Raw genomic sequence first — 56,979 nt, 5'->3', positions numbered from 1 at the left:
CGTTGGGCGAGGCGATCGACGCCGGGCTCGGGCTGCTGGCCGGCGCCGCGCCGACCCGGCCGCCGGCCGCCGGTCGCGCGCCCACCTCGGCGCAGGTCGCCGACCGGGTACGCCAGCTCTGGGACCGCCTCGGCTTCCCACGCCGGCGGCTCGCCGAGCAGGTCGTGGTCACGCCGGCGTGCGGCCTCGCCAACGCCACCCCGCAGTACGCCCGCGCGGTGCTCGCCGCCTGCCGGGACGCGGGGCGGCGGCTCGCCGAGGACTGAGGTTTCCCGTCGTACGGGCGGGGCACGATGCTCGGCATGATTGGACAGCTGCGCACCGTGGTCATCGACTGTCCCGACCCCCGGGCCCTGGCCGACTTCTACTCCGAGCTGCTGGGTCTGCCGCTGGACGCCGACGCCAGCGACGACGGGTGGGTGGTGATCTCCGGCTCCGGGCACCGGCTCGCCTTCCAGAAGGCACCCGACCTGCGCCCGCCGACGTGGCCCGACCCGGAGCGCCCCCAGCAGTTCCACCTCGACGTCGAGGTGGAGGACGTGGAGGCGGCCGAGAAGCGGGTGCTGGCGCTCGGCGCCCGGCGGCTGCCGGGGGAGGGCGACGACTTCCGGGTCTACGCCGATCCCGCTGGCCACCCGTTCTGCCTGGTCTTCTTCGACTGAGCCGATCGCCGGCCGCCCCGGCCGTCCGGCGGCGCGGGCTCGGCGGGCCGCGGCGCGGGTTACCGGCGCCGCGCGGTGGTGCGGGTTGCGGTCGGGCGGCATGATCGCGGGAATGATCGACACCTCGCTCCGGCGGGCCGCGGGCTCCCTCTTCGGCCTCGCCTACGGTGACGCGCTGGGCAAGCCGACCGAGTTCCTGACCGTCGCCGAGATCGTCCGCCGCTACGGCCCGGCCGGCCCGCGCGAGCTCGCCGGCCACCCGGCACTGGTGACCGACGACACCCAGATGGCGCTGGCCGTCGGCTGGGCGCTGCACGACGCCCCGGCGCTGACGCCCGAGGCCGTCGAGCCGCTGCTGCGGCAACGCTTCCTCGACTGGGCGGCCAGCCCGGAGAACAACCGGGCGCCGGGCATGACCTGCCTGCGCGCCTGCGCGGAACTCGGGCGGGGCGTGCGCTGGCAGGAGGCGACGGTCGCCGGCTCGAAGGGCTGCGGGGCCAACATGCGGGTCACCCCGGTCGGCCTGCTCGACGTCGACCTCGACACCCTCGCCGGGCTGTCCCAGCTCCAGGCGGGGCTGACCCACGGGCACCCGACCGGCCTGGCGGCCAGCGAGCTGACCGCGTACGCCGTGCGGCTCCTGCGCGACGGCGCGGCGCCGGCGGACCTGCCGCGGCTGCTCGCCGACCGGGCCCGCGACCAGCGGCGCGTCTACCGCGCCGACTGGCTCGGCGACCTCTGGCAGCGCCCCGGCGTGGACACGCCGGAGGACTTCATCGCCCGCGGCTGGGACGAGTGCCTGGCGGTCCTCGGTCGCCTCGACGCCGCGCTCGCGGGCCCCGACGACGGCGGCGACCCGTGCCGGCACACCGGCGAGGGCTGGATCGCCGAGGAGGCGCTGGCCACCGCGCTGTTCTGCGCGATCCGGCACGCCGACGACCCGGTCACCGCGCTGGCCCGGGGCGCCACCACCGCCGGCGACTCCGACTCGATCGCCGCGCTCGCCGGCGCCTTCGTCGGCGCGGCCCTGGGCATGCCGGCCTGGCCCGACGCCTGGGCCGCCCGCATCGAGTACGCCGACCAGCTCCACACCCTCGCCCGCGCCTGGGACTGACCCGGCGGGCCGTCCGGCGGGCGGTACGGCGTGCCCGGCCGGACGGCGTGCCCGGTCGGGCCGTGTGCGGGGCCGGCCGGACGGCGCGGTCAGGCGCCGGGGAGGTGGGGCAGGCGGCGGATGCGCCGCCACAGGGCGGGGTCGCAGGCGCCGGCGTGGCGGGAGAAGCCCGACAGCGGGACGTGGGCGGGCTCGGCCAGGTCGACGAAGCTGTCGTGGTCGGCGCCGGGATCCCACTCCCGGGTCGGGATGCGGACGTGGTCGTCCCGGGCGCTCTTGTCCTGGCTCGTGATCTTCAGGACGTCGGCGCCCCGGGCGTCGGCGCGCAGCACCAGGCAGGGCCGCACCTTCGAGCCGGTGCCGTCGGCGTACGGGACGTCGGCCCACCAGATCTCGCCGGGGCGCGGCGCGTCGGCGGGGGCCCGTTCGGCGGCACGCGGCCGGGGCGGCGCGGTCGACCGGCCCGGCCCGCCCCGGGAGGCGGTGCCGCGGCCGGGTCGGGTGCGCGGGCGGTCCCGCCGGCGCGGGGCGTCGCGACGCGCAGCGCGCCGCCACTCGCCCCACGCCCAGCCGGCCGCCACGGCCAGCGCGACCGCCGCCGCCCAGAGCAGCCATTCGCGCATCCGTACCCCCGCCTCGACAGTCGGTGCGGCGCGGACGCCGCGGGTGGCGGGCCACCTGGCGCGGCCCCGCCGTCCGGCGATCCTCGCACGTCGGCGGCCGTGTCGCCCTTCCGGCGTGGCGGGTGGCCGGCGGATTGTCCCACCGGCCCGATACGGTGCCGGGGTAACGGAATCACGGGAGGCGCACGGTGTCCGAGGAAGCCATCACCCAGCAGGTCACTCCGGCACAGGAGGCGGCCGCGGGCGCCGAGCCGACCCCGGAGGCGCGGGAGCGGCACACCACCCTGAGCCAGGAGCTGACGGAGCACCAGTACCGCTACTACGTGCTCGACGCGCCGACGATCTCCGACGCCGAGTTCGACCGGCAGCTGCGGGAGCTGGCGGCGCTGGAGGAGCAGTTCCCCGCGCTGCGTACGCCCGAGTCGCCGACGCAGCGGGTCGGCGGCACCTTCTCCACCGACTTCACCCCGGTGGCCCACGCCGAGCGGATGCTCTCGCTCGACAACGCCTTCGCCGACGAGGAGCTGGCGGCCTGGGCCGAGCGGGTCGAGCGCGACGCGGGCGGGCCGGTGGCCTACCTCTGCGAGCTGAAGGTCGACGGGCTCGCCATCAACCTCACCTACGAGCGCGGGCGGCTGGTCCGCGCGGCGACCCGGGGCGACGGCCGCACCGGCGAGGACGTCACCGCCAACGTGCGCAGCATCCGCGACGTGCCGGGCCAGCTCTCCGCGTCGGCGGAGTTCCCCGACATGCCGGAGTTCCTCGAGGTCCGCGGCGAGATCTACTTCCCGGTGGCTGGCTTCGCCGATCTCAACGCGGGGCTGGTCGAGCAGGGCAAGGCCCCGTTCGCCAACCCGCGCAACGCGGCCGCCGGCAGCCTGCGCCAGAAGGACCCACGGATCACCGCGTCCCGTCCGCTGCGCCTGGTGGTGCACGGCATCGGCGCCCGCCGCGGCTTCCAGCCGGTGACGCAGTCCGAGTCCTACGCGGCCCTCAAGGCGTGGGGGCTGCCGACCAGCGACCGCTGGCGGGTGGTGCCCGACCTGGCCGGCGTCGCGGAATACATCGCCCACTACGCCGAGCACCGGCACGACGTCGAGCACGAGATCGACGGCGTGGTGGTCAAGGTCGACCCGGTCTCGATCCAGGGCCGGCTCGGCTCGACCAGCCGCGCGCCGCGCTGGGCGATCGCCTTCAAGTACCCGCCGGAGGAGGTGACCACGAAGCTGCTCGACATCGACGTCGAGGTCGGGCGCACCGGCCGGGTCACGCCGCGGGCCGTGCTCCAGCCCGTCAAGGTGGCCGGCTCCACCGTCGCGTACGCCACCCTGCACAACGCGCGGGAGGTCGAGCGCAAGGGCGTCCTGATCGGCGACACCGTGGTGCTGCGCAAGGCCGGCGACGTGATCCCCGAGGTGCTCGGCCCGGTGGTCGACCTGCGTCCCGCCGACGCCCGGCCGTTCGTCATGCCCACCACCTGCCCGGCCTGCGGCTCGCCGCTGGCGCCGGCCAAGGAGGGCGACGTCGACATCCGCTGCCCCAACTCCCGCACCTGCCCCGGTCAGTTGCGGGAGCGGGTCTTCCACCTCGCGAGCCGCAAGGTGTTCGACATCGAGGCGCTCGGCCACAAGAGCGCGGCGGCGCTGCTCGACGCCCACATCATCACCGACGAGGGTGACCTGTTCTCCCTCGACGCCGAGCAGCTCGCGAAGTCGCCCTTCTTCGTCAACAAGGACGGCAGCCTCGGCAGCAACGCGGTCAAGCTGCTCGACAACCTGGCCGTGGCCAGGGAACGCGACCTGTGGCGGGTGCTGGTGGGGCTGTCCATCCGGCACGTCGGGCCCACCGCCGCGCGGGCGCTCGCCCGGCACTTCCGCTCCGTCGAGGCGATCGACCGGGCTGGCGAGGAGGAGCTCTCCTCGGTCGACGGCGTGGGGCCGACGATCGCGGCGAGCGTCCGGGAGTGGTTCGCCGTCGACTGGCACCGCGAGGTGGTCCGCAAGTGGGCCGAGGCCGGCGTACGGATGGCCGAGGACGTGGTCGACGAGGGGCCGCGCCCGCTGGAGGGGCTCAGCGTCGTGGTGACCGGCACGCTGGCCGGGTTCAGCCGCGACCAGGCCGCCGAGGCGATCCAGAGCCGGGGCGGCAAGGTGAGCGGGTCGGTCTCCAAGAAGACCTCCTTCGTGGTCGTGGGCGACAACCCGGGCTCCAAGGCGGACAAGGCGGCCAGCCTCAAGGTGCCCGTCCTGGACGAGGCGGGCTTCCGCGTGCTGCTGGACGAGGGCCCGGACGCGGCCCGGGGGGTCGCCCGCGTCGAGGAGTGACGGCGCGCCGGGGAAGCCGCCCGGGCGCGGGGGCTGGCGCGCGGGCGGCGGTGCTGCTCGCGGTCGCCGGGTGGCGTCGCTGCGGGCGGCTTGCGGGGACTGGCCCGGATACCAACTTAATTACGACTACGACCGATTCGCGACTGTCGTGTCGGGCATTGCGCCACCGAGGGCGTTTCATTGACGGCACGGCGTGTCAGCGGGTCACGCCTCGTGGACCGAGCCCCGGGAGGTGTGATGGAGGCCGCCGACCTGCGAAACTCCGTTCCGCCCGGCCGGGGACGCCCGTTCTTCGTCTTCGTCTGGTCGGTCGTCGCGCTGGCCGTGCTGCTCTGCGTACGCCCGCTGCTCGCCCTCCCGGAGGAGCTGCCGGAGCTGCCGGCGGCGTTCTGGGTGGCGGCGGCCCTCGCCGTCGGCTGCGACGCGCGTCCGTTCGTCCCGCCGGGGCGCCGGCAGACGTCGGCGGTCTTCCCGTCGACCTGCTTCACCTTCGCGATCCTGCTCGGCTGGGGGTTCGGCCCGGCGGTCGCCGTGCAGGCGGTCGCCGTCGTCGTCTCCGGCTGGCGGATGGGGCACGCCCCCTGGCGGACGGCCTTCAACGCCGGCCAGTACGCCTGCGCCCTGGCCGCCGCGTCCGCGGTCACCTGGCTCGGGCCCGGCGGCATCTTCGACGGCGGTTCACTGCGCTGGACGGACGTGGCCGCCGTGGGCGGCGCGACCGTGGCCTGGTTCGCCGTCAACTACGCGCTGGTGAGCGCCGCCGTCCGGCTGCGCTTCGGCGACCGCTGGTGGCCCAGCCTGCGGCAGGGGCTGGGGTTCGAGCTGCTCTCCACCGGCTCGCTGCTGCTGCTCGCCCCGGTGCTGGTCGCCGCGGCCCGGGCCAGCGCGGCGCTGATCCCGCTGGTGCTGGTGCCGCTGTTCGCCGTCTACCGGATGGCCCGGCTCAGCGTGGAGCAGCAGCAACTGGCCTCCCTGGACCCGCTCACCGGCCTGCCCAACCGCAAGGCGCTGCTGGCCGAGGTCGGCGAGCAGGTGCACCTGCACGCCGAACGGGCGGCCCGCGGCGAGCCCGGCGCCCACCTGGCGCTGCTCCTGATCGACCTCGACCGGTTCAAGAACGTCAACGACGCCCTCGGGCACGCGGTGGGCGACCGGCTGTTGGTCGAGGTGAGCGGCCGGCTGACCGGCGTGGCCGGGGACGACATGGTGGCCCGGCTGGGCGGGGACGAGTTCGCCATCGTCATGACCGGGCTGGCCGACGTGGGCGAGGCCCGGGACCTCGCCGACCGGGTGGTCCGCGCGCTGGCCGAGCCGGTGCCCCTGGACGGGCTGCCGCTCGACGTGGGCGGCTCCATCGGCATCGCGCTCTTCCCCGAGCACGGCGAGGACTTCGCGACCCTGATGCGCCACGCCGACGTGGCGATGTACGACGCCAAGCACCGCAACGACACCGTGGCGGTCTACGCGGCCGAGTCGGACCACAACTCCGCCGAGCGGCTCAGCCTCCTCGCGGACCTGCGCCGGGTGCTGGAGTCCGGCCGCCGGGCCGGCCCGCCGCCGGCGTCGTGGGCCGGGCTGCCGACGGGGGAAGGCGCGCGGGTCGGGCTTCCGCCTGAGGACGCCGCGCGGGGCGGGCTGCCGGCGGGGGAAGGCGCGCGGGCCGGGCTGCCGGCGGGGGAAGGCGCGCGGGCCGGGCTGCCGGGCGACGGCGACGGGCCGCAGGAGCCGGCCGACCAGGCCGCGACCGGTGGGGCCCCGGCCGGGGGAGGCGGCGACCCCGCCGGCGTCGGCGGTGCTCCGGGCGTCGGTGGTGCCGCCGGGACGGCACCGGCCACGCCGGCGATGGGCGCGCGGGGCGGGGACGGCGCGGAACTGCCGGCCGACGCCGCGGGTCTGCGCCCCGACGCCGGATCCGGCCGCTGGCGGTTGCGCCGCCGCCGGCAACGGACCGAGCCGCCGCACACCGACGAGCTGATCAACCGGATCGTCACCGCCGCCGACCCGATCCGCCGCCGGGCGGCGTCGCCCGAGACCGGCCCGGACCGGGGCGACGGTCCGGGCCGCCGCGAGCGCGCCGGGCGGTCCGGCGGCGAGCCCGGCGTCGGCGTACGCCGGCAGGGCACGACCGGCGACGGCGGCCGGCGCGGTGACCGCGACCCGGCGGGCCGGCGGGGCGGCCGGCAGGACGCGGCCCGGCGGTGGGGCGCGGACCCCGGGCCGGTTCGGGGGCGCGACGCGGAGCTGCACCCGGCCGCCGACGCGGGCGAGATCACCATGTACTACCAGCCGCAGGTCGCGATCGCGACCGGTGAGGTGGTCGGCGTCGAGGCGCTGCTGCGCTGGCGGCATCCCCGCCGGGGGATGGTCGACCCCGAGGAGCTGATCCGGGTCGCCGAGCAGAGCGCGGTGATGCGGCTGCTGACCCGGCGGGTGGTGGACGACGTGGTGGAACAGCTCGCCAAGTGGTCGGCCGCCGGGATCGCCCTGCCGGCGGCGCTCAACGTCAGCGTGCGGGACCTGCACACCGGCGAGATCGCCGACCAGATCGCCGACCGGCTCGCCCGCCACGGCGTGCCGCCGCAGCGGCTGCAACTGGAGATCACCGAGGGGGCGCTGATGGCCGACCCCCGCCGGGTGCTCGCCACCATCTCCCGGCTGCACCGGATCGGGGTGGGCATCGCGCTGGACGACTTCGGCACCGGTTACTCGTCGCTGCAGCACCTGCGTCGGCTGCCGCTGTCCGAGGTGAAGGTGGACCGCTCCTTCGTGCTGGGGATGGCCGAGGACGCCGACGACGCGGCGATCGTGCGGTCGACGATCGAGCTGGCCAAGGCGCTCGGGCTGCGGGTGGTGGCCGAGGGCGTGGAGGACGAGCGCACCTGGCGCATGCTGCACGCCGCCGGCTGCGACGCCGCGCAGGGCTGGTTCTACGCGCGGCCGATGCCGGCCGAGGAACTCGTCGCCTGGCTGGCCCGCTACCGCCCGGTCCGTCCGACCCCCAGCCCCGACGCGGAGATCCCCCGTCGGCACGCCCGCTGAGCTGACCGCCGGCCGAGGTCGCCGGGGTGCCCGCCCGGGGCGGCGGCCCGGCGCGCCGCGCCCGGAGGGGGAGTCGGGGACGCGCCGCCGGGACGGAACAATAGACTCGCTCCGGTCACCGCGCGTCACGCACATCGCCGCGCGGCCGGCACCCGGCCCGACCGGCAACACCGTCACGAAGGGGGCACCGATGGCCGCCATCTCCCGCGAGGAGGTCGCGCACCTGGCGCGACTGTCGCGGCTCGCCGTCACGGAGGAGGAGCTGGACACCTTCGCCGGCCAGCTCGACGTGATCCTCCAGGCGGTCGCGCAGGTCGGCGAGGTCACCGCGGCGGACATCCCGCCGACCTCGCACTCGGTGCCGCTGACCAACGTCCTGCGGGACGACGTCGTGGTGCCCGGGCTGACCCCGGAGGAGGCGCTGTCGGGCGCGCCCGACGCCGAGGAGCAGCGGTTCCGCGTACCGCGGATCCTGGATGAGGATGTGGCGTCATGACCGACCTGACCAGACTGACCGCGACGGAGATCGCGGGGCTCGTCGCCGCCGGCGAGACCTCCGCCGTCGAGGTCACCCAGGCGCACCTGGACCGGATCGCCGCCGTCGACGACCGGGTGAACGCGTTCCTGCACGTCGACACCGAGGGCGCGCTCGCCGCCGCCCGCGAGGTCGACGCCCGCCGCGCCGCCGGCGAGGAGTTGGGCCCGCTGGCCGGCGTGCCGGTCGCGGTGAAGGACGTGCTGACCACCAAGGGCGTGCCGACCACCGTCGGGTCGAAGATCCTGGAGGGCTGGCGCCCGCCGTACGACTCGACGATCGTGCAGCGGCTGCGCGCCGCCGGCACGGTGATGCTCGGCAAGACGAACATGGACGAGTTCGCGATGGGCTCCTCCACGGAGTACTCGGCGTACGGCCCGACGCACAACCCGTGGGACCTGAACCGGATCCCGGGCGGCTCGGGCGGTGGCAGCGCCGCGGCGCTGGCGGCGTACGAGGCGCCGCTGGCGATCGGCTCCGACACCGGCGGCTCGATCCGCCAGCCCGGCGCGGTCACCGGCACCGTCGGCGCGAAGCCGACCTACGGCGGCACCTCCCGCTACGGCCTGGTGGCGTTCTCCTCCTCGCTGGACACCCCCGGCCCGTGCGCCCGTACGGTGCTGGACGCCGCGCTGCTGCACGAGGTGATCGGTGGGCACGACCCGCGCGACTCCACCTCGATCCCGCAGCCCGTGCCGGACGTGGTGGCCGCCGCGAGGCGGGGGGCGACCGGTGACCTGACCGGCGTGAAGCTCGGCGTCGTCACCCAGTTCACCGGCGAGGGTGCGGAGCCCGGCGTGCTGGCCGCGTTCCGCGAGTCGGTCGACGCGCTGACCAAGCTGGGCGCCGAGATCGTCGAGGTGTCCTGCCCGAACTTCACGTACGCGCTGCCGGCGTACTACCTGATCGCCCCGAGCGAGTGCTCCTCCAACCTGGCCCGGTTCGACGGCGTCCGCTTCGGCCTGCGGGTCGGCGACGACGGCAACCGGTCGCTGGAGGAGGTCATGTCGCTGACCCGGGAGGCCGGCTTCGGCCCCGAGGTCAAGCGCCGCATCATGATCGGCACGTACGCGCTCTCGTCGGGCTACTACGACGCCTACTACGGGCAGGCGCAGAAGGTCCGGACCCTGATCACCCGGGACTTCACCGCGGCCTTCGAGCAGGTCGACGCGCTGATCTCGCCGACCACCCCGTTCGTGGCGTTCCCGATCGGGGCACGCACCTCGGACCCATACCAGATGTACCTGGCCGACCTGTTCACCATCCCGACCAACCTGTACGGCGGCCCCGGCATCTCGGTGCCGTGCGGGCTCTCCGACGGGCTGCCGGTCGGCTTCCAGATCATGGCCCCGACGATGGCCGACGACCGGATGTACCGGGTCGCCGCCGCGCTGGAGAGCGCCGTCGGCACGTTCACCCCACCGGCACTGTGAGGCAGGAGCTCAGATGACGACGACACTGCCCGCGTACGACGAGGTCGTCGCGCGCTACGAACCGGTGATCGGCCTGGAGACCCACGTCGAGCTGGGCACGAACACCAAGATGTTCTGCGGCTGCCCGACCGACTTCGGCGGCGCGCCGAACACCCGGGTCTGCCCGGTCTGCCTGGGCCTGCCCGGCTCGCTGCCGGTCGCCAACAGGGCCGCCATCGAGGCGACCATCCGGATCGGCCTGGCGCTGAACTGCTCCATCGCCGAGTGGTGCCGGTTCGCCCGGAAGAACTACTTCTACCCGGACATGCCGAAGGACTTCCAGATCAGCCAGTACGACGAGCCGCTGTGCTTCGAGGGCTACCTGGACGTCGAGGTGAACGGCGAGCTGGTGCGCATCGGCATCGAGCGGGTGCACCTGGAGGAGGACACCGGCAAGACGCTGCACGTCGGCGGCGCGACCGGCCGGATCCACGGCGCCACCGAGTCGCTGGTCGACTACAACCGGGCCGGCATCCCGCTGGTGGAGATCGTCACCAAGCCGGTCGCCGGCACCGGCGCGCTCGCGCCGGAGGTGGCCCGCGCGTACGTCACCGAGCTGCGCGACGTGATCCGCTCGCTGGGCGTCTCCGACGTGCGGATGGAGGAGGGGTCGCTGCGCTGCGACGTCAACACCTCCCTCAACCTGCCCGGCCAGGAGTGGGGCACCCGCACCGAGACCAAGAACGTCAACTCCCTGCGCTCGGTCGAGCGGGCGGTCCGGTCGGAGATCATCCGGCAGGCGTCCGTGCTCGACGCGGGCGGCCGGATCACCCAGGAGACCCGGCACTTCCACGAGGACACCGGCGACACCACCCCGGGCCGGTCGAAGGAGACCGCGACCGACTACCGGTACTTCCCCGAGCCGGACCTGGTGCCGCTCGCGCCGGACGCCGCCTGGGTCGCCGAGCTGAAGGCCGCCCTGCCGGAGCTGCCCCGGCTGCACCGGCGCCGGCTCCAGGAGCAGTGGGGCCTGTCGGACCTGGACATGCAGTCGGTGCTCAACGCCGGCGCGGTCGAGCTGATCGAGCAGACCGTGGCCGCCGGCGCCTCCCCGGCCGCCGCCCGCAAGTGGTGGCTGGGCGAGCTGTCCCGGCGGGCCAACGAGACCGGCGTGGAGCTGGCCGACGTCGGGGCCACCCCGGCGCAGGTCGCCGAGCTCCAGGGCCTGGTCGACGCCGGCAAGCTCAACGACAAGCTGGCCCGCACCGTCCTGGAGGGCGTGGTGGCCGGCGAGGGCTCGCCGACCGAGATCATGACCAACCGGGGCCTGGAGGTGGTCTCCGACACCGGCGCGCTCACCGCCGCCGTGGACGAGGCGATCGCCGCCAACCCGGACATCGCCGACAAGATCCGCAGCGGCAAGGTCGCCGCGGCCGGCGCGCTGGTCGGCGCGGTCATGAAGACCACCCGCGGCCAGGCCGACGCCAAGACCGTCCGCGAGCTGATCCTGTCCCGCCTCGGCGCCTGACGTGTAAGGCAAGGGCACCTTCCTGACGCCTTTTGTATAGGAAGGGCCCCTTCCTCACACCCGAGCCGCCGCGTGCGTTCGTCGTGCGCGGCGGCTGCGTACCCGCGCAGTTCGGCTGCGTACCTGCACAGTTCCGCTGCGTACCCGCGCAGTTCCCGCCCCCGACCGGCCGTCAACGGCGACGTGCCGGACCCCTGGAGTCGACCGTGAACCGTACCGACCTCGACGTCCTCGACGAGATCCAGCGGCGGGTGCTGTGGCTCGCCACCCGGATCGTCGACGCGGCCAACCACGACCGCGACACCGGCGACGGGGTGAAGGTGGGCGGGCACCAGGCGTCCAGCGCCTCGCTGGTCACCGCGATGACGGCGCTGTGGTTCGCGCACCTGGACGCCGAGGACAGGGTGGCGGTCAAGCCGCACGCCTCGCCGGTGTTCCACGCCATCCAGTACCTGCTGGGCAACCTGGACCGGTCGTACCTGACGAAGCTGCGGGCCCGGGGCGGGCTCCAGTCGTACCCGTCGCGCACCAAGGACCCGGACGAGGTGGACTTCTCCACCGGCTCCGTCGGGCTCGGCGCGGCGGCGCCGCTGTTCGCGGCCGCGACCCGCCGCTACGTCGACGCGCACTTCGGCGCCCGCCCGCACTCCCGGTTCGTCGCGCTGATCGGCGACGCCGAGCTGGACGAGGGGAACATCTGGGAGGCGGTCGCCGACCCGGCCACCACCGGCCTGGGCAACGTGATGTGGCTGGTCGACTTCAACCGGCAGTCGCTCGACCGGGTGGTGCCCGGGGTGCGGATCAACCAGTGGCGGGGCCAGTTCGAGGCCGCCGGCTGGCACGTGGTCGAGGTGAAGTACGGCCGCCGGCTCGCCGAGGCGTACGCCCGGCCGGGCGGGGAGCGGCTGCGCGACTGGATCGACGCGATGCCGAACGAGCAGTACCAGTCGCTGTTCGGGCTAGCCGGGCCGGAGCTGCGCAAGCGGTTCCTCGACGGCGCGCCCGACGGGATCGAGGCGTTCATCGCCGACATCGGCGACGACGAGCTGGGGCCGCTGGTCACCGACCTGGGCGGGCACGACATGGCGGCGATGCTCGACGCGTACGCCCGGTGCGACGCGGTCACCGACCGGCCCAGCGTGGTGTTCGCGTACACCGTGAAGGGGTGGGGGCTGCCGATCGCCGGCAACCCGCGCAACCACTCGGCGCTGCTCACCACCGAGCAGGTCGACGCGCTGCGCGCCGCGCACGGCCTGACGCCGCAGACCGAGTGGGACCGCCTCGACCCGGCGTCCCCGGCCGGCATCCGGGCCGGCGAGCGCCGGGAGGCGCTGTCCCGCGCGCCCCGCGAGCGGGCGCTGGGGGTCACCGTCCCGGAGAGCACGCGGGTACGCGCCAACAAGCCCGTCTCGACACAGGAGGTCTTCGGTCGGGTGCTGGTCGAGCTGGCCCGCAACCCCGAGGTCGGCCGCTACCTGGTCACCACCGCCCCGGACGTGGCCACCTCCACGAACCTCGCGGGGTTCATCAACAAGACCGGCGTCTTCGCGCCCACCGAGCAGCGTTCCTGGACCGAGGACCGGATGCTGCGCTGGACGGAGAGCCCCGCCGGCCAGCACATCGAGCTGGGCATCTCGGAGATGAACCTGTTCCTGCTGCTCGGCCAGCTCGGCCTCGCCTGGGACCTGTCGGCACAGCCGCTGCTGCCGGTCGGCACGGTCTACGACCCGTTCGTGCTGCGCGGGCTCGACGCCTTCCTCTACGGCACCTACTCCGGCTCCCGGTTCGTGGTCGCCGGCACGCCGTCGGGCATCACCCTGGCCCCGGAGGGCGGGGCGCACCAGTCGACCATCACCGCCTCGGTCGGCCTGGAGCTGCCGGGGGTGACGTTCCTCGAACCCGCGTACGCGGCCACGCTGGACTGGCTGCTCTGCGACGCGCTGGGCCAGATCGCCGGCGGGGCGAGCCCGTCGGCGACGGCCGCGCCGGCCGAGGACGGGGCGTACTACTTCCGGCTCAGCACCCGCCCGATCGACCAGGCGCCCTTCGAGGCGGCCCGGGCCCGGCTCGGCGACGCGGTGCTGCGCCGGCAGGCGGTCGCCGGGGCGTACCGGCTGGTGGACGCCCACCAGGCGTACCCGCACCTGGCCGACGCCCCGGTCGTGCAGCTCGCCGCCTCCGGCACGGTGCTGCCGGAGGTGCTCGTCGCGGCGGCGGAGCTGGCCGAGGAGGGCATCGCCGCGCACGTCGTCGACGTCACCTCACTGGACCGGCTCTACCGGGCCTGGCAGCGCACCCTGCGCCAGGGCGTACGCACGGCGACCGTGCCGAGCGTCGCCGGCGCGCTGCGCTCGGCGTTCGTCGACCGGGTGCCGGTGGTGACCGTGCACGACGCCGCCTCGCACGCGATGGCGTGGCTCGGATCGGCGGTCGGCGCCCCCGCGGTGCCGCTCGGGGTGGACGAGTTCGGCCAGTCCGGCAGCGTCCACGAGCTCTACGAGCTGCACGACCTGCTGCCCGGCAGCATCGTCAACGCGGCCCTCGCCGCCCTGTCCCTTCGCTGAGCGCCGCCCGGGGCCGGGTGTCGGGCGGTCGCCCGGCGTCCCGCTCGGCGGGTCAGCGGGTCGGGGTGGGGGTGACGGGGGCCGGCACGCCCGCCTTCGGGTTCTCCACGACGTGCCGTTCCAGGTTGACCTGCGCCTGGCCGGTGCCGCCCACGGTGATGTCGTCGTACGCCTGGAGCAGCTTGTCCTTGTCGAAGTAGAGGACGGTCATCGACAGCGGGGTGGGCTTCTCGCCCTCCAGCCCACGCAACCCGGCACCGCCGGTCGAGCCCTGCACCATGAGCTGGGTCGGCATCTGCCCGGGCACCTCCGGCAGCTTCGACACCTGCCGGTTGTGGGTGTGCCCGGCGAGCACCAGCGGGCAGGCGCCCGACAGCGGGCCGGCGGAGGCCGGGTCGTGCACCAGCGCGATGTTCACGGGTCGTGGCGAGCTGCGCACCGTGGCGGCGAGCTTGTCGCCGGCGCCTATCACCTGGTCGGCGACCTGCTTGGTGAGGCCGCTGCCCGCCGGCGAGGTGTTCTTGTCGGGGGTGAAGCGCGGGTCTCCGATGCCGGCGATGGTCAGCCCGGCGACTGTGGTGGTGGTGTTGTCGAGCACGATCGCGTTCGGCTGGCGGGCCACCGCCGCGGCCGTCCGGCCGGAGTCGTGGTTGCCCCGGATGTAGACGTACGGCTTCTTGAGCAGGCCGATCGAGCCGACGTAGGAGGCCTCCGGCTCGCTGCCCCAGTCGGTGATGTCGCCGGTGTCGATCACCACGTCGATGCCGAACTGCTCGACGACGGTGCGGATGAGCTGCCAGCCGGTCGGGTTGAGGTGCATGTCGGAGACGTGCAGCACCCGGGTCGTGCCGGGGGCCGGCTCGTAGACCGGCAGCGACGACACGGTCGTGTAGAGCTGGCTGACGTTGCCGACGATGCGCTGGAGCTGCTCGGCGTACCGGGTGTAGTCGTTGGCGATGCGCCGGGCGTCGCCGACGATCGCGGGGGCGTTGACCAGCAGCCCCTCGTAGCGCGGCTCCTCGATGGCCTGCGGCCGGATGGTCGCCGCGGCGGTGCCGAGGCTGCCGGCGGTGATCACCAGCGCCAGCCCGCCGGCCCAGGCCGCCCGGCGGGCGTCGCGGAAGACCAGCAGGGCCAGCAGCAGGGTCACCAGCACGGCCGACGCGAGCGTACGCAGGCCGAGCCGCAGCGCCCCCTCGCGGACGTCCTCGACGGCGGTCTGGCTGGCCCGGTTGATGCTGGCCGGGTCGTCGATCAGTGCCTGGACGCGGCTCTGGTCCAGCGCGCCCAGCTCGACCGTCAGGTGGGTCGGCCCGTCGTGGCTGTCGAGCAGCAGCGCGCCCAGCGGCGGGATGTCGACGGTGGTGCTGCCGCTGACCGCCGGTGCCACCGTCAGGTCGGCCTGGAACGGGCCGATGTCGGTGCTCACCCGGCCGCCGGCGAGCACGCCGACGACCACCCCGACCAGGGTGACGGCCAGGATCGCCAGCGTCATCCCGGTCGCGCGGAGCGCGCGCCGGCCTCCCTGGCCGTCCCGGTCGGCGTCGCCCCGGCCGAGCCGTCGGGCACGACCGGCCACCGGGGCGTCCTCGTCCCGGTGGCCGTGCTGCTCGTTCTCCTGCCCGTCCATGTTGAGATTCTGACCTGCCCAGTGAGGGATCTTGGCAAACCCGGCCGAGCCGGGCGGGTCAGCTCCGGCCGGCCCCGCCGTCGGCGAAGACGAGGCGCAGCAGCCGGTCGTCCTCCGGCGCCGGGTCGCCCCGCCCGTCGTGGTTGGAGGTGCTCACCCAGATCGAGCCGTCGGGCGCGGCGGCCACGGCGCGCAACCGCCCGTACCGCCCGGACAGCAGCTCGCGCGGCTGGCCGAGCACCGTGCCGGTGTCGGTCAGCTCGACCAGCCAGAGCCGCTCGCCGCGCAGGCACGCGGTGACCAGCAGCCGGTCCGCCGCGGTCAGCCCGGAACACGAGGCGTCCGACGTCGGCCACTGGGCGATCGGGTTGACGTAGCGCTTGTCGTCGTCGCGCCCCTCGACCTGCGGCCAGCCGTAGTTGCGCCCCTTGGTGACCTGGTTGATCTCGTCCCAGGTGTTCTGGCCGAACTCGACGGCGTACATCCGCTTGCCCGGGTCCCAGGTGAGGCCCTGCACGTTGCGGTGGCCGAGGGACCACACCGGGGAGTTCGGGAACGGGTTGCCGGGCGCGGGCTTGCCGTCCTTGGTGATCCGCAGGATCTTCCCGCCGAGGCGCTTGACGTCCTGCGCCTGCGGCCGGTCGCCGGCGTCGCCGGTGCTCGCGTAGAGCAGGCCGTCCGGGCCGAAGGCGAGGCCGCCGCCGTTGTGGATGCCGGCCTTGGGGATGCCGGTGAGGATCGGGGTGGGCGCGCCGCCGAGCTCCAGCCGGGCGATCCGGTTGTCGCGCTCGGTGGTGTAGTAGACGAAGACCGACTTGTCGCGCTGGTAGTCGGGGGAGACGGCGATGCCCATCAGACCGCCCTCGCCGGACGCGGCCACGTCGGGGACGGTCTGCACCGGGGTGACCTTCAGCCCGTCGGGCCCCGACTCGGGGCCGACCCGCAGGATCCGGCCGCTGTCCCGCTCGGTGACCAGCGCGGCGCCGTCGGGCAGGAAGGCGATGCCCCACGGCACCCGCAGGCCCTTGGCCAGCACCGTGGTGACCACCTGACCGCCGGTGTCACCGGCGCTCGGCGTCGTCGAGGGGGTCGGGAAGGTCGGCGGCTCGCCGGCCGGGTCCGGCTCGGGCTCGCCGAAGCTGCAACCGGCGGTCGCGAGCAGCAGCGCCGCGCACGACGCCGCCAGGGCCGCGCGGAGGCGGCGGGTGCGAGGGTACAGGGGACGGGCGCTCACCCGGCCCAGGGTAGCCCGCCGGGGTGGCGTACCAGGGGTCGACGGAACCGACCGGGTGCCGGGACCCGCCCGACCGGGTGCCGGGGCCCGCCCCGCCCGGCCGGCGGCCTGGTCGGGGGCCTATCGTCGGCTGGCGTGAAGGTATGGATTCCGCACGAGGCCGGACGGGCGCTCCTCGGGGAGCTGCCCCCGGACGTCACGGTCGAGGTGCTCGAAGAACCCACCCGGCTCCCCTCGGACGTGGCCGGCGTCCGGTTCTGGGTGCCGCCCTTCCTGGCCGGCGGGGACAGCACCGCGCTGCTGCGCGAGCTGCCCGACCTGGCGGTGGTGCAGCTCCTCTCCGCCGGCGCGGACGCGTGGGCCGGCCGGATGCCGCGGGGTGTGACCCTCTGCGACGCCCGGGGCGTGCACGATCCGTCCACCGCCGAGTGGGTGGTCGCGGCGATCCTGTCCCAGCTGCGGGCCTTCCCGGCCCTCGCCCGGGCGCAGGCCCGGCGCGAGTGGGCGTACGCGGAGGTGGCGCCCACCGACGAGCTGGCCGGCAAGCGGGTGCTGATCGTCGGGGCGGGCTCGATCGGCACGGCGGTGCGGGACCGGCTCGCGCCGTTCGAGGTGAGCTTCACCCTGGTGGCCCGGACCGCCCGCCCGGAGCAGGGGGTGCACGGCGTCGAGGAGCTGCCGGGCCTGCTGCCCGAGGCCGACGTGGTGGTGCTGCTGGTGCCGCTGACCGAGCAGACCCGCGGGCTGGTCGACGAGAAGTTCCTCGCGGCGATGCGGGACGGCGCGCTGCTGGTGAACGCCGCGCGCGGGCCGGTGGCCCGCACCGAGGCGCTCGTCGCCGAGCTGCGGACCGGCCGGATCTCGGCCGCGCTGGACGTCACCGACCCCGAGCCGCTGCCCGCCGACCACCCGCTGTGGGCGATGCCGAACGTGCTGCTCACCCCGCACGTGGCGGGCTCGGTGCGCGGCCTGCTGCCGCGGGCGTACCGGCTGATCGGGGAGCAGGTCCGGCGGTTCGCGGCCGGCGAGCCGCTGGTCAACGCGGTGGCGGACGGCTACTGACCGGTGCCGGCGCGGTGGGTCAGCCCGCCGCGCCGGGCAGGGTCTGGCCCGTGGCCTCGACCAGCCGGGGCAGGTCGGCGCCGCGGACGGCCGGCAGCGGCACCGCCTGGCCGTCGTCGAGTCGGGCCACCGCCCGGCCCCGTGCGTCGGGGGCCAGCTCCACGACTCGGTCCCAGCTGATCCGGCGCTGCCCGACCAGCGCCCGCAGGCGCAGCTCGCGGGCGTCCACGTCGGTGCCGGCGCGCCACGCCCAGACCCCGACGGCGAGCGGGACGAGCAGGACCGGCAGCAGGTACCACCGGGCGCCGGCCAGCGGCAGGGCGCCGATGAAGGCGATGATCGCGGCGGCCAGGATCGCCTGGTTGTGCCGGAAGCGGACGGTGCCGGAGCTGCTCACCCCCCGATGATCCCACCCCTGCCGTCCCTGGTACGCGCCGGGCGGCGCCGGGCTCCACCGAACGGCTGGCAGTGGCGAGGGTCACTGTCGCTTCGGCGTCACCGCTTGCGTGCGCGCTCGTTGGCGATAGATGGGCACCGGACCCACCCCGTTCCGACGCTCCCGCACCGCCGCACCGCCCGTGCCCCCTCACGAAGGCGACCGCCGTGCCCCTCGCGTACCCGTCCCGCGCCCTCGCCCGCCGTCCGGCCGTGCCGGACACCCTCGTCCTCGCCGCCGTCGCGCTGCTCCTGCTCGCCGGCGCGACCGGCCGAATGCCGATCCCGACCGTCGTGGCGCTGGCGGGCGCCGCCGGCTCCGCGCTGGCCGGCGCGCGGCTGTCCCGGCTGGCGGTCGGCCCGCCCCCCGTGCCGGCGCCCGGCCCCTCCCGGGCGGCCCGCCGCCGCGCGGCGCTGCCCCGCCGCGTCGCCGTGCTGCTCGACGCCGCGGTGGTGTGCGCGGGGCTGGCCGCCGCCGTCCTCCCGCTCGCCGACCCCCGCCACCGCCCCGCCGTCGCCGTGGCGGGGCTGGCCGTCGCCGGCCCGCTCTTCGCCGCCGGCCTGCCCCCGCGGGCACGGGCGCCGCACCCGGCCGCCCGGGTCCGGCTGCGGCGGGCCCTCGACGCGACCGCCGCCGGCCTCGGGCTGGCCCTGGCCGGCTGGCTGCTGCTGCCCCGCGACCGCCTCGACCCGCCGGCCCGGCTCGCGGCGGCGATGGCCCTCGGCGGGCTCGCGATCGCGGTGCTCACGGCGCTGACCGGGCCGCACCGGCGCTCTGGCGCCGTCTGGTGCCGGGGCGGCGCGGCGCTCACCCTGCTCGGGCTGGTGGCGCTGGCCGCGCTCCCGACCGGGGCGTCGCCCGTCCGGGCGGCGCTGCTGGCCGTACCCCCGCTGGTGGGCGGGGTGCTGCTGACCGCGGCGGGGGCGCGGCGGGCGGCCCGGCAGCCCGACCCGCCGCCCCTGCCGAGCCTCGTGTGGCCCCGGGTGGTGGTCCCGGCCGCCGCGGCCGTGGCGGCCACCGGCTGGCAGCTCCGCTCCGGTGGGCCGCCGGACCTCACCGCCGTGCTGCTCGCGCTCGCGGTCGCGCCGCCGCTCGTGCTCCGCGACCTGCTCCGGGCGGGCGACCCGCCGCCGGCTCCCGCCGTCGCCCCGCCCGCCCACACGCAGGCGCCGAGCCCGGCCGACGCCGCGGCGACCTGCGCCGAGGCGGCGCCAGCCCGCGTCGAGACCATGCCGACCCGCGCCGAGGCGCCGGCGGCCCGGCACCGCTCGCCGGGGACCGGGCGGTCCGGCGGGCCGGCGGGCCGCGCCGAGCTGTTCCGGGCCCTCGCCGCGCTGCGGGGCGGGCCGTCCCCCTGCGGCGCGCTGCTCGTCGTCGACCTGCACGTTCCCGGCGCCACCGCCGAGGGGCCCGGCCACGCCGCCCGGGAGGCCGTGGCGGCCGAGGTCGCACGTCGCGCCCGCGCCGTCGTCGGCCCCGGGGACGTGGTCGCCGACCTCACCGCCGCCGGCCTCGCGGTGGTCACTGGGACCGGCCCCGTGCTGGCGTACGCGCTGGGCACCCGGCTGCTCGCCACGCTCACCCAGCCCTACCAGGTGCCGGGCGGGGTGCTGCGGCTGCGGGTCAGCATCGGGCTGGCCGAGGTCGCCGGCACCGCCCCGGAGGACCTGCTGCGCCAGGCGGACCTGGCCCGGCGGCGGGCCGTGCAGCTCGGCCGGGACCGGGTCGAGTGGTACGACGCCTACCTGGAGGAGCAGCTCGTGCGCCGGCTGGACCTGGAGCGGGAGCTGCCCGGGGCGGTCGCCCGGGGCGAGCTGGACCTCGTCTACCAGCCGGTGCTCGACCTGGCCGACCGGCAGCCCGTGGGCGCGGAGGCGCTGCTGCGCTGGCGCAGCCCGGTCCTCGGCACGGTGCTCCCGGCCGAGTTCCTGCCGGTGGCCGAGGACCTCGACATCGTGGGCGAGCTGGGCTGCTGGGTGCTGGACCGGGCCTGCCGGCAACTCGCCGCGTGGTCGCTGGGCCGGCAGCTCTGGATGGCGGTCAACGTGACCGTCCGGGAGCTGGCCGCGCCCGACTTCGTGCCCCGCACGGCGGCCGTGCTGGACGCGTTCGGGGTGCCGTCCGACCGGCTGGTGGTCGAGGTGGCGGAGCCGAGGGTGGCCGCCGAGCTGCCGACCGTGGTGGCCCGGCTGGCCGGGCTGCGTTCGCTGGGCATCCGCACCGCGCTGGACGACTTCCGGGCCGAGCACGCCTCGCTCGCCCAGCTCCGCCGGCTGCCGATCGACCTGCTCAAGGTCGGCCCGCAGCTGGTGGACCCGGCGGACCCGCAGCGCCCGCTGATCGACGTGGTGGTGGCCGTGGGGGACCGGTTGGGGTTGGACATCGTGGCGGAGGAGCTGGAGTCGCCCGGCCTGGTCGACGGCGCGCGCCGGGCGGGCTGCCGGTACGGGCAGGGCTTCGCGCTGGCCCGTCCGGCCACCGCGGAGCGGGTGGAGGCGTACTTCGAGGAGTTCCCGTCGGCGTCGCGCTGACCGCCGGCCGGCGGGAAGGGGCGCCTGGCGGCGCCCCTCACCACGTCAGGCCCGCGCGGCGGCCAGCACCCGGCCGACCAGCTCGCCCGAGGTGCCGGAGCGCTCGTACTCGGAGCGGTGCAGGGACCCGCCCATGTGCGGCGCCGGGTTGCGGTGCACCGCCGGGCTGTCCGAGGTCACCAGCGCCGCGAAGTGGTACTCCTCGGCGTTCGTCGCCTCGATGATCCGGGCGATGTTGCGCGGCGTGATGCCGCCGCCCGGCATCACCACGATCCGGCGTTCCGCCCGGCGGACCAGCTCGGCGATGAGCGGGGCGCCCTCCAGCACGCTCACCTCCTGGCCCGAGGTCAGCACCCGGTCCACGCCCAGCTCGACGAGCTGCTCCAGCGCCTGGAAGGGGTCCCGGACCATGTCGAACGCCCGGTGGAAGGTGACGCTGGCGCTGCCGGCCGCCTCGATCAACTTCCGGGTGGTCGGTACGTCGATGTCGCCCTCGGCGGTCAGCGCCCCGATCACCACGCCGTGCGCCCCGGCGGCCACCGCCGCCCGCACGTCGCGCACCATCGCGTCGACCTCCGCCGGGGAGTAGATGAAGTCACCGGCGCGCGGCCGGACGATGACGTGCACCCGGATCCGGTCCACGCTGCGCAGGGCCGTCTCGATGGTGCCGATGCTGGGGGTCAGTCCGCCCTCGAAGAGCGCGGAGCAGAGCTCCACCCGGTCGGCGCCGGCCGCCTCGGCGGCGACCGCCCCCTCGACGCTGTCGATGCAGATCTCGAATGTCGTCATCAGTCTTCCTTCTCCGTGCGGGGCCGTCCCGCGGTCCAATCGATGGCGGCGGTGATCGCGCCGACCGGTTCGCCCCCGCCGAGCACCGGCACCCGGCGCAGCTCCCCGACGCCGTCGACCGGTACGCCGGCGGCGTCCAGGGCGGCGAGGGCGATGGCCGTGGTGGCCCGGGGGCTTCCGTCGACCGCCTTCACGGCGACCGCGTACCCGTTCGGGGCGGCGACCCCGAGCACGCCCTCGGCGCCACCCTTGGCGAGCACCCCGGGCAGCGCCCGCATCAGGTCGGTGTTCGGGTGGCCGTGCCAGCCGCCGACGTGTTCCGGATGGCGGCGCATCGCCTCGGCAACCCGCGCCTCGTCGCTGCCCGGCTCCGCGAGGACCAGGGCCTGGAACGTACGGGCCAGTCCGGTCAGCGGCAGCCCGAACAGCGGCGCGCCGCAGCCGTCCACCGCCACGGTGGTGACCGGGGTGCCGGCCAGCCGCCCGATCGTGGCCGCGATCTCGCGCTGCAACGGATGCGCCGGGTCCAGGTAGTCGTGCGTGGACCAGGACCGGGCGGCACAGGCGACGAGCATCGCGGCGTGCTTGCCGGAGCAGTTCATCCGGATCCGGCTCCGCCGGTCGCCGTCGCGGATCAGCCGTTCCCGGGTCGCCTCGTCCTCCGGCCAGTCCACCGGGCAGCCGAGCGCCTCCTCGCCCAGCCCGGCGGCGGCCAGCAGGTCGCGTACCACGGCCACGTGGCGGTCGTCGCCGGTGTGGCTGCCGGCGGCGATGGCCAGCGCGGGGCCGGTCAGCGCGTGGGCGGCCGGCGACGAGGCGGCGGTCGCGGCGGTGAGGCAGGCCAGCGCCTGCGCCGGCTTGAGGGTGGAGCGCGGCAGCACCGGCTCGTCGGGTACGCCCGCGGCGAGCGCGACCGCTCCGGACGGATCGAGCACCACCACGCTGCCGAGGTGCCGGCTCTCCACGAAACCGTTGCGGGTGACCCGGGCCAGTTCGGCGTACGGGACAGTGTTCACCGGGCGGTACCCCCTTGGACGAGCAGTGACGCCGCCGGGTCCGGTTCGGCCGACTTGCGGCGTCCGGTGAGGCGACCGTTGCGGGCCTGCAGCACCCGGGCGAACTTCGACAGCGAGGCGTTGACCACCAGGTAGATCAGCGCCACCACCAGGAAGGTCTGGATCAGCAGGTTGGTGTAGGAGGAGAGCACCTGACCGCTGTAGAGCAGCTCGGTGTAGCTCACCACGAAGCCGAGCGAGGTGTCCTTGAGCAGCCCGACGAGTTGGCTGACCAGGGAGGGGGCGAGCTGGAGCAGGGCCTGCGGCAGCACGACCAGCCGCATGACCTGTCCCCGCCGCAGCCCGACCGCCAGGCCGGCCTCGGTCTGGCCCCGGTCCAGCGCCTTGATGCCGGCCCGGAAGATCTCGGCGAACGCCGCCGAGTTGGAGACCACCAGGGGCACCACGAGCTTCCAGAACAGCGGGAAGTTCAGGCCGTACTGCGGCAGCGCGAAGAGCGTCACGTAGATCAGCAGCAGCGCGGGTACGGTCCGGAAGACCTCCACGTACGCGCCCGCCAGCCAGCGCACCGGCCGGTGGACCGACAGCCGCCCGAGCGCGAGCAGCAGGCCGAGCGCGGCGCTGAGCACGGCGGTGGCCGCGGCGGCGCGCAGCGTGGCCCAGAGCCCGTCGAGCAGGTAGCGCCAGATCGGCCAGGTGGTGAAGGGCTGCCAGCGGTCGGCGGCCAACTCGCCGTAGCTGGCGAACCGGTGGACCGCCCAGGCGAGCCCGCCGAGGACGGCGAGCGCGCCGAGCACGGTGGCGATCCGGATCCGCCGTCGGGCCCGGGGGCCCGGCTCGTCGAAGAGGATCTGTTGGGTGGGGTTCATCGGACGATCGCCAGCCTTCGTTCCAGCGCGCCGGTGAGCCGACCGATCAGCAGCGCCAGCAGCATGTAGGCGAGACCGGCGCCGGTGAAGACGGCGATCGGCTGGGCCTCGACGAGGTTCACGTTGTTGGCGGCCTGGGTCAGCTCGACCACCCCGACGGCGGCGGCCAGGGAGGTGTTCATCAGCAGCGCGATGCAGATGTTGCCCATCGGCTGGATCACCGCGCGCAGTCCCTGCGGCAGGATGACGTACCGCAGGGACTGGCTGAAGGTGAGCCCGATGGCGCGCGCCGCCTCGGCCTGCCCCACCCCCACCGTGTTGATCCCGGCCCGGATCGCCTCGGCGAGGTACGCCCCCTCGTAGGCGGCGATCACGATGGCCGCCGAGGTGAACAGCGGGAACGAGATGCCGATCGTCGGCAGCGCGAAGACGAAGAGCACCAGCAGGGCCAGCAACGGCAGGTTCTGGAGCCCCTCGACGTAGACGGTGCCGACGGTGCGCAGCAGCGGTACCGGGCAGATCCGCAGCGTCGCCACGACGATGCCCAGCAGCAGCGCGCCGATGGTGGTCACGACGGTCAGGTGGACCGTCGTGACCAGCCCGTGGCCGAGTACGCCGAGGTGTGCGGTGAGGGCGTCCATGTCGGGGAAGGGATCCTCAGGAGCCCTCGACGGACCCGATCGCCGGCGGGGTGGGCGCGCCGCCCTCCACCACCGAGCCGAGGGTGCTCTCCCACACCTTGCCCCAGGTGCCGTCGGCCTGGATCTTCTTGAGCCAGTTGTTGACGAACTCCTTGAACTGGGCGTCCTCGCGGTTGAGTCCGATGCCGTACGCCTCGGTGGTGAACGGCTCGCCGACCACCTTCATGCCGGGGTTCGCCTTGGCACCGGAGGCGAGCAGCGTGAAGTCCTGCACGTACGCGTCGCCGCGCTTTTGCAGCAGCGCCTGCACGGCCTGCGGGTCGGTGGCGAACGCGACCTGCTTCGAGCCGGGCGCGGCGGTGGGCAGCGCGGTGACCGCCGGGGTGTTCGCGCCGACGATGACCGTCTTCCCGGCCAGGTCCTGGACGCCCTTGATGCCCGTCTCGTCCTTGCGCACCGCGACCGCCAGGCCGGAGGTCAGGTACGGCCCGGCGAAGGCGACCTGGGTGGCCCGCTGCGGGGTGATGGTGTACGTCTGGAAGACCGCGTCGACCGACTTCGCCTGGAGCATCGCCTCCCGGGTCTGGGTGCCGATGGTCACCGTCTTCACCTCGGGCTTGCCGATGATGTACTTGGCCAGCAGCTTCGCCATGTCGGCGTCGAAGCCCTCGATCTGGCCGCTGACCGGGTTCTGCTGGGACAGCAGCGGGGCGTCCAGCGACCCGCCGACCGTCAGGTAGCCGCGCTTGCGGATCGCGTCCATGGTGGAGCCGGCCGGGATCTCGGCGTCGGACGCGACCGGGGCGGCGTCGTACACCGACTGGTCGACCTTCTCGCCGCCGGCGTTGCCGGGCAGGGGCGCGGAGCCGCCGTCGCCGCAGCCGGCGGCGGCCAGCGCGACGGCCACCGCGGCGGCCATCGTCACCGCGCCGCGTCGCGTGAGTTTCTTGTGCCACATCGACATGTCACCCTCCTCGGGGGATCAGTGCTGGAGGATCTTGGAAAGGAAGTCGCGCGCCCGGTCCGTGCGGGGGGCGGCGAAGAACTCGTCGGGGGTGCCGGATTCGACGATCCGGCCGGCGTCCATGAAGACGACCCGGTCGGCGGCGCGGCGGGCGAAACCCATCTCGTGGGTCACGACGATCATGGTCATTCCCTCGGCGGCGAGGGAGACCATCACGTCCAGGACCTCGTTGACCATCTCCGGGTCCAGGGCCGAGGTCGGCTCGTCGAAGAGCAGCACCTTCGGCCGCATCGCGAGGGCCCGGGCGATGGCCGCCCGCTGCTGCTGGCCGCCGGAGAGCTGCGCGGGGTAGCGGTCGGCCTTGTCGGCGATGCCGACCCGGTCGAGCAGGGCCAGCGCCTGCTCGCGGGCCTCGGTCCTGGAGATCCGGCGGACCTTGGTGGGGCCGAGCGTGACGTTGTCGAGCACCGTCCGGTGACCGAACAGGTTGAACGACTGGAACACCATGCCGACGTCCGCGCGCAGCCGGGCCAGCTTGCGACCCTCGGCGGGCAGGGGCTCGCCGTCGATCTCGATGTCGCCGGCGCCGGCGACCTCCAGCCGGTTGAGGCAGCGGCAGAGGGTCGACTTGCCGGAGCCGGACGGGCCGACCACGACCACGACCTCGCCGGCGGCCACGCTCAGGTCGATGTCCTTGAGCACGTGCAGCGGGCCGAACCACTTCTGCAGGCCGCGGACGGCCACCATCGGCCGGTCCGGGCGCGTGGACCCGGTCCGCCCCGCGAGGTCGGGTGCCGTCGGTGTCACAGCCACAGCTCGCCCCACTTTCTACAACACTCGAACAAAGTTTTGTGAACGCCGAACCAACGCGGCTCATCTAATGCGACACGCCGAATGAAGTCAACTGCTTGCCGGAAGTAAGTTCGGATGCTAAGAACCTGGCGTGACGATTGACGACGCCCCGCGTGACGGCCTCCGCGGTGGGCCACGCGATCTGCTCCGGTTGGTGGCCAGCGGGGCGGCGGTCAGTCGTGCGGACCTCGCCCGGCTCTCCGGGTTGTCCCCGTCCACCGTCTCCCAACGGGTCGAGGCCCTGATCGGCGAAGGGCTGCTCCAGGAGACCGGGGCGGGCAAGTCACGGGGCGGACGACGGCCCCGTCAGCTCGCGGTGCCCACCGGGGGCGCGCTGATCGGCGCCGTGGACCTCGGGGCGCACCACGCCCGGCTCGGCACCCTCGACCTCTCCGGCCGGGTGGTCGAGGCCCGGTCCCGGCCGGTACGCATCGAGGACGGCCCGGAGGCGTTGCTCGGCGCGTTGCTCGACGACCTCGCCGCGCTGGTGCCCGCCGCCGACGCGGTGGTGCCCGGCCAGCGGGGAAGCTCCGCCGCCGGCGTCGACGCGTTGCGGGGCATCGGGATCGGCATCCCCGGGCCGGTGCAGTCCGGCACCGGCCGGATCGTCAGCCCCTCCCGGATGCCCGGCTGGAACGGCTTCGACGTCCACGCCTTCTGTGCACAGCGCACGGACGTACCGGTCATCGTGGACAACGACGCCAACCTCATGGCGCTCGGCGCGCACCGGGCGGCCCACGCCCACCTGGACCACGCGGTCTACGTCAAGGCCGGCACCGGCATCGGCGCGGGGGTCATCTCCGGCGGGGCGCTGCACCGGGGCGCCCAGGGCTCCGCCGGGGACATCAGCCACTGCCGGGTCCTGGCCGAGCCCGCGCCGCTGTGCAGCTGCGGCAACACCGGCTGCCTGGAGGCGGTGGCCAGCGGCGCGGCCCTGGTCGCCGCCCTGCGGGAGCAGGGCGTGCCGGTCGACGACCTGACCGGCGTGATGCGGCTGATCGAGGACGGTGACCGCCACGCCACCGCCCTCGCCCGCCGGGCCGGCCGGGCGATCGGCGAGATCCTCGCCGTGGTGGTCAACTTCTTCAACCCGCAGGTCGTCGCGATCGGCGGCCGGCTCGCCGAGTGCGAGCCGTTGCTGGCCAGCATGCGCGCGACCCTCTACGAGCGCTGCCTGCCGCTGGCCACCGAGGCGCTGCTCATCGAGCGGGTGGTCGCCGGGGAGGACGTGAGCATCATGGGCGCGGCGCACCTGGTCATCGACCGGATCGTCGACCCGTCCTGACGCCGGTGGCGGACCTGGGCGGGTCGGCGCCGGCCGGGCACCGCCCGGAACGCCGGTCCGCGCGTGGCGGGCGCGTGCGCCAACGCCCGGCCGACCAACTCGGCCGGCCGGGCGTGGCCCGGTGCGGGCGGGACTACTCCGGAACGCGGCGGTAGGCGCCGTCGCTGGCCGAGGTCGCCATCGAGGCGTACGCGCGCAGCGCCGCGGACACCGGCCGCTGCCGGTCGACCGGGGTGTACGGCCGGTCGCGCTTCTCCTGGGCGATCCGGCGGGCCTCCAGCACGTCGGGGGCCACGTTCAGCTCGATCGACCGGCTCGGGATGTCGATGACGATCTCGTCGCCGGGCTCGACGAGGGCGATCAGCCCGCCGGAGGCCGCCTCGGGGGAGACGTGCCCGATGGACAGGCCGGAGGTGCCACCGGAGAAGCGCCCGTCGGTGAGCAGCGCGCAGGACCGACCCAGCCCCCGGCCCTTGAGGAACGAGGTGGGGTACAGCATCTCCTGCATGCCGGGGCCGCCCTTCGGCCCCTCGTAGCGGATCACCACCACGTCGCCGGCGACGACCTCCTTGGCGAGGATCGCCGACACGGCGTCGTCCTGGGACTCGTAGACCTTGGCGGGGCCCCGGAAGGTCAGGCACTCCTCGGGCACCCCGGCGGTCTTCACCACGCAGCCGTCCGGGGCCAGGTTGCCGTGCAGGATGGCCAGCCCGCCGTCGGGGCTGTAGGCGTGGGCGAGGTCCCGGACGCAGCCGCCGGCCGCGTCGGTGTCCAGCGACGACCAGCGGTTGGTGGTCGAGAACGGCTCGGTGGTGCGCACCCCGCCGGGCGCGGCGTGGAACAGCTCGACCGCCTCCGGCGTCGGCGACCCGCCCCGGACGTCCCAGTCGGCCAGCCAGCGCTGCAGGCTGGGGGAGTGCACCGCGTGCACGTCCCGGTGGAGCAGGCCGGCCCGGTCCAGCTCACCGAGGATGGCCGGGATGCCGCCGGCCCGGTGCACGTCCTCCATGTGGTACTGCGGGGAGTTCGGCGCGACCTTGGCCAGGCAGGGCACCCGGCGGGAGATCGCGTCGATGTCGGCGACGTCGAAGTCCAGCTCGGCCTCGCGGGCGGCGGCGAGCAGGTGCAGGATCGTGTTGGTCGAGCCGCCCATCGCCACGTCCAGGGCGACGGCGTTCTCGAACGCGGCCCGGTTGGCGATCGCGCGGGGCAGCACGGAGGCGTCGTCGCCGTCGTACCACCGCTTGGCGATCTCCACGGCGGTGCGGCCGGCCTCGACGAAGAGCGACCGGCGCGCGGCGTGGGTGGCCAGCGTCGAGCCGTTGCCCGGCAGGGCCAGCCCGATCGCCTCGGTGAGGCAGTTCATCGAGTTGGCGGTGAACATGCCGGAGCAGGAGCCGCAGGTCGGGCAGGCGGAGCGCTCGATGGCGTCGAGCTGGTCGGAGGTGACGGCCTCGTTGGCGGCCGCGACCATCGCGTCGACCAGGTCGATCTTGGAGTGCACCACGCCCTCGATCGCCACCGTCTTGCCGGCCTCCATGGGCCCGCCGGAGACGAAGACGGTCGGGATGTTCAGCCGCAGCGCGGCCAGCAGCATGCCCGGGGTGATCTTGTCGCAGTTGGAGATGCAGACCAGGGCGTCGGCGCAGTGCGCGTTGACCATGTACTCGACGGCGTCGGCGATCAACTCCCGGCTGGGCAGGGAGTAGAGCATGCCGCCGTGGCCCATGGCGATGCCGTCGTCCACCGCGATGGTGTTGAACTCGCGGCCCACCCCGCCGGCCTCGGCCACCGCCTCGGCGACCAGGCCGCCGAGGTCCTTGAGGTGCACGTGACCGGGTACGAACTGGGTGAAGCTGTTGGCGATGGCGACGATCGGCTTGCCGAAGTCGTCGTCGGTCATCCCGGTGGCCCGCCAGAGGGCCCGGGCGCCGGCCATCGTCCGACCGTGCGTGGAGGTCTTCGACCGCAGCTCAGGCATGCCTACCAGTGTTGCACCGCCGCCGGAGCACCTGCCCAGGGCGCGCGCCGTGTCCCAAAGGATGCACACCCGGGGCCCCACGCGGAACCCTCATCCGGCACAGTTGAGGACGTGCATCTCCCCCCGGGCATGGTCGCGGCAGCGGTGCTGTGCGGGCTGGTCGCCGCGGCGGCCACCGCGCTCTCGGCCGCCGACGCCCGGCGGCGGTCCGGGCCGCACCGGCAGGCGTACGCGCTGCTCGCCGCGGCGTCCGCGGTCGCGCTGGCCAGCCTGCTGGTGGGGGTGGCCGTGGCGCTCGCCGCCGCCGGGCACGGGGCGCACGGGCCGGACCGGCGTACGGGCTGGGCCACGGTCGTCGCGGTCGGCACGGCGGTCGGCGGGCTGCTCTTCGCCGCGGGGCTGCTCCGGCTGCCCGGCGTGGCCGCGTCGGCGGCGGCCACGGTGCGGCTGGCGCTCGACGGCCTGGTGCTGGCGGCCGCGTTCTGGTTCGTCGGCTGGGTGCTGTTCTCCGAGCCCACCCGGCTGCTCGGCGACGCCACCCCGCTGGCCTGCCCGCCGATCCTGCTGGCCACGGTCAGCGCGGCCCTGACCGCCGGGACCGCCCTCGTCGTGGCGTTCCGCGCCCCGCCGCCGCGCCGGTTCCTCGCCGGCCTCGGCGTCGGGGCCACCGCGGTGACCTGCGGCGGGCTCGGCGTCGCCACCGGCCTCTGCCAGGCCGGGCCGGGTGTGGCGCTGGCCGGGGCGGGCGTGCTCGCCGCCGGCCTGGTCGCCGCCGCGTCGGCCGCCCGGCGGGTGGACCCGGCCGGCCAGGCCGACCTCGACCTGATCCGCCGCGACGGCGACCACGCGTTCGTCCCGATGTTCGCGATGGCCGCCTCGGCGATGTACCACCTCCTCCAGGACGGCCGGTTCGACGCGCTCGGCATCGTCGCCGGCAGCGTCGAGGGCTTCGCCCTGGTGGCCCGGCAGTACCTGACGCTGCACGACGTGCGCGGCTACGCCCGGCGGCTCGTGGAGCGCGAGGCGCACTTTCGTGAGTTGGCGCACACCGACCCGCTGACGGGCCTGGCCAACCGGCGGGGGCTGCTGCGGGCGCTGCACCGCTGCGCCGAGGCCGGCACGCCCTGCGTGCTGCTCGGCCTCGACCTCGACGGCTTCAAGAACGTCAACGACATGCGCGGCCACGACGTCGGCGACGCGGTGCTGGCCGAGGTGGGCCGGCGGCTGCGCGGCAACCTCCGCCCCGGCGACGTGGCGGCCCGGCTCGGCGGGGACGAGTTCGCGGTGCTGATGCACGGCCGCCCGGCCGACGCGGACCGGGTCGCCGAACGCCTGCTCGGCGTGCTCGGCCGCGCCTACGACCAGCCCGAGGGGCCGGTTTTCCTGTCGGTGAGCATCGGGTTGGCGGGCTGGGCCGGGGAGCCCGACGTGGAGCTGCTCCAGCGCCACGCCGACCTGGCGCTGCGCTACGCCAAGCAGCGCGGCAAGAACCGGATCGAGCGCTACGACGCCGCGTACGACCAGCTCCTGCGCCGGCGCACCACGCTCGAACACGAGCTGCGCGGCGCGATCGAGCGCGACGAGTTGCGGCTGGTGTTCCAGCCGGTGGCCTCGCTGCCCTCGGTGCGCCCGGTCGGCGCGGAGGCGCTGCTGCGCTGGCACCACCCGACGCTGGGCAGCGTCCGTCCCGACGAGTTCATCCCGCTGGCCGAGGAGTGCGGGATGATCGCCAAGCTGGGCGCCTGGGTGCTGCACCAGGCCTGCTACCAGCTCTCCCGCTGGCTGGCCGACGGCCACGACGTCTGGGTCTCCGTCAACGTCTCGCCGCGTGAGCTGCACGCCCCGGAGTACGTGCTCCAGGTCGCCGAGGCGCTACGCGCGCACCACGTGCCGCCGCAGCGGCTGGTGCTGGAGGTCACCGAGCACGCCGTCGCGACCGACCTGGACGAGCTGATCCGGCGGCTGACCGCGCTGCGGCTGACCGGCGTCCGGATCGCACTGGACGACTTCGGCGCCGGCTACTCCTCGCTGGGGCAGCTACGGCGCCTGCCGATCGACATCCTCAAGATCGACCACAGCCTGGTCGCCGAGCACGAGCCGGTGCGGCCGGTGGGCCGGGACGGCCCGGCCTTCGCGCCGATGGTCGACATCGTCATGCGGCTCGGCCACCAGCTCGGCCTGGAGGTCATCGCCGAGGGGGTGACCACGCGCACCGAGCTGGCCGCCGTGGTCGCCGCCGGCTGCCGCTTCGGCCAGGGAGCGCTGTCCGGCTGGGGCGTCCCGGCCGAGCACCTGGAGGCGATGCTGGAGGCGGCCACGTCCCCCGGCGCCCGGCCGGCCCCCGCCCCCGCCCCGCCCGTGACGCCGCCCCGGCGACTGCCGACGGCCCCCGCCGCCGCGCCGGCCGCGCCGCCCCGGCGACTGCCGACGGTGCCCGCCCCGCGCCCGCCCGAGGCCGGATCCGGGCAGGTGGAGTGGGGTGCGCAGGCCCCTCGGACGGGTGAATCTCCCCAGTCCGTTAACCAACATGTGGGATCAGTTGACTCATCGCGTGAGATGCGTCAGGCTTGACCGCATGTCGTCGTACCGGTCGCTGCGAGTACTTATCTGAGCGCACTCTCCTCGTCGAGAGTGCGCTGGCCCCGTGCATCTGCACGTGGGCTTTTTTGTTGCCGTCGGACCCATCGACCGGGGCCCCGAGTCCTGCGTCACACCGCTCGAACAGCCGCACCCACTCCAGCCGAAGGCTTGAACCGCCATGACGAGACCCACGCCAGAGACACTCGCCCACTCCGCCCGTCGGACCCGCCCGGCCGCCGAGCCCGCGAGCGACGCCGACCACGCCGGCGCCCGCGCCGCGGCCACCCCGGCCGTCCCGGGGGTACGCACACCCGCCCCGGCCCAGGTCTCCGGAGCCGGCTCCCTCGTGCGGTCCCTCGAGGCGCTCGGCGTCGACGTCGTCTTCGGCATCCCGGGTGGCGCGATCCTGCCCGCCTACGACCCGCTCTACGACTCCACGGTCCGGCACATCCTGGTCCGCCACGAGCAGGGCGCCGGGCACGCGGCGACCGGCTACGCCCAGGCCACCGGCCGGGTCGGGGTCTGCATGGCCACCTCCGGCCCCGGCGCGACGAACCTGGTCACCCCGATCGCCGACGCGTACATGGACTCGGTGCCGATGGTGGCGATCACCGGCCAGGTCGCGCGGCCCTCGATCGGCACGGACGCCTTCCAGGAGGCGGACATCCAGGGCATCACGCTGCCGATCACCAAGCACAACTTCCTCGTGCAGAACGCCGAGGAGATCCCGCGGGTGCTGGCCGAGGCGTTCCACCTGGCCGCCACCGGCCGGCCCGGTCCGGTCCTGGTCGACATCCCCAAGGACGTCCTCCAGGCGTCCACGACCTTCACCTGGCCGCCGACGCTGGACCTGCCGGGCTACCGGCCGACCCTGCACCCGCACGGCAAGCAGATCCGCGAGGCCGCCCGGCTGATGACCACCGCCCGCCGCCCGGTGCTCTACGTCGGCGGCGGCGTGCTCAAGGCCGGCGCCACCGAGGGGCTGCGCCAGCTGGCCGAGCTGACCGGGATCCCGGTGGTCACCACGCTGATGGCGCTGGGCGCGTTCCCCGACTCGCACCGGCAGCACCTGGGCATGCCGGGCATGCACGGCACGGTGGCCGCCGTCTACGGCCTGCAGAAGGCCGACCTGATCGTGGCCCTCGGCGCACGCTTCGACGACCGGGTCACCGGCAGGCTGGACTCGTTCGCGCCGGACGCGACGGTGGTGCACGCCGACATCGACCCGGCCGAGATCGGCAAGAACCGGCACGCCGACGTCCCGATCGTCGGGGACGCCCGGCACGTCATCGACGAGCTGATCGCGGCGGTGACCACCGAGCAGTCGGCCGGCCACCGCGCCGATGTCGCCGACTGGTGGACCCAGCTCGACGACCTGCGCAGCCGCTACCCGCTGGGCTACGAGGAGCCGGCCGACGGCACCCTCTCCCCGCAGTACGTGATCAAGCGGCTCGGCGAGATCGCCGGCCCGGACGCGATCTACGTGGCCGGCGTCGGGCAGCACCAGATGTGGGCCTCCCAGTTCATCTCGTACGAAAAGCCGTACACCTGGTTGAACTCGGGCGGCCTCGGCACGATGGGCTACGCGGTGCCGGCGGCGATGGGCGCCAAGGTCGGCAAGCCGGACACGGTGGTCTGGGCGGTCGACGGCGACGGCTGCTTCCAGATGACCAACCAGGAGCTGGCCACCTGCGCGCTGGAGGGCATCCCGGTCAAGATCGCCCTGATCAACAACGGCAACCTCGGCATGGTGCGGCAGTGGCAGACCCTGTTCTACGGGGAGCGCTACTCCAACACCGACCTCGGCACCCACAAGCACCGCATCCCCGACTTCGTGAAGCTCGCCGAGGCGCTCGGCTGCGTCGGCCTGCGCTGCGAGAACGCGGAGGACGTCGACAAGACCATCGAGGCCGCGATGGCCATCAACGACGCCCCGGTGGTCATCGACTTCGTGGTCGGCAAGGACGCCATGGTGTGGCCGATGGTCGCCGCCGGCACCAGCAACGACGAGATCATGTTCGCCCGGGGCGTCCGCCCCGCCTTCGACGAGGACGAGCTCTGACCATGAGTGAGCGAACCATCCGGCTCAGCCCCCAGTCGCGTCCCGGCGCGACCGCGCGGAACGAGGTCGTGGCATGACCATGCACACCCTGTCCGTCCTGGTGGAGAACAAGCCGGGCGTCCTGGCCCGGGTCTCCGGCCTGTTCTCCCGGCGCGGCTTCAACATCGACAGCCTCGCCGTCGGCGAGACCGAGAACCCGGACGTCTCCCGGATCACCATCGTGGTCAACGCCGAGTCGTCTCCGCTGGAGCAGGTCACCAAGCAGCTCAACAAGCTGGTCAACGTGCTCAAGATCGTCGAGCTGGACCCGCAGGTCTCGGTCGCCCGGGAGCTGCTCCTGGTCAAGGTGCGCGCCGACCGCGCGGCCCGGGCCCAGGTCCTGGAGACGGTCGGCCTGTTCCGGGCCCGGGTGGTCGACGTGGCCCCGGACACGCTGACCATCGAGGCCACCGGCACGCCGGACAAGCTCGACGCGCTGCTGCGCGACCTCGAACCCTTCGGCATCAAGGAAATGGTCCAGTCGGGGCTGGTGGCGATCGGGCGCGGCTCGCGCTCCATCACCGCCGGGCCCGCGCTCCGGGCCGCCTGACCCCCGACCGCGCCCCACGCGGCGCGCCGCCTGACCCGCCCCCACCTGGCCGGCGCGGCGCGCCGCCTGAAATCCGCCATCCGCACAGATCCACGACGGGCCGCCCGGGCCGCCGTACGAAAGGGAAATCATGAGCGTTGAGGTGTACTACGACGACGACGCCGACCTGAGCCTGATCCAGGGTCGGAAGGTCGCGGTGATCGGCTACGGCAGCCAGGGCCACGCGCACGCGCTGTCGCTGCGCGACTCCGGCGTCGACGTGGTGATCGGTCTGCCGGAGGGCTCCAAGAGCCGGGCCAAGGCGGAGGAGCAGGGCCTGCGTGTGGTCACGCCGGCCGAGGCGTCGGCCGAGGCCGACGTCATCATGATCCTGGCGCCGGACACGGCCCAGCGCCGCCTCTACGCCGACTCGATCGCGCCGAACCTGAAGCCGGGCAAGGCCCTCTTCTTCGGCCACGGCTTCAACATCCGCTACGGCCTGATCAAGCCGCCGGCCGACGTCGACGTGGCGATGGTCGCCCCGAAGGGCCCCGGTCACCTGGTGCGCCGCCAGTACGTCGACGGCAAGGGCGTGCCCTGCCTGGTCGCCGTCGAGCAGGACGCGAGCGGCAGCGCGCTCGCCCTGGCACTGTCGTACGCCAAGGGCATCGGCGGCACCCGGGCCGGCGCGATCCAGACCACCTTCACCGAGGAGACCGAGACCGACCTCTTCGGCGAGCAGGCGGTGCTCTGCGGCGGCGCGGCGGCGCTCGTGCAGACCGGCTTCGAGGTGCTCACCGAGGCGGGCTACGCCCCCGAGGTGGCGTACTTCGAGTGCCTGCACGAGCTGAAGCTCATCGTCGACCTCATGTACGAGGGCGGCATCGCCAAGATGCGCTACAGCATCTCGGACACCGCCGAGTACGGCGACCTCTCCCGCGGGCCGCGCGTCATCGACGCCCGGGTCAAGGAGGAGATGCGCAAGATCCTCAGCGAGGTCCAGTCCGGCGAGTTCGCCCGCGAGTGGGTCGCCGAGGACGAGGAGGGCCGGCCGAACTTCAGCAAGTGGCAGGCCGAGGGCGCGGCGCACCCGATCGAGGAGACCGGCCGCAAGCTGCGCGGCATGATGAGCTGGGTCGACCGCCCGATCACCGAGACGGCCTGACGCACACCCCGGCGGCCCGGCCCGGGCGCTCTCCCCGGCGCCCGGGCCGGGCCGCCTCCTTTCCGCCACCCACCGACACCGCTCGCCGCGCCGACGCCGCCCGGCCGGTCCGCGCCGAAGCCACCTGCCCCAGACGGACCTCGCCCGCCCCGCCGAACCGGCGCGGGCGCCCCGTCACGCGCCGTTCACCGGCCGGTCGTCACCCGTTGTGAGGGCACTCACCCCACGGTCCGGGCCATGCCGGCCGGCCGGCCCCCTACGATCGCGGGTAGGTGTGTAGCCGGCACCTGACGGCCATGGCACGGATCAGTGCAGGGCGCAGCGCGGCGTCCCGCAGCCCGGCCAACCGCTCTGACGACAACTACGAGGACCAATGACTCCTGTCGTACTGATCGCCGAAGAACTCGCTCCCGCCGCCATCGAGGTGCTCGCCCACGACTTCGACGTCCGCCACGTCGACGGCACCGACCGTCCGGCCCTGCTCTCGGCGCTCTCCGAGGCCGACGCCGTCATCGTGCGCAGCGCCACCCAGATCGACGCCGAGGCGATCGCCGCCGCGCCGCGGCTGAAGGTCGTCGCCCGGGCGGGCGTGGGCCTGGACAACGTCGAGGTGCCGGCCGCCACCGCGCGGGGCGTCATGGTCGTCAACGCCCCCACCTCCAACATCGTCTCCGCCGCCGAGCAGGCCGTCGCGCTCCTGCTGGCCGTGGCCCGCAACACCGCCAGCGCCAGCGCCGCGCTGAAGGCGGGGGAGTGGAAGCGGTCGAAGTACACCGGCGTGGAGATCCAGGGCAAGACCGTCGGCGTGGTCGGGCTCGGCCGCATCGGCGTGCTCTTCGCGCAGCGGATCGCCGCCTTCGGCACCCGCCTGATCGCGTACGACCCGTACATCCAGCCGGCCCGCGCCGCCCAGCTCGGCGTCCGCCTGGTGGGCCTGGAGGAGCTGCTGCGCGAGAGCGACTTCATCTCCATCCACCTGCCGAAGACCCCGGAGACCGTCGGTCTGATCGGTGAGAAGGAGCTGGCCGTCGTCAAGCCCGGCGTCCGGATCGTCAACGCCGCCCGCGGCGGGCTGGTCGACGAGCAGGCCCTGGCCGACGCCATCGCCGAGGGCCGGGTCGCTGGCGCGGGCGTGGACGTCTACGCCAAGGAGCCCTGCACCTCCTCGCCGCTGTTCGCCTTCGACAACGTGGTGGCCACCCCGCACCTGGGCGCCTCCACCGCCGAAGCGCAGGACAAGGCCGGCCTGGCCGTGGCCAAGAGCGTCAAGCTGGCGCTCCAGGGCGAGTTCGTGCCGGACGCGGTGAACGTGCAGGCCGGCGGCGTCGTCCACGAGGACGTCCGGCCGCTGCTGCCGCTGGCCGAGAAGCTCGGCCGGGCCTTCACCGCCGTCGCGGGCGGGGTCGCCGCCAGCGTCACCGTCGAGGTGCGTGGCGAGATCGTCAACCACGACGTGTCGGTGCTCAAGCTCGCCGCCACCAAGGGGCTGTTCAGCTCGGTGGTCGAGGAGCAGGTCACCTACGTCAACGCGCCGCACCTGGCGGCCGAGCGCGGCGTCGAGGTCACCCTGGTCACCCAGGCCGAGACGGTCGACCACCCCAACCTGGTCACCGTCCGCGGCGCCCTGCCCGACGGCCGTACGGTCAGCGTCTCCGGCACGGTCACCCAGGCCGGCACGCGGGACGTCCTCAAGCTGACCGAGGTGGACGGCTTCGACGTGGAGATCGGCGCGGAGGGCATCCTCGTCTTCCTCCGCTACGTCGACCGTCCGGGCGTCGTGGGCACCGTCGGCACCCTGCTCGGCGAGGCCGGCATCAACATCGCGGCGATGCAGGTGGCCCGTCGGGAGGCCGGCGGCGAGACGCTGATGACCCTCACGGTGGACCAGGCGCTCGGCGCGGACCTGCTCACCTCCGCGGCCGACTCGATCGGGGCGGTCGCGGCCAGCGCCGCCGACCTGCGCGACGAGTGACCTGAACGCACGACAACCGGGGCCCGGCGATTCCGCCGGGCCCTTCGTCGTCCGCCGGGCGGCGGGCCCGTCGTCTCGTGCGGGGCGGTCGGCGGGGCAGGGCCCGTCGTCCGGGCGGTCGGTCGGTGGCGGGGCGTCGTGCCGCCGGGCGGTCAGCCGGGCAGCCGCGCCGGGGGCGGGTAGACCGAGCCGTCCTGGGCGTCGAAGAGCATCAGGTCGTGCTCGCCGGCCAGCCGTTCGATGTCGAGCAGCACCTGGTCCGGGCAGGTCGGGTGCAGGTTCAGCTCGACGTGGTCGTTCGCCGCGTGCAGCGGCGCCACCGCCCACGGCGTGTCCTGCCCGGCGGGCCGGTCCGGATAGCTTCTGGTGATCGCCCGGTAGAACGCCACCACCCGCGGGTCCGGGTGGCGTTCGACGTGCTGCCCCTGCCGGCAGCGCCGCACCGCGGCCCGCACGTCCTCGGGTGTCGCCCCGTCCGCCAGGGCCCACACGCTCAGATCGAAACTCACGGCGGACAGCGTGCCATCCGCCGTTCACCCCGTCGAAATCGCCCCGCCGGACGGGTTCTTCCGCGCCGCGACGGTCCGGTGTGGAGACCCTTGCGTTGAGTTGCGTCGATTCGCTAGCGTACCGGTGCGGTTACTGGCCGAGCTCGCGGCGTAGGCCCGTCTTCGGGTGGCGAGGTCGACGTTCCGGCCGACCGGCCCGCACCCCTCGATTGCGCGAGCCACGCGCACTCGTCGCTGACCGGCCCTCACGATCGTTGCCGAGACCGTGGGGGCCGATCGCGCCTGCCGGCCCTCCGCCCCGCCCGTCGCCGGCGTCCCGGCAACGCCCCGCACCGGCCGGCGGCTCAGCGGCGGTGGGCGAAGAGCGCGCGGTAGTCCGACCCGTTGCGGAACCAGACGAGACCGGCCGGCCCGGCGGCGTAGAGCGCGGTGGCGTAGGCGTCGGCGACGGCGAGGTCGGGGCCGACCACCGTGGCGGCGACCAACTGGTCGGCCGGCTCGCCGGTGTGCGGGTCCACCACGTGCCCCAGCCGGCCGCTCACCCCGGACGTGCCGACCGCGCCCGCCGTCATCTCCAGCACCAGCGGCGCGCGGTGCCGCTCCGTCGGGTGGTGCACCGCCACCCGCCACGGGCCGCCGTGTGCCGCGTGCCCGCGTACGACCAGGTCGGCGCCGCTGAGCACGGCGTAGTCGTGGATGCCGGCGGCGCGCAGCCGGGCGGCGGCGCGCTCGACCGCCCACCCGCCGAGCAGGCCGCCGGGGTCGAAGCCGCCGGGCACCGCCCAGGCGTCGAACCAGCCGTCGGTGGCCGCCCGCATCGCCGCGCAGCGGTCGACCAGGTCGGCCAGCGGCGGGTACGACTCGGGGCTGATCTCGCCGCGCCGCAGCCGGGAGACCAGGCTCTCGGGCCGGCTCGGGCCGTAGGTGAGGTCGATGGCCCGCAGCTCCGCCACCGCGTCGCGCAGCGCGTCCCCGACGCCCCGCCGGCCCAGCCACTCGGGCGCGTTGAGCAGCAGCGAGTATTCCGCCGTCGAGGTCCGTACGGTGTGCTGGACGGCGATCCGGTCGCCGGTGGTCGCGCCCGGGCGGTCGATGCGGTGGCTGCGGGCGCCGAGCCGCAGGTCAGGACGGCCTTGTTGGAGGCCCGACTGGTCCACCCAGCGGGTCCGTGGCTGCTGGTCGATCCGCATGACAGTGCCCCCTCGCTGCCGGCGGCCGCGTCGTCGCGGCGCCGTCACGGGCCCCCGTGACCCGCTCGTCACCACGCTAGGCAGCGGAGATGACTTGACCATGAATGCCACCTGGGAGCCTGCTGTGCATCTCAATTTCCCGAATGGTGGAAGCTTCGTACCGGGAGGCGGGACAGCGGCGTACGGTCGACCCAACGGCGAGGCGAAGGAGCGCAGGACGTGGCACGGATCGCGGTGGTGGCCGGGGACGGGATCGGACCCGAGGTGGTCGCGCAGGCCCGTAAGGTCATCGACGCCGTGCTCCCGGGGGTGGAGGCTACCGAGTACGACCTCGGCGCCGCCCGCTGGCACCGCACCGGCGAGGTGTTGCCCGACTCGGTGCTGACCGAGCTGGCCGGGCACGACGCGGTCCTGCTCGGCGCCGTCGGCGACCCGAGCGTGCCGCCCGGCGTGCTGGAGCGGGGCCTGCTGCTCAAGCTGCGGTTCGCCTTCGACCAGTACGTCAACCTGCGGCCGGCGCGGCTCTGGCCCGGCGTGGCCGGGCCGCTGGCCAGCGTCAAGCCCGGCGAGGTCGACCTGGTGGTGGTCCGCGAGGGCACCGAGGGCCTGTACGCGGGCGCCGGCGGCGCGCTGCACCGCGGCACCCCGGCCGAGATCGCCACCGAGGAGAGCCTGAACACGCGGCACGGGGTGGAGCGGGTGATCCGCGACGCCTTCGCCCGCGCCTCCCGCCGGGAGCGGCGCAAGGTCACCCTGGTGCACAAGACCAACGTGCTCACCCACGCCGGCTCGCTGTGGGCGCGCGCGTTCGAGGCCGTCGCCGCCGAGCACCCCGACGTGACGACGGAATACCAACACGTCGACGCCGCCGCGATGTTCCTGGTCACCCAGCCCCAGCGCTACGACGTGGTGGTCACCGACAACCTGTTCGGCGACATCCTCACCGACATCGCCGCCGCGGTCACCGGTGGGATCGGGCTGGCGGCCAGCGGCAGCATCAACCCCACGGGGGCGTACCCCTCGATGTTCGAGCCGGTGCACGGCTCGGCGCCGGACATCGCCGGGCGCGGCGTGGCCGACCCGGTGGCGGCCGTGCTCTCGGCCGCGCTGCTGCTCGACCAGCTCGGGCACGCCGACGCTGCGGCCCGGGTCACCGCCGCGGTCGGCACGGAGCTGGCCGGTCGGGCCCCGGGCGTACCGCTGCGCACCGAGGAGGTCGGCGACCGGCTGGCCGGGTACGCCGCTTCCTGACGCCGTCGGGCGGCCCACCCCGGGCCGCCCGCACCCCGTTTGCCGCCCCGCCCGCCCCACGGGCGCGGCGGCGTCACCCGTCCGGCCGCCCTGGGTGCGCCGGGCGTAGCTACCCCCTGAACGACCGTTCGGGGTAAGTTTCTCGCACCATGTTCTCGGCATACGGACTCGTGTGCCGTCCGTCCCGCAGGGAGGTCAGCGCGATGAGCGGTGGTGACAAGCTCGACTTCGAGATCCGTCCGAATCCCGCGCCGGTATCCGTCGCCGATCGGGCCGCCCTGCTGGCCAACCCCGGGTTCGGCCGGGTCTTCACCGACCACATGGTCACCATCCGCTACGCCGACGGCAAGGGCTGGTACGACGCCCGGGTCGAGGCGCGCGCGCCGATCCCGATGGACCCGGCCGCCGCGGTCCTGCACTACGCGCAGGAGATCTTCGAGGGCCTGAAGGCGTACCGGACGCCCGACGGCGGGGTCACCATGTTCCGGCCGGAGGCCAACGCCGCCCGGTTCGCCGCCTCCGCCCGGCGGATGGCGATGCCGCCGCTGCCCGAGGAGACGTTCGTCGACTCGCTGCGCCGGCTCGTCGAGATCGACCGGGACTGGATCCCCGAGGGCGAGGACGGCAGCCTCTACCTGCGGCCGTTCATGTTCGCCAGCGAGGTGTTCCTCGGCGTCCGCCCGGCCAACGAATACCTCTACGTGGTGATCGCCTCGCCGGTCGGCGCGTACTTCTCGGGCGGGGTCAAGCCGGTGACGGTCTGGGTCTCGCCGGACTACACCCGGGCGGCCCCCGGGGGCACCGGCGCGGCGAAGTGCGGCGGCAACTACGCCGCCTCGTTGGTGGCCCAGGCCGAGGCGATCGAGCACGGCTGCGACCAGGTGGTCTTCCTCGACGCGGTGGAGCGCCGCTTCGTCGACGAGCTGGGCGGCATGAACGTGTTCTTCGTCTACGACGACGGCACCGTGGTCACCCCGCCGCTGACCGGCACGATCCTGCCCGGCATCACCCGGGAGTCGGTGCTGGACCTGGCCGCCGGCGCGGGGCACCGGGTCGAGGAGCGGCCGGTGAGCTTCGCCGACTGGCAGGCCGACGCGGCCAGCGGCCGGCTCCGCGAGGTGTTCGCCTGCGGCACCGCCGCCGTGATCACCCCGATCGGGCAGGTGCGCTTCCCCGACGGCGAGTTCCTGGTCGGCGACGGCGGGCCCGGCCGGGTCACCATGGCCCTGCGCCAGCAGCTCGTCGGCCTGCAGCGGGGCCAGGCCGACGACCCGCACGGCTGGGTCCAGCGCATTCTCTGACCCGCACGCACGACCGTCCCGCCCCCGCGCCGTCCCGGCGCGGGGGCGGTGTCGCTGTCGGCCGCGCCCGCGTCAATCGAGCAGGTGGTCGCGGAGGGCGGCGAGTTGGGCGTCGGTGACGCCGGCGCGGCGTAGGTAGCCCTCGACCGAGCCGTGGGCCTCCCGCAGCTCGGCGAGGAAGTACGTCATGGCCTCGGCGGGACAGGTCAGCACCGGCAGGGTGTGCCCCGCCTGTCGCCCGGTGGCCTCGAACCAGGCGCGGTACCGCTCGCCGGCCTCGGTGCTCAGCGCGTAGTCGGCGGCGATCTCGTCGTCGTCGACGCCGAGCACCGCGAGGGTGAGCCCGCAGACGATGCCGGTGCGGTCCTTGCCGGCGACGCAGTGCACCACCACCGGGGCGTTGCCGCTGTCGGCGATCAGCCCGACGGCCTCGGCGAGCCCGGCCGTGCCGGTCTCCGCGAGGTCGGCGTACCGGTCGGCCAGGTAGCGGGCCAGGTCGGTGCCCGGCTGGTAGGGCCGCTCGCCCCACTCGGCGTGCTCCGGGTGGATGTTGCGCCAGGTCAGGCCGTCGAAGTGGGGGATCCGGCCGTCGCGTTCCACCTCGTAGGGGCGGCGCAGGTCGATGACCGTGCGGACGCCGAGGGCGGCGAACGCCTCCCGGTCGGCGTCGTCGATGCGGTGCGGCGAGTCGGAGCGGTAGAGCCGGCCCCGGCGTACGGTGCGCCCGTCGTGGCCGGAGTGGCCGCCGACGTCGCGGAAGTTGAACATCGTGGCGAAGGGGATCCTGCGGTTGGCCTCGGTGGCGTCCACCCTGACACGGTAACGGCCTCCCGCGGGTGGCGGGAGACCGTCGTGTGCCGGTGGCTAGCGGGCGGTGCCGGGCGGGATCGCCGAGTACGTCTCGTCGTAGTAGCCGCCGAGCCGGTCCCGGTAGGTGGGGTCCGTGTCGGCGGTCTCGTCGTACTCCGGGGCGGCCTTGATCTGGTCCTTGCTCCGGTCGACGTGGACCTTGCGTTCGTCGTGGTCGACGTGGTTCACCGTGCCGGCCGGGATCATGACCTTCCGGCCGAAGATCCACGGGCCGGTGTCCACCACCAGGTAGCTGTCGTTGACCTCGTGGCTGGCACTGTCGATCTTGCCGATGCCGCCGTCGGTGGCCTCGACCTTGTAGCCGACCAGGTCGGCGTCGGCCACCCTCGCCGTGTCCCGGTAGCGCCACGGGTCGAACGTGCCGGCGGGCGCGCCGCCGGCGAACTCGCCCTGGCCGCCGCGGCGCACCGGGTCCGGGCTGCCGTGCGTGCTGTGCGGGTCGAGCCTGTCCATGTGACAACTCCTGCCCCGACTGTCGCCAGTCGTCTCGCCTGATCGAGTCCCCGTCCTGGGAGGAGCTACCCGGGCGGTCGCCGCCGGAAACGGCGGTGGGCGGGGGCTGGATGTGGCGGCGAGCCGGTGCCGGAGACGGCGGTGGGCCGGCGCCGTCGTGCGGCGCCGGCCCACCAGGGCGTACGCGTCAGGCGAGCGCGTCCTGGGCGTCCAGGGTGACCGCGGCGGCGTGCACGACGGCGGCGATGCGCAGCCCCTCGTGCACCTGCTCGCGGCTGAAGCCCGCGCCGCGCAGGGTCTTCTCGTGCGACTCCAGGCACACCCCGCAGCCGGTGATGGCCGAGACGGCCAGGCACCAGAGCTCGAAGTCGGCCTTCTCCACGCCCGGCTTGGCGATGATCTGCATCCGCAGCCGCGCCGGGATCGACTGGTACTGCTCGTCGCCGATCAGGTGCTTGGCCCGGTAGTAGATGTTGTTCATCGCCATGATCGCGGCGGCGCCCTTGGCCGCCTCGACCGCCTCCGGCCCGAGGTGGGTGGCCGCCTCCTCGGCGATCTCCCGCAGCACCACCGGGTTGCGCGCGGCGACGGCGCAGGCCAGGGCGGTGCCCCACGCCTGCTCCGGCTTCAGCGTGCTGGTGCCGATGGTGGAGCCGAGGTTGAGCTTGATGTCCTTGGCGTACTCCGGCAGAGCCGCCTTGATCGCGTCCAGACCCATCGTCAGGCCCCGGCGCCGGCGAGCAGCTTGGTGGCGTCCAGGGTCTCGCCGCCCTTGTTCCAGTTGCACGGGCAGAGCTCGTCGGTCTGCAGGGCGTCGAGCACCCGCAGCACCTCGGAGACGTTCCGGCCGACCGAACCGGCGGTCACCATGACGAACTGGATCTCGTTGTTCGGGTCGACGATGAAGGTCGCCCGCTGGGCCACGCCGTCCTCGCCCAGCACGCCGCAGGCGGCGGTCAGCTCGCGCTTGATGTCGCTGAGCATCGGGAACGGCAGCTCGCGCAGGTCCGGGTGGTCCTTGCGCCACGCGTAGTGGACGAACTCGTTGTCCACCGACACGCCGAGGACCTGGGCGTCCCGGTCGGCGAACTCGTCGTTCAGCCGGCCGAACTCGGCGATCTCCGTCGGGCAGACGAAGGTGAAGTCCTTCGGCCAGAAGAAGACGACCCGCCACTTGCCCTCGTGGGACTTGTGGTTGATCGTCTCGAACGCCTTGTCGGCGTCCAGCGACACGCAGGCGGTGAGTTCGTACTCGGGGAAGCGGTCACCGACAGTGAGCACAGGTCCTCCTTGACAGCGGCACGAGGCCGGTAAAACTGGATCGGTTCCAGATACTTCCTCAGCGCTGTTTCCGCCTGGTGGCGGCCGGGTTACTTGTGAAGTGGATCACGAACGTCCGGTTCCGGCCGCGGGCGCGCCCGGGGTGCGCTATTCACCGTCCGTCACCGTCCCGAAATGTGGACTGTTCCTCCCAGAACCAGGGGCCGGGTGGCAGAGTTGTGGTCGTGACCAGCACCCACCTGATTATTCGCACCTAGCGCGCCGGCCTCCCCTCCGCCGAGCGCGCAGACCTCCCGCATCCGCGGGGGGTCTTTTTGTTGCTCTCGAAAGGATCCCTGATGACCTTCCAGGTGTACGACACGACGCTGCGCGACGGTGCCCAGCGCGAGGGGCTCAGCTATTCGGTGGTCGACAAGCTCGCGGTGGCCCGGCTGCTCGACGAGTTCGGTGTCGGCTTCATCGAGGGCGGTTGGCCGGGCGCGGTGCCGAAGGACACGGAGTTCTTCCGCCGCGCGCGCAGCGAGCTGGACCTGAAACACGCGCTGCTGGTGGCGTTCGGGGCCACCCGCCGGGCCGGGGTGCCGGTCGCCGACGACCCGCAGGTGCGCGGCCTGCTCGACGCGGAGACCCCGGCGGTAGCCCTGGTCGCCAAGGCCGACCTGCGGCACGTCGAGCGGGCGCTGCGCACCACCGCCGGGGAGAACCTGGCGATGGTCCGCGACACCGTGGCGCACCTGGTGGCGGAGGGCCGCCGGGTCTTCGTCGACGGCGAACACTTCTTCGACGGCTACCGGTTCGACCCGGCGTACACGGCCGCCGTGGTGGAGACCGCGCTCGCCGCCGGCGCCGAGCGGTTCGTGCTCTGCGACACCAACGGCGGGATGCTGCCCTCCCAGGTGAGCGCCGCCATCGCCGACCTGACCGCCCGGCTGGGCGTCGGCCCGGAGCTGCTCGGCATCCACTGCCAGAACGACACGGCCTGCGCCGTGGCGAACACGATCGCCGCCGTCGAGGCGGGGGTGCGGCACTTCCAGGGCACCGCGAACGGCTACGGCGAGCGCCCCGGCAACGCCGACATCTTCGCGGTGGTCGCCAACCTCCAGCTCAAGCTCGGGCTGCCCGTCCTACCGGAGGGCTGCCTGGGGCAGATGGTGCGGGTCTCCCACGCCATCGCCGAGATCGCCAACATCGCCCCCGACACCCACCAGGCATACGTCGGGGCCGCGGCCTTCGCCCACAAGGCGGGGCTGCACGCGAGCGCGATCAAGGTGGATCCGCTGCTCTACAACCACGTGGACCCACAGGTGGTGGGCAACGACATGCGGATCCTCGTCACCGAGATGGCCGGCCGGGCCAGCGTCGAGCTCAAGAGCCGCGAGCTCGGCCTGGACCTGGCCGGCCATCCGGAGGCGCTGTCCCGGGTGACCCGGAGGGTCAAGGAGCTGGAGGCCGGCGGCTGGTCGTTCGAGGCCGCCGACGCCTCGTTCGAGTTGCTGGTGCGCGCCGAGCTGGACACCGCGCCGCCGCGGCCGTTCACGCTGGAGTCGTACCGGGTGCTGGTCGAGCACCGGGAGGACGGGGCGGTGGTCTCCGAGGCGACCGTCAAGATCCGCGTACGCGGGGAGCGGGTGATCGCCACCGCGGAGGGGAACGGCCCGGTCAACGCCCTGGACGAGGCGCTGCGGGCCGGGCTGGCCCGGCACTACCCGCAGCTGCGCGACTTCGAGCTGGCCGACTTCAAGGTGCGGATCTTGGAGGGCAGCAGCGGCACCGGGGCGGTGACCCGGGTGCTGCTGGAGACCGCCGACCGCACGGGCCGCGACTGGACCACCGTCGGCGTGCACCCCAACGTCGTCGAGGCGAGCTGGCACGCCCTCGTCGACGCCCTCACCTACGGCCTCGACCGCGCCGGGTCTGAGGACGCCCGGGTCTGAGGCGGCCCGGCTCTGAGGCGGGCCGGTCCCGGCGCCGCCGGCCACCGCCCGCCCGGCCGCCGGGCGGGCGCCGGCCAGCCCGGCGGGCCAGGCTGCTTCCGGCGGGTCAGCCGGTCGGCAGGCGCAGCTCGGCCAGGACGGCGCGGTGGTCGCTGCCCGGTATCCCGTGCACGGCCACCGCCCGCACGGCGATCCGGCGGTCGACCAGCACGTGGTCGATCGTCACCGGCGGGATCGGGTCGCCGTCGTAGGGACCCCAGGTGCCAATGAGACCCGCGCCGACCGCGTCGGCGGCGTCGACGTAGCCGGTGGCCAGCAGGGCGCGCAACGGGGCGTGGTCGAGGGTGGCGTTGAAGTCGCCGGCCAGGATCCGCAGCGGCCCGTCCGGCGTCGCGGGCGGCTGCGCGGCCAGGTCGGTGCGCCAGTGACCGACCTGGTCCACCGCGTACGGGGCCGCCGGGTGCACCGACTCGACCCGCACCGGCGGCGCCCCGGGCACCGTCACCGTGCCGTACGCCTGGTCGAAGCCCCACCCGCCACGATTGCGCCGGACGCCGCCCTCGTCGACCGGGAACCGGGCGTAGAGCGCGGAGCCGACCGTGCCCGGCTGCGGGTCGAGGTGCCGGTGGGGGAGCAGCCGGCCCAGGCCGAGCCGGTCCAGCTCCGCCCCGGCCCCGGGGGTGAACTCCTGCACGGTGAGCACGTCGACCCGGTGCCGCTCGACAAGGTCGACCAGCGCCCGCGCGTCGGCCGCCCCGGCGAGGAGGTTGGCGGTCAGCACCCGTACCGTCGGCCCGGCGACCGGGGGCTGCCCGGCGGGCAGGGCCCGGGGCGCGACCGCGGCCACCAGCGTCGCCGTGACCACCGCCGCGACCGCCGCGGGCCACCGGCGCCGCAGTGCGAGCGCGAGCACCAGCGGCAGCAGGCTCCCGGCGGCCACGTACGGGGTGAACGCGAGCAACTGCACCAGTGGCCCGCGTTCCAGCCCCGGCAGCCGCACCGCGGCCCAGGCGGCCCCGGGTGCCACGGCCACCCAGCAGAGCGCGGTGAGGATCCGGTCCGAGCGGGTGCCCACCGGCCGGGGCCCGGTCTGCGTGATCATGGCTGCAGACTACTCGGCGGGTCTCCGTGCCGGGTTGCGGAAATCAGCGGCGAACCCATTTCGCGAATGTGGAAGGGCTCGCTTCTCACGATTTACGGCAGCCCCGTGAAGCGCGATTGCCTATTGACCACCAGCTTTTCGTGATGCTACGTTCCACGTGGTTACGACGTCGACGCTGTGAGTAGTTATCGCAGCTCAGCAAGGGTCTTGCTGGCAAGTCCTCAATTCCCAAGGTGCGATCGGGGCCGTTCTTGAGTCGCCCTTCGGCCGATTATCGCCCCGGAGTCGAAAAGGTAATCATCCGTCCCGCGCGGCGCGGGCCGGTCGTATCACCACGGTCACAAAAGGGAGACCTGTCATGACCTCGATCCTCAGACGTAAGGCGGCGGCGGTGGCGTTCGCCGTCCTGGCGCTCACCCTGGCCGGCGGCGGCGTCGCCGTCGCGAACGCCCCGGACGGGAGCAGTCAGCCCGCAGCCCGCGCCAGCGGCGGCGCCCAGCCGCCGGTGACCGCGGAGTCGGCGCGCAGGGCGAAGGCGGCGCTCGCCGACGGCGCCCAGGCAACCGTCGCCAGCCACTACGTCACCGTCGTCAACGCCAACGGCATCAAGGCCCGCGGCACCGGCTACGTGATCAAGTACGGCGTGGGCCAGTACGAGATCCAGTTCCCCTACGTCGTCACCAGCGGCGTCTACGTGGCCACCATCGGCCGGCCCGACTCCTGCTGCATCCCGCCCGGGGGCGAGGCGGTCGTGGCGCCCCGGCTGTACACGCCGAACGGCGTCTTCGTGCAGACCCGGAACTCGGCCGGCACCCCCGCCGACCTGCCGTTCCACCTCGTCGTACACCTCTGATCCCTGCCGGAGAAGCCGGCCCGCACGCCAGCCGCGCGGGCCGGCTTCTCCGGTTTCGGCCGGGCTGAGTCGTTGCGTACGCCCCACCGCGCTTCGGCGGCGTATGGGCACCGCAGGGCGTGATATTCCGACGTTTGTCCGACGGCCACCACGGGAAGCAAGCACCGTGACGGACATCTCGGACACCCTGGCCAGCGTGCCCAGCCCGGCCGATCCCGACGCGAGTTCCGCCGAGCTGGAACAGATCCTCTTCGAGGTCAAACGCGTGATCGTCGGGCAGGATCGGCTCGTCGAGCGCCTGCTCACCGCCCTCGTCGCCGACGGGCACTGCCTCCTGGAGGGCGTGCCCGGGGTGGCCAAGACCCTCGCCGCGCAGACCCTCGCCACCGTGGTCGGCGGCACCTTCTCCCGGATCCAGTTCACCCCCGACCTCGTCCCGTCGGACATCGTGGGCACCCGGATCTACCGGGCGTCGAAGGAGACCTTCGACATCGAGTTGGGCCCCGTCATGGCCAACCTGGTGCTCGCCGACGAGATCAACCGCGCCCCCGCCAAGGTGCAGTCCGCGCTGCTGGAGGCGATGGCGGAGCGCCAGGTCTCCATCGGCGGGCGCAGCTACGCCGTGCCCGAGCCGTTCCTGGTGCTGGCCACCCAGAACCCGATCGAGTCCGAGGGGGTCTACCAACTGCCGGAGGCGCAGCGCGACCGGTTCCTGATGAAGATCGTGGTCGACTACCCGAGCGACGCCGACGAGCTGGCCATCCTCTACCGGATGAGCGCCGACCGGCCCACCGCCCGGCGGGTGCTCGACCCGCAGCGGCTGCGCGACCTCCAGGCCCGCGCCACCCACGTCTTCGTGCACCACGCCCTCGCCGAGTACGTCGTCCGGCTCATCCTCGCCACCCGCGACCCGGGCCGGTTCGGCCTGCCCGAGGTCGCCCCGCTGCTCGCGTACGGGGCGAGCCCGCGGGCCACGCTCGGGCTGGTCGCCGCCGCCCGGGCCCAGGCGCTGCTGCGCGGCCGCGAGTACGTGGTGCCCGAGGACATCCGCGAGCTGGCCGTCGACGTGCTGGCCCACCGGCTGGTGCTCTCCTTCGACGCGGTCGCCGACGGGGTGTCCGCCGAGTCGCTGGTGCGCCGGCTGGTCGAGGCGGTGCCACCGCCCCGCGTCGCCACCGGCCACCCCGAGTTCGCAACCGACCTGGCGGCGGCATGAGGTGGCGCGGGGCCACCGCGCCGGCGCCCGTGCCGGCCGATCCGGGGCTGGCCGACCTCGCCCCGGACCGGCGGCTGCGCCGGCTGGAACTGACCGTCACCCGGCGGCTCGACGGCCTGCTGCACGGGCGGTACCGCGGCCTGCTCCCCGGGCCGGGCAGCGAGCCGGCCGGCAGCCGGGAGTACCGCCCGGGCGAGGACGAGGTGCGCCGGATGGACTGGGCGGTCACCGCCCGGACCGCCGTTCCGCACGTCCGCGAGGTCGACGCCGACCGGGAGCTGACCACCTGGCTGCTGGTGGACGCGAGCCCCAGCATGGAGTACGGCACCGCCGAGCTGGACAAACGTGAACTGGCCGTGGCGGCGGTGGCGGCGGTCGGCTTCCTCACCGCCGGGGTCGGCAACCGGCTCGGCGCGCAGGTGCTCGGCCCGGCCGGGCTGCGCCGCTTCCCGCCCCGCAGCGGCCGTACCCACCTGCTCGGGCTGCTCCGCGCCCTGCTGACCGCGCCGCGCGCCGGCGGGTACGACGAGCGCCACCCGCCGCCCGGCGGCCCCGACCTGGCCGACGGGCTGGCCGCCGTGCAGCGGGTGGCGCTGCGGCGCGGCCTCGTGGTGGTGGTCTCGGACTTCCTCGACGGCCTGCCCGACGACCCCCGCCACGCGCCGGCCTGGGAGGCGCCCCTGCGCCGGCTCGCCGTGCGGCACCAGGTGCTCGCCGTGCAGGTCACCGACCCGCGCGAACTGGAACTGCCGGACGTCGGCCTGATCACCCTGGTCGACCCGGAGACCGGCCGGACACGGGAGGTGTGGACCGGCGACCTCCGCCTGCGCGAGCGGTACGCGGCCGCCGCCGCCGCCCAGCGCGACCAGGTGGGCCAGGCGCTGCGCCGCAGCGGAGCGACCCACCTGCCGCTGCGCACCGACCGGGACTGGGGCGCCGACATCGTGCGCCACGTGCACGCCCAGCGGCGGCTCGCGGCGGCCCCGGCCGCGGCCCGGGGAGGTGCGGCGTGATCTGGCAGTCACCCGTCCGGCTCTGGCTGCTGCTCGGGGTGCTCGCCCTGGCCGTCGGCTACCTGCTGATGCAGCGCCGGCGCAGCCGGTACGCCGTCCGCTTCACCAATCTGCGGCTGCTCGACCGGGTCGCGCCGCAGCGGCCGACCTGGCGGCGGCACCTGCCGGCCGGGCTCTTCCTCGCCATGCTGGCGCTGCTGGTGGTCGGCTTCGCCCGGCCGACGGCGGAGGTGCGGGTGCCCCGGGAGCGGGCGACGGTCGTGGTGGCCGTGGACGTCTCGACCTCGATGCTCGCCGGCGACGTGGAACCCGACCGGCTCAGCGCCGCCAAGGAATCCGCCCGGCGCTTCGTCGACGGCCTGCCGGACGAGTTCAACGTCGGGTTGGTCGCCTTCGCGGGCAGCGCGGCGGTGCTGGTGCCGCCGAGCACCGACCGGGAGGCGCTGCACGAGGGGGTCGAGCGGCTGGTCGAGGGGGCCACCGGGGTGCAGGGCACCGCCATCGGGGAGGCGATCAGCACCTCGCTGGGTGCGGTCAAGGGCTTCGACAGCCAGGCGGCCAAGGACCCGCCGCCGGCCCGGATCATCCTGCTCTCCGATGGCGCCAACACCTCCGGCATGGACCCGATGGAGGCGGCGGCCGACGCGGTGGCCATGAAGGTGCCGGTGCACACCATCTCGTTCGGCACCCCCAGCGGCACCGTGAACCGGGGCGGCCGGCCGATCCAGGTGCCGGTGGACGGGCAGACCCTGCGCGCGGTCGCCGAGGAGACCGGGGGCGGGTTCCACGAGGCCCACACCAGCGACGAGCTGCGCGCCGTCTACGACGACATCGGCACCTCGGTGGGCTACCGCACCGAACGGCAGGACGTCTCGGCCCGCTTCATCGGCCTGGGACTCGTGTTCGCCATGGGCGCCGCGGCCGGCTCGATGCGCTGGTTCTCCCGGCTGCCCTGACCCGTACGGCCACCGCCGAGAAGGACACGTGAGGAGCGTACGCATGGCAGTGCAGACCGGGTTGGGCGAACCGCGCGGCCCCTGGTTCATCTCGCCGGAGCTGGACCCCGACGGGCGGCCCCGGTGGGACGGGCCCGGGTCGGGTCGTGGCCCCGCCGGGTGGCGCCGGCGCCGGCACGGGCGGCTGCTGGCCGGGCTGGCGGTGGTGGCCCTGTCCACGGCCTCCGGCGCGGTGGCCGGCGGCGTGGTGGCCAGCCGGGACGACGCGCCCGGCCCGGCGGCGGCCTCGGCGGCCCCGGTCCCGGCGGAGCTGGTGACCGCGGCCGAGAAGACGGTGCCGGGGGTCGTCTCGGTGCTCGTGGGGGGCAGCGGCGGAGCCTCGGCGACCGGCTCCGGCTTCGCCGTCGACGACCAGCAGCACATCATCACCAACGACCACATCCTGGCGAAGGGGCGCGGCGGCTCGGTGACGGTGGAGCTGCCGGACGGGCGGCGGTTCGCCGCCGAGGTGGTCGGCCGGGAGCCGCGCAGCGACCTGGCGGTGCTCCGGGTGCCGCCGTCGGCCGGCCTGGCGGCGTTGCCGCTGGCCAAGCCGGGGGCGACCCGGGTCGGCGAGCCGGTGCTGGCGGTCGGCTCGCCGCTGGGGCTCGCCGGCACCGTCACCGCCGGCATCGTGAGCGCCCTGGACCGGCAAGTGCGCCTCGGTGACAACCGGCACACCGCGGTGCAGACCGACGCCTCCATCAACCCGGGCAACTCGGGCGGCCCGCTGGTCAACGCGCGCGGCGAGGTGGTGGGGGTGAACACCGCGATCGCCACCATCGACGGCAACGGCTCCATCGGGATCGGCTTCGCCATCCCCATCGAACAGGTGCAGCAGACCGCCGACACGATCATCGGAAAGGGCGGCTGAGCTGCGCGGACGCCGTCCTCGCGCGGGATGGGAACGTGAAAACTGTCGGATACCCGGCGCGAAATGATCGGACCATGGAAATATTACGCTGAGTGTGGATACTGGCGTGGGTGGAGCGTCCTGTCATCGTGGCCCTCCTGCTGGTGGGCCTGATCATCGGAACCGGTGTCGGGTCGGCGTACGCCCGGGCGCGACGCGGGTGGGCCGACTACCAGACCGTCAAGAAGACCGTGCCCGGTGCCCGGCGCACCGCGTGGCTGCTGATCAAGGTGGCCACCACGAAGATCGGGGTGATCGCCCTGCTGCTCGTCGGGGCGGTCGCGTACGCCGCCGTCGACTCCGACGCCGAGCCCGCCCCAGCCCACCCGACCCCTGGCCCGTCCGCCACCCCGAGCACCGGGCCGGGGCGATAGCCTCGGGGTGTGGACGACGGACTGCGGGTGACCGACGGGTGGGTCGTCCCCGCCGCTGAGCTGCGGGAACGCTTCTCCCGCTCGTCCGGCCCCGGCGGCCAGGGCGTCAACACCACCGACTCCCGGGTCGAGCTGAGCTACGACCTGGGCGCCTCGCCCGGGGTGCCCGAAACGCTGCGGGCGCGGGCGCTGGACCGGCTCGCCGGGCGGCTCGTCGACGGCGTGCTGACCATCACCGCCAGTGAACACCGGGCGCAGCTGGCCAACCGGGAGTCGGCCCGGGAACGGCTGGCCGCGCTGCTGCGCGAGGCGGCGGCCCCGCCGCCCCCGCCCCGCCGGCCGACCCGACCCTCCCGTGGGGCCAAGGAGCGCCGGCTGGCCGAGAAGAAACGCCAGTCGCAGCGCAAGCGCGACCGCCGAGTCGACGGCGACTGACGGACGCCCGCGGCGACCCACGACCGCGGCGAACCACGGGGCAGGGCGACCGACGGGCAGGACGACGGGCGTAGACCCGCCCTGCCTGCGGGTCTACGCCGGCAGGGCATCGAGCAGCCGGGCCCGCAGCGCCGCGGCCCGGTCGGCGAACCCCCGCTGCGCGGCGGCGTACTCGGCCCGCCCCTCCGGCGTCTCCACCCGCACCGGCGGGTAGCCGAGGTCGGCCAGGTCGTAAGGGGAGGCCCGCATGTCGAGCGTGCGGATCTCCCGGGCCAGCTCGAACGCGTCGGCGACCAGCTCGCCCGGCACCAGCGGGGAGAGCTTGTACGCCCACTTGTAGAGGTCCATGTTGGCGTGCAGGCAGCCCGGCTGCTCGTGGGCGTGCTGCGTCTCCCGCGTCGGGGTGAGCACGTTCAACGGCCGGGCCGGCGCGGTGAAGAACCGGTACGCGTCGAAGTGGCTGCACCGCACCCCGCGCTCCTCCACCACGGCCGCGGTCCGCTCCGGGCTCAGCCGCAGCGGCCAGGCGTTGTGGCGTACCTCCGCCTGGGTCTGCCGGTAGACCATGGCCCACTCGTGCATTCCGAAACAGCCGAGGTGCGCCGGCCGGCCGGCGGTCGCCACCAGCAGCGCCCGGATCCACTCGACCGACTCGGCGCGCCGCGTGCGTACCCCCTCGGTGTCGAGGGTGACCCCGGCGGCGGTGGCGCGGTAGTCCCGGCCGAACTCGGCCGGGTCCGCGTCGCGCAGCACCACTCCGGCCCCCGGGTGCCACCGGCGTAGCTGCGCCGGGCGGTGCGAGTAGTAGGTGAAGAGGAAGTCCTCCACCGGGTGCTTCTCGCCCCGGCGGCGGCGCGCCAGGTGCGGGGTGAGCCAGGCGTCGACCCGCGCCTCGTGCGCCCGGCGCCGGGCCCGCCAGCGCGCCGCGTCGAGCACGGCGGTCGGGGCGAGGGCGGCGGTCACGGACCCAGGGTACGACCGCCGCCCCGCCGCCGGTCAGGGCACGTCCACCCGGACCCCGGCGGAGAACACCCCGCTGCGCAGCTCCAACTGCTCCGGCGGCGCCTGTCCGTCGACCGTGAAGACCAGCGGCAGCACCATCCGGCTGCCGCCCGCCATCGGCTGGGCGAAGACGTCCCGGCCCTGGTTGGCGGCCCGGGTGGCCTGCTCGTCGGTGCTGACGAAGTTGCCGTCCGGCAGGTACGCCCGTTGCAGGCGGCCGTGCCAGCTCTGCTGCTCCGGGGTGAGGTTGCGCACCCCGACCGTGGCCTGGCACTGCCGCGCGCCGCGGCCCGGGTCGCACGCCACCCGGAAGACGGTGAACTCGAACGCCGACTCGCGCAGCGGCTCGCCGATCGCGCCGTTGGTGCCCCGGCCGATCCACGCGCCGCTGGTCGGCTGGCTGTCGGTGTCGATGGACGCGACCTCCCGGGTGGCCGTCCAGGCGGCGGTGCCCACCGTGCCGGCCAGCACCGCGGCGGCCACCGGCACGATCAGCCAGACCGACGGCGTACGGCGGGTCTGCGCCGGCCGGGGCGTGGCGGGCCGCGGGTAGACGGTCCCCCGCCCGCCGGGCGAGAGGGCCGTGGCGACGGGCCGACGGCGCCGCCGCCACGTCCAGACCCCGCCGAGCGCGAGCACCGCCACCGTGGCCAGCCCGGCCAGCAGCACCGGCGTCCGACGCCACGCCGGCGTCTCCGGGGTCTCCTTCGCCGCCGCTGGCGCGGCCGCGTTCCAGGTCGCCGTCGCGCAGTCGTACGGCCGGCTGCCGTCGCGGGCGAAGGCGCAGGCCGGCGCGGTCAGCGGGCGGTCCGGGGCGGCCGTCGTCAGCGTCGTGCCCAGGGTGGTGGTGCTGCGCGCGGGCAGCTTGAGCTGCCAGGTCACCTCGGCGGCGGCCTGGCCGGTGGCGCGGGTGGCCCGGCCGCCGGTGGTGATGGCGGTCGCCGAGGCTCCGGGCGGCAGCTCCTGCCGCACGGTGGTGTCCACCGGCGTGTTGCCGGCGTTGCGGACCTGGATCCGGTAGCGCGGCGCCGGCGTGCTCTCCGGTGCCACCGCCACCGTGACCGGCGGCTTCGCCACCGGCGGGGCGGGCCGGGTCGGGGAGGGCACCGCCGGCGGCACCGACGGCATCGCCGGCGCCGGGGTCGGCGCGGCCGCCGGTGGTGGCTGTGGGGCTACCGCCGGTGGTGGCTGCGCGGCCGCCGCGGGTGGTGCCGCCGTGGGCAGTGCCGGCACGGCGGCGAGGATGCCGAGGCAGTGGACGAACACTGCGAGGGCCCTGTGGTGTCGTGTCGATGCAGGCATACGAACCGAACCTCCGGAGCCGACGCTAGGGGCGGGGCGACGCCGGGCGGGTACGAAGTCGCGAAGTCCGCCCCGTGAGGCGGGCCGTGACGTAGGGTGCGCGCACCCCGGGCTGCGGACCCACCACCACGGCGACCCACCGGCAGACCTGGTGGACGCCGGGGGACACCGCACTAGATTGGCCTGGTGCGTATCGCTCGTTTTGCTCATGCCAAGGGAATGTCGTTCGGGGTCGTCGAGGGTGAGCCGGAGGCGGGCCCGCAGGGCCTGACCATCGCCGAGATCGAGGGCCACCCGTTCGGCCAGATCCAGTTCTCCGGCGCCCGCTGGGCTCTGTCGGACGTCCGGCTGCTCTCGCCGATCCTGCCCAGCAAGGTCGTCTGCGTCGGTCGCAACTACGCCGAGCACGCCGCCGAACACGGCAGCGAGGTGCCGAAGGAGCCGCTGCTCTTCCTCAAGCCGTCCACCTCCGTCATCGGGCCCCGGGACGCGATCCGGCTGCCGATCTTCTCCAAGCAGGTCGAGCACGAGGCCGAGCTGGCGGTGGTGATCGGCGCGCCGGGCGCGCGGCGCGCCGACCGGGCCGCCGCCGAGCGGGCCATCTTCGGCTACACCTGCGCCAACGACGTCACGGCCCGGGACCTCCAGCGCTCCGACGGCCAGTGGACCCGCGCCAAGGGCTTCGACTCGTTCTGCCCCATCGGGCCGTGGATCACCACCGGGCTCGACGTGCGGGACCTGGAGATCCGGTGTGAGGTGGGTCGCAACCCCGAGGAGATGGAGGTCCGCCAGCTCGGCCGGACCCGGGACATGGTCTTCGACGTGCCGGCCCTGGTGTCGTACGTCTCGCACGTGATGACGCTGCTCCCCGGCGACGTGGTGCTCACCGGCACGCCGGCGGGGGTTAGCCCGCTCGTGGACGGGGATACGGTCACCGTGCGGATCGAGGGGATCGGGGAGCTGACGAATCCGGTGGTGCCCGTCGCCTGATCCGCGTCGAGGCCCCGTTTCCGCAGGTCACGGGCGGTTTGGGGGGCTCGATTTGGCCTGTCGGCACCGGGAGGGTAGAGTTTGTTCCCGGCGCCGCAAGGGGCCAATGGGGTATGGGGTAATTGGCAGCCCGACTGATTCTGGTTCAGTTAGTCTAGGTTCGAGTCCTGGTACCCCAGCGCAGCCGAGGTTCGAGAGAGCCTCGGGCGCTGGATCTCGCTGGAGAGCATCTCCGGTTCCCGTCTGGGAGTCGGAGGTTCTCTCTGATAGAGTCCAGCGGCGCCGCTCGGGAGAGCGGTGTGGCAAGGAAGTTCTGGCCCCGTCGTCTAGCGGCCTAGGACGCCGCCCTCTCAAGGCGGTAGCGCCGGTTCGAATCCGGTCGGGGCTACAGCGTGATCGGCCCGTCTCACCCGGTGAGGCGGGCCGTTTCGCGTCTCCGGCCAGGTCCGGTGACCGGCCCGGTTTGGTGAACCGGCCCGGTTTGCGCCGATCCTGCTGGTCCGGCTGCCGCTGCCCGTCTTCTTCTTGCCTGCTGTCTTTTGGGTCGTAGAGGTCCT

At 74.5% G+C, this 56,979-nt stretch carries 48 protein-coding genes and 2 tRNA genes (1 of these 50 cut by a window edge); 30 read left to right on the top strand and 20 right to left on the bottom strand.

Going from position 1 to position 56,979, the window contains the following annotated elements; translation table 11 throughout:
* The 3 genes from ACFY23_RS18045 to ACFY23_RS18035 all read left to right on the top strand — a co-directional run.
* Positions 1 to 266: the final stretch of a methionine synthase gene (locus tag ACFY23_RS18045; RefSeq protein WP_350682321.1), read on the top strand. Its footprint begins 739 nt before the window's first position; 266 of the gene's 1,005 nt are visible here — the last part of the coding sequence; its start codon lies beyond the left edge, outside the window; it ends in the stop codon at positions 264 to 266.
* A gap of 36 nt (positions 267 to 302) precedes the next feature.
* The gene (locus ACFY23_RS18040; protein ID WP_350682319.1) at positions 303 to 662 is read left to right on the top strand and encodes a VOC family protein; all 360 of its coding nucleotides are present in this window, start codon (positions 303 to 305) and stop codon (positions 660 to 662) included.
* A gap of 112 nt (positions 663 to 774) precedes the next feature.
* Complete coding sequence (locus tag ACFY23_RS18035) at positions 775 to 1,776, top strand: ADP-ribosylglycohydrolase family protein (protein WP_350682317.1); 1,002 nt, start codon at positions 775 to 777, stop codon at positions 1,774 to 1,776.
* Positions 1,777 to 1,865: 89 nt separating this feature from the next.
* Here the strand turns inward: ACFY23_RS18035 and ACFY23_RS18030 are convergent, their stop codons facing one another.
* Positions 1,866 to 2,399 carry a type II toxin-antitoxin system PemK/MazF family toxin gene (locus tag ACFY23_RS18030; RefSeq protein WP_350682315.1) on the bottom strand — a complete coding sequence of 178 codons (534 nt, stop codon included), beginning with the start codon at positions 2,397 to 2,399 and terminating at the stop codon, positions 1,866 to 1,868.
* A 188-nt stretch (positions 2,400 to 2,587) separates the two neighbouring features.
* On the opposite strand from ACFY23_RS18030, the gene ligA reads away from it, so the two are divergent.
* From ligA to ACFY23_RS18000, 6 genes are all read left to right on the top strand, one after another.
* Entirely contained in the window at positions 2,588 to 4,723 is a 2,136-nt protein-coding gene (gene ligA, locus ACFY23_RS18025; protein WP_350682313.1) for an NAD-dependent DNA ligase LigA, read from the top strand.
* 237 nt (positions 4,724 to 4,960) lie between these two features.
* Positions 4,961 to 7,762, top strand: a complete 2,802-nt coding sequence (locus ACFY23_RS18020) for a bifunctional diguanylate cyclase/phosphodiesterase (protein WP_350819139.1) — start codon at positions 4,961 to 4,963, stop codon at positions 7,760 to 7,762.
* 190 nt (positions 7,763 to 7,952) lie between these two features.
* A complete protein-coding gene (gatC, locus tag ACFY23_RS18015; protein ID WP_350685712.1) occupies positions 7,953 to 8,258 on the top strand; it encodes an Asp-tRNA(Asn)/Glu-tRNA(Gln) amidotransferase subunit GatC in 306 nt (101 codons plus the stop codon).
* Positions 8,255 to 9,730 (top strand): Asp-tRNA(Asn)/Glu-tRNA(Gln) amidotransferase subunit GatA, encoded by a 1,476-nt coding sequence (gatA, locus tag ACFY23_RS18010; protein WP_350685710.1) that lies wholly within the window; start codon positions 8,255 to 8,257, stop codon positions 9,728 to 9,730. Before gatC ends, gatA begins: the two co-directional genes overlap by 4 nt.
* 13 nt (positions 9,731 to 9,743) lie before the next feature.
* The gene (gatB, locus tag ACFY23_RS18005) at positions 9,744 to 11,237 is read left to right on the top strand and encodes an Asp-tRNA(Asn)/Glu-tRNA(Gln) amidotransferase subunit GatB (protein WP_350685709.1); all 1,494 of its coding nucleotides are present in this window, start codon (positions 9,744 to 9,746) and stop codon (positions 11,235 to 11,237) included.
* A 206-nt stretch (positions 11,238 to 11,443) separates the two neighbouring features.
* Positions 11,444 to 13,801, top strand: a complete 2,358-nt coding sequence (locus tag ACFY23_RS18000) for a pyruvate dehydrogenase (RefSeq protein ID WP_350685707.1) — start codon at positions 11,444 to 11,446, stop codon at positions 13,799 to 13,801.
* A 52-nt stretch (positions 13,802 to 13,853) separates the two neighbouring features.
* Here ACFY23_RS18000 and ACFY23_RS17995 read toward each other — a convergent pair whose 3' ends face one another.
* Both ACFY23_RS17995 and ACFY23_RS17990 read right to left on the bottom strand, forming a co-directional pair.
* On the bottom strand, positions 13,854 to 15,431 hold the full coding sequence (locus tag ACFY23_RS17995) for a metallophosphoesterase (RefSeq protein ID WP_350685705.1): 1,578 nt from the start codon (positions 15,429 to 15,431) through the stop codon (positions 13,854 to 13,856).
* 58 nt (positions 15,432 to 15,489) lie between these two features.
* Entirely contained in the window at positions 15,490 to 16,665 is a 1,176-nt protein-coding gene (locus ACFY23_RS17990; RefSeq protein ID WP_350685703.1) for a PQQ-dependent sugar dehydrogenase, read from the bottom strand.
* Positions 16,666 to 16,800: 135 nt separating this feature from the next.
* On the opposite strand from ACFY23_RS17990, the gene ACFY23_RS17985 reads away from it, so the two are divergent.
* Positions 16,801 to 17,727: a 2-hydroxyacid dehydrogenase gene (locus tag ACFY23_RS17985; protein ID WP_350685701.1), complete on the top strand. Its 927-nt coding sequence runs from the start codon at positions 16,801 to 16,803 to the stop codon at positions 17,725 to 17,727.
* Between the two features lie 19 nt (positions 17,728 to 17,746).
* Here ACFY23_RS17985 and ACFY23_RS17980 read toward each other — a convergent pair whose 3' ends face one another.
* Entirely contained in the window at positions 17,747 to 18,124 is a 378-nt protein-coding gene (locus ACFY23_RS17980; protein WP_350685700.1) for a PH domain-containing protein, read from the bottom strand.
* A 206-nt stretch (positions 18,125 to 18,330) separates the two neighbouring features.
* On the opposite strand from ACFY23_RS17980, the gene ACFY23_RS17975 reads away from it, so the two are divergent.
* Entirely contained in the window at positions 18,331 to 20,694 is a 2,364-nt protein-coding gene (locus tag ACFY23_RS17975) for an EAL domain-containing protein (protein WP_350819138.1), read from the top strand.
* A gap of 45 nt (positions 20,695 to 20,739) precedes the next feature.
* Here ACFY23_RS17975 and ACFY23_RS17970 read toward each other — a convergent pair whose 3' ends face one another.
* From ACFY23_RS17970 to ACFY23_RS17945, 6 genes are read right to left on the bottom strand one after another with little or no spacing between them, the layout of a single operon-like run.
* On the bottom strand, positions 20,740 to 21,483 hold the full coding sequence (locus ACFY23_RS17970; protein ID WP_350684121.1) for a copper homeostasis protein CutC: 744 nt from the start codon (positions 21,481 to 21,483) through the stop codon (positions 20,740 to 20,742).
* Positions 21,483 to 22,499 carry an asparaginase gene (locus ACFY23_RS17965; RefSeq protein ID WP_350684120.1) on the bottom strand — a complete coding sequence of 339 codons (1,017 nt, stop codon included), beginning with the start codon at positions 22,497 to 22,499 and terminating at the stop codon, positions 21,483 to 21,485. Before ACFY23_RS17965 ends, ACFY23_RS17970 begins: the two co-directional genes overlap by 1 nt.
* Complete coding sequence (locus tag ACFY23_RS17960) at positions 22,496 to 23,368, bottom strand: amino acid ABC transporter permease (RefSeq protein ID WP_350684119.1); 873 nt, start codon at positions 23,366 to 23,368, stop codon at positions 22,496 to 22,498. The genes ACFY23_RS17965 and ACFY23_RS17960 overlap by 4 nt, the downstream gene beginning before the upstream one ends.
* The gene (locus tag ACFY23_RS17955) at positions 23,365 to 24,009 is read right to left on the bottom strand and encodes an amino acid ABC transporter permease (RefSeq protein ID WP_350684118.1); all 645 of its coding nucleotides are present in this window, start codon (positions 24,007 to 24,009) and stop codon (positions 23,365 to 23,367) included. The genes ACFY23_RS17960 and ACFY23_RS17955 overlap by 4 nt, the downstream gene beginning before the upstream one ends.
* Positions 24,010 to 24,025: 16 nt before the next feature.
* Positions 24,026 to 24,973 (bottom strand): glutamate ABC transporter substrate-binding protein, encoded by a 948-nt coding sequence (locus ACFY23_RS17950; RefSeq protein WP_350684117.1) that lies wholly within the window; start codon positions 24,971 to 24,973, stop codon positions 24,026 to 24,028.
* An 18-nt stretch (positions 24,974 to 24,991) separates the two neighbouring features.
* Positions 24,992 to 25,720, bottom strand: coding sequence for an amino acid ABC transporter ATP-binding protein (locus ACFY23_RS17945; RefSeq protein WP_350684116.1), 729 nt, complete (start codon positions 25,718 to 25,720; stop codon positions 24,992 to 24,994).
* A gap of 196 nt (positions 25,721 to 25,916) precedes the next feature.
* On the opposite strand from ACFY23_RS17945, the gene ACFY23_RS17940 reads away from it, so the two are divergent.
* Positions 25,917 to 27,110, top strand: coding sequence for an ROK family transcriptional regulator (locus ACFY23_RS17940; RefSeq protein ID WP_350684115.1), 1,194 nt, complete (start codon positions 25,917 to 25,919; stop codon positions 27,108 to 27,110).
* A gap of 133 nt (positions 27,111 to 27,243) precedes the next feature.
* On the opposite strand, the gene ilvD is transcribed toward ACFY23_RS17940, so the two are convergent.
* Positions 27,244 to 29,091 (bottom strand): dihydroxy-acid dehydratase, encoded by a 1,848-nt coding sequence (gene ilvD / locus ACFY23_RS17935; RefSeq protein WP_350684114.1) that lies wholly within the window; start codon positions 29,089 to 29,091, stop codon positions 27,244 to 27,246.
* Positions 29,092 to 29,220: 129 nt separating this feature from the next.
* On the opposite strand from ilvD, the gene ACFY23_RS17930 reads away from it, so the two are divergent.
* The 5 genes from ACFY23_RS17930 to serA all read left to right on the top strand — a co-directional run bounded on the left by ACFY23_RS17930 (position 29,221) and on the right by serA (position 37,438).
* On the top strand, positions 29,221 to 31,662 hold the full coding sequence (locus ACFY23_RS17930; RefSeq protein ID WP_387037067.1) for a putative bifunctional diguanylate cyclase/phosphodiesterase: 2,442 nt from the start codon (positions 29,221 to 29,223) through the stop codon (positions 31,660 to 31,662).
* 187 nt (positions 31,663 to 31,849) lie between these two features.
* The gene (locus ACFY23_RS17925; protein ID WP_350684112.1) at positions 31,850 to 33,733 is read left to right on the top strand and encodes an acetolactate synthase large subunit; all 1,884 of its coding nucleotides are present in this window, start codon (positions 31,850 to 31,852) and stop codon (positions 33,731 to 33,733) included.
* Between the two features lie 73 nt (positions 33,734 to 33,806).
* Positions 33,807 to 34,322, top strand: coding sequence for an acetolactate synthase small subunit (gene ilvN, locus ACFY23_RS17920; protein ID WP_091096900.1), 516 nt, complete (start codon positions 33,807 to 33,809; stop codon positions 34,320 to 34,322).
* 130 nt (positions 34,323 to 34,452) lie between these two features.
* The gene (ilvC, locus tag ACFY23_RS17915; RefSeq protein WP_350684111.1) at positions 34,453 to 35,466 is read left to right on the top strand and encodes a ketol-acid reductoisomerase; all 1,014 of its coding nucleotides are present in this window, start codon (positions 34,453 to 34,455) and stop codon (positions 35,464 to 35,466) included.
* A 373-nt stretch (positions 35,467 to 35,839) separates the two neighbouring features.
* Positions 35,840 to 37,438: a phosphoglycerate dehydrogenase gene (gene serA, locus ACFY23_RS17910; RefSeq protein ID WP_350684110.1), complete on the top strand. Its 1,599-nt coding sequence runs from the start codon at positions 35,840 to 35,842 to the stop codon at positions 37,436 to 37,438.
* A gap of 152 nt (positions 37,439 to 37,590) precedes the next feature.
* Here serA and ACFY23_RS17905 read toward each other — a convergent pair whose 3' ends face one another.
* Positions 37,591 to 37,947 (bottom strand): hypothetical protein, encoded by a 357-nt coding sequence (locus tag ACFY23_RS17905; protein ID WP_350684109.1) that lies wholly within the window; start codon positions 37,945 to 37,947, stop codon positions 37,591 to 37,593.
* Between the two features lie 344 nt (positions 37,948 to 38,291).
* Positions 38,292 to 39,137, bottom strand: a complete 846-nt coding sequence (locus ACFY23_RS17900) for an FAD:protein FMN transferase (protein WP_350684108.1) — start codon at positions 39,135 to 39,137, stop codon at positions 38,292 to 38,294.
* Between the two features lie 219 nt (positions 39,138 to 39,356).
* Between ACFY23_RS17900 and ACFY23_RS17895 the strand changes: the two genes are divergently transcribed.
* Complete coding sequence (locus ACFY23_RS17895) at positions 39,357 to 40,388, top strand: 3-isopropylmalate dehydrogenase (RefSeq protein WP_350684107.1); 1,032 nt, start codon at positions 39,357 to 39,359, stop codon at positions 40,386 to 40,388.
* A 203-nt stretch (positions 40,389 to 40,591) separates the two neighbouring features.
* On the top strand, positions 40,592 to 41,689 hold the full coding sequence (locus ACFY23_RS17890) for a branched-chain amino acid aminotransferase (protein WP_350684106.1): 1,098 nt from the start codon (positions 40,592 to 40,594) through the stop codon (positions 41,687 to 41,689).
* A 72-nt stretch (positions 41,690 to 41,761) separates the two neighbouring features.
* Here the strand turns inward: ACFY23_RS17890 and ACFY23_RS17885 are convergent, their stop codons facing one another.
* The 4 genes from ACFY23_RS17885 to ACFY23_RS17870 form a co-directional block, all read right to left on the bottom strand.
* Entirely contained in the window at positions 41,762 to 42,499 is a 738-nt protein-coding gene (locus ACFY23_RS17885) for a tyrosine-protein phosphatase (RefSeq protein ID WP_350684105.1), read from the bottom strand.
* Positions 42,500 to 42,553: 54 nt separating this feature from the next.
* Positions 42,554 to 43,012: a PRC-barrel domain-containing protein gene (locus ACFY23_RS17880; protein ID WP_350684104.1), complete on the bottom strand. Its 459-nt coding sequence runs from the start codon at positions 43,010 to 43,012 to the stop codon at positions 42,554 to 42,556.
* A gap of 187 nt (positions 43,013 to 43,199) precedes the next feature.
* Entirely contained in the window at positions 43,200 to 43,730 is a 531-nt protein-coding gene (locus ACFY23_RS17875; protein WP_350686874.1) for a carboxymuconolactone decarboxylase family protein, read from the bottom strand.
* A 2-nt stretch (positions 43,731 to 43,732) separates the two neighbouring features.
* Entirely contained in the window at positions 43,733 to 44,293 is a 561-nt protein-coding gene (locus ACFY23_RS17870) for a peroxiredoxin (RefSeq protein ID WP_350686876.1), read from the bottom strand.
* Between the two features lie 338 nt (positions 44,294 to 44,631).
* On the opposite strand from ACFY23_RS17870, the gene cimA reads away from it, so the two are divergent.
* Positions 44,632 to 46,227, top strand: coding sequence for a citramalate synthase (cimA, locus tag ACFY23_RS17865; protein ID WP_350686878.1), 1,596 nt, complete (start codon positions 44,632 to 44,634; stop codon positions 46,225 to 46,227).
* A 106-nt stretch (positions 46,228 to 46,333) separates the two neighbouring features.
* Here cimA and ACFY23_RS17860 read toward each other — a convergent pair whose 3' ends face one another.
* On the bottom strand, positions 46,334 to 47,329 hold the full coding sequence (locus ACFY23_RS17860; RefSeq protein WP_350686879.1) for an endonuclease/exonuclease/phosphatase family protein: 996 nt from the start codon (positions 47,327 to 47,329) through the stop codon (positions 46,334 to 46,336).
* 358 nt (positions 47,330 to 47,687) lie between these two features.
* Here ACFY23_RS17860 and ACFY23_RS17855 point away from each other — a divergent pair, with 358 nt between their 5' ends.
* From ACFY23_RS17855 to arfB, 7 genes are all read left to right on the top strand, one after another.
* Entirely contained in the window at positions 47,688 to 48,182 is a 495-nt protein-coding gene (locus tag ACFY23_RS17855; RefSeq protein WP_350686881.1) for a hypothetical protein, read from the top strand.
* Positions 48,183 to 48,348: 166 nt separating this feature from the next.
* The gene (locus tag ACFY23_RS17850) at positions 48,349 to 49,398 is read left to right on the top strand and encodes a MoxR family ATPase (protein WP_350819136.1); all 1,050 of its coding nucleotides are present in this window, start codon (positions 48,349 to 48,351) and stop codon (positions 49,396 to 49,398) included.
* Between the two features lie 29 nt (positions 49,399 to 49,427).
* Positions 49,428 to 50,411, top strand: a complete 984-nt coding sequence (locus ACFY23_RS17845; RefSeq protein WP_350684725.1) for a DUF58 domain-containing protein — start codon at positions 49,428 to 49,430, stop codon at positions 50,409 to 50,411.
* Positions 50,408 to 51,367 (top strand): VWA domain-containing protein, encoded by a 960-nt coding sequence (locus ACFY23_RS17840; protein ID WP_350684709.1) that lies wholly within the window; start codon positions 50,408 to 50,410, stop codon positions 51,365 to 51,367. Before ACFY23_RS17845 ends, ACFY23_RS17840 begins: the two co-directional genes overlap by 4 nt.
* 43 nt (positions 51,368 to 51,410) lie before the next feature.
* Positions 51,411 to 52,280 (top strand): trypsin-like peptidase domain-containing protein, encoded by an 870-nt coding sequence (locus ACFY23_RS17835; RefSeq protein ID WP_350684710.1) that lies wholly within the window; start codon positions 51,411 to 51,413, stop codon positions 52,278 to 52,280.
* 110 nt (positions 52,281 to 52,390) lie between these two features.
* Positions 52,391 to 52,693, top strand: coding sequence for a hypothetical protein (locus tag ACFY23_RS17830; RefSeq protein ID WP_350684711.1), 303 nt, complete (start codon positions 52,391 to 52,393; stop codon positions 52,691 to 52,693).
* 9 nt (positions 52,694 to 52,702) lie between these two features.
* Entirely contained in the window at positions 52,703 to 53,128 is a 426-nt protein-coding gene (arfB, locus tag ACFY23_RS17825) for an alternative ribosome rescue aminoacyl-tRNA hydrolase ArfB (protein WP_350684712.1), read from the top strand.
* A gap of 93 nt (positions 53,129 to 53,221) precedes the next feature.
* On the opposite strand, the gene ACFY23_RS17820 is transcribed toward arfB, so the two are convergent.
* Together ACFY23_RS17820 and ACFY23_RS17815 are read right to left on the bottom strand one after the other, a co-directional pair.
* Positions 53,222 to 54,091 (bottom strand): 3-methyladenine DNA glycosylase, encoded by an 870-nt coding sequence (locus ACFY23_RS17820; protein ID WP_350684713.1) that lies wholly within the window; start codon positions 54,089 to 54,091, stop codon positions 53,222 to 53,224.
* 33 nt (positions 54,092 to 54,124) lie between these two features.
* Complete coding sequence (locus ACFY23_RS17815) at positions 54,125 to 55,432, bottom strand: hypothetical protein (RefSeq protein ID WP_350684714.1); 1,308 nt, start codon at positions 55,430 to 55,432, stop codon at positions 54,125 to 54,127.
* A 186-nt stretch (positions 55,433 to 55,618) separates the two neighbouring features.
* Here ACFY23_RS17815 and ACFY23_RS17810 point away from each other — a divergent pair, with 186 nt between their 5' ends.
* The 3 genes from ACFY23_RS17810 (at position 55,619) to ACFY23_RS17800 (ending at position 56,810) form a co-directional block, all read left to right on the top strand.
* Positions 55,619 to 56,422: a fumarylacetoacetate hydrolase family protein gene (locus ACFY23_RS17810; protein ID WP_350819134.1), complete on the top strand. Its 804-nt coding sequence runs from the start codon at positions 55,619 to 55,621 to the stop codon at positions 56,420 to 56,422.
* Between the two features lie 107 nt (positions 56,423 to 56,529).
* Positions 56,530 to 56,601 (top strand) — tRNA-Gln (locus ACFY23_RS17805).
* Positions 56,602 to 56,737: 136 nt separating this feature from the next.
* Positions 56,738 to 56,810, top strand: a tRNA-Glu gene (locus ACFY23_RS17800).
* Positions 56,811 to 56,979 lie beyond the last annotated feature (169 nt).

The organism is Micromonospora sp. NPDC000121 (assembly GCF_042899165.1).
Taxonomy (GTDB): domain Bacteria; phylum Actinomycetota; class Actinomycetes; order Mycobacteriales; family Micromonosporaceae; genus Micromonospora.
The sequence above is the reverse complement of the archived record's forward strand: the minus strand, read 5'-3'. Positions and strand labels throughout refer to the sequence as shown.

Bases quoted from the DNA above. Each gene is read 5' to 3' on its own strand.
- ACFY23_RS17925 (WP_350684112.1), top strand. From the start codon at position 31,850: ATGACGAGACCCACGCCAGAGACACTCGCCCACTCCGCCCGTCGGACC.
- ACFY23_RS17835 (WP_350684710.1), top strand. From the start codon at position 51,411: ATGGCAGTGCAGACCGGGTTGGGCGAACCGCGCGGCCCCTGGTTCATC.
- ACFY23_RS17815 (WP_350684714.1), bottom strand. From the start codon at position 55,432: ATGCCTGCATCGACACGACACCACAGGGCCCTCGCAGTGTTCGTCCAC.
- cimA (WP_350686878.1), top strand. From the start codon at position 44,632: ATGACCTTCCAGGTGTACGACACGACGCTGCGCGACGGTGCCCAGCGC.
- ACFY23_RS17860 (WP_350686879.1), bottom strand. From the start codon at position 47,329: ATGATCACGCAGACCGGGCCCCGGCCGGTGGGCACCCGCTCGGACCGG.
- gatA (WP_350685710.1), top strand. From the start codon at position 8,255: ATGACCGACCTGACCAGACTGACCGCGACGGAGATCGCGGGGCTCGTC.
- ACFY23_RS17955 (WP_350684118.1), bottom strand. From the start codon at position 24,009: ATGGACGCCCTCACCGCACACCTCGGCGTACTCGGCCACGGGCTGGTC.
- ACFY23_RS17950 (WP_350684117.1), bottom strand. From the start codon at position 24,973: ATGTCGATGTGGCACAAGAAACTCACGCGACGCGGCGCGGTGACGATG.
- ACFY23_RS18035 (WP_350682317.1), top strand. From the start codon at position 775: ATGATCGACACCTCGCTCCGGCGGGCCGCGGGCTCCCTCTTCGGCCTC.
- ACFY23_RS17960 (WP_350684119.1), bottom strand. From the start codon at position 23,368: ATGAACCCCACCCAACAGATCCTCTTCGACGAGCCGGGCCCCCGGGCC.
- ACFY23_RS17970 (WP_350684121.1), bottom strand. From the start codon at position 21,483: ATGACGACATTCGAGATCTGCATCGACAGCGTCGAGGGGGCGGTCGCC.
- ilvC (WP_350684111.1), top strand. From the start codon at position 34,453: ATGAGCGTTGAGGTGTACTACGACGACGACGCCGACCTGAGCCTGATC.
- ACFY23_RS17995 (WP_350685705.1), bottom strand. From the start codon at position 15,431: ATGGACGGGCAGGAGAACGAGCAGCACGGCCACCGGGACGAGGACGCC.
- ACFY23_RS17900 (WP_350684108.1), bottom strand. From the start codon at position 39,137: ATGCGGATCGACCAGCAGCCACGGACCCGCTGGGTGGACCAGTCGGGC.
- ACFY23_RS17930 (WP_387037067.1), top strand. From the start codon at position 29,221: ATGGTCGCGGCAGCGGTGCTGTGCGGGCTGGTCGCCGCGGCGGCCACC.
- gatB (WP_350685709.1), top strand. From the start codon at position 9,744: ATGACGACGACACTGCCCGCGTACGACGAGGTCGTCGCGCGCTACGAA.
- ACFY23_RS17855 (WP_350686881.1), top strand. From the start codon at position 47,688: ATGACCTCGATCCTCAGACGTAAGGCGGCGGCGGTGGCGTTCGCCGTC.
- ACFY23_RS17880 (WP_350684104.1), bottom strand. From the start codon at position 43,012: ATGGACAGGCTCGACCCGCACAGCACGCACGGCAGCCCGGACCCGGTG.
- ACFY23_RS18040 (WP_350682319.1), top strand. From the start codon at position 303: ATGATTGGACAGCTGCGCACCGTGGTCATCGACTGTCCCGACCCCCGG.
- ACFY23_RS17945 (WP_350684116.1), bottom strand. From the start codon at position 25,720: ATGGTGGCCGTCCGCGGCCTGCAGAAGTGGTTCGGCCCGCTGCACGTG.
- ACFY23_RS17890 (WP_350684106.1), top strand. From the start codon at position 40,592: ATGAGCGGTGGTGACAAGCTCGACTTCGAGATCCGTCCGAATCCCGCG.
- gatC (WP_350685712.1), top strand. From the start codon at position 7,953: ATGGCCGCCATCTCCCGCGAGGAGGTCGCGCACCTGGCGCGACTGTCG.
- serA (WP_350684110.1), top strand. From the start codon at position 35,840: ATGACTCCTGTCGTACTGATCGCCGAAGAACTCGCTCCCGCCGCCATC.
- ACFY23_RS18030 (WP_350682315.1), bottom strand. From the start codon at position 2,399: ATGCGCGAATGGCTGCTCTGGGCGGCGGCGGTCGCGCTGGCCGTGGCG.
- ACFY23_RS17875 (WP_350686874.1), bottom strand. From the start codon at position 43,730: ATGGGTCTGGACGCGATCAAGGCGGCTCTGCCGGAGTACGCCAAGGAC.
- ilvN (WP_091096900.1), top strand. From the start codon at position 33,807: ATGACCATGCACACCCTGTCCGTCCTGGTGGAGAACAAGCCGGGCGTC.
- ACFY23_RS18020 (WP_350819139.1), top strand. From the start codon at position 4,961: ATGGAGGCCGCCGACCTGCGAAACTCCGTTCCGCCCGGCCGGGGACGC.
- ilvD (WP_350684114.1), bottom strand. From the start codon at position 29,091: ATGCCTGAGCTGCGGTCGAAGACCTCCACGCACGGTCGGACGATGGCC.